At 62.8% G+C, this 56431-nt stretch carries 58 protein-coding genes (2 of these 58 only partly in view); 30 read left to right on the forward strand and 28 right to left on the reverse strand.

Annotated elements, in window-relative coordinates; genetic code table 11:
• The 3 genes from J1M81_RS16750 to J1M81_RS16760 form a co-directional block, all read left to right on the forward strand.
• Positions 1 to 299: the 3' portion of a nucleoside deaminase gene (locus tag J1M81_RS16750; protein ID WP_032368971.1), read on the forward strand. The gene continues 166 nt to the left of window position 1, outside the view; the window shows 299 of its 465 coding nt (coding positions 167-465); its start codon lies beyond the left edge, outside the window; its stop codon occupies positions 297 to 299.
• A complete protein-coding gene (gene codB, locus J1M81_RS16755) occupies positions 296 to 1606 on the forward strand; it encodes a cytosine permease (protein ID WP_206498406.1) in 1311 nt (436 codons plus the stop codon). Before J1M81_RS16750 ends, codB begins: the two co-directional genes overlap by 4 nt.
• A gap of 61 nt (positions 1607 to 1667) precedes the next feature.
• Entirely contained in the window at positions 1668 to 2045 is a 378-nt protein-coding gene (locus J1M81_RS16760; protein WP_032384867.1) for a hypothetical protein, read from the forward strand.
• A 2-nt stretch (positions 2046 to 2047) separates the two neighbouring features.
• On the opposite strand, the gene J1M81_RS16765 is transcribed toward J1M81_RS16760, so the two are convergent.
• From J1M81_RS16765 to J1M81_RS16790, 6 genes are all read right to left on the reverse strand, one after another.
• A complete protein-coding gene (locus J1M81_RS16765) occupies positions 2048 to 2881 on the reverse strand; it encodes a CoA ester lyase (RefSeq protein ID WP_057474841.1) in 834 nt (277 codons plus the stop codon).
• Entirely contained in the window at positions 2878 to 4041 is a 1164-nt protein-coding gene (locus J1M81_RS16770) for an acyl-CoA dehydrogenase family protein (protein ID WP_032384865.1), read from the reverse strand. Before J1M81_RS16770 ends, J1M81_RS16765 begins: the two co-directional genes overlap by 4 nt.
• A 24-nt stretch (positions 4042 to 4065) precedes the next feature.
• Positions 4066 to 5436 (reverse strand): MmgE/PrpD family protein, encoded by a 1371-nt coding sequence (locus J1M81_RS16775; RefSeq protein ID WP_206498407.1) that lies wholly within the window; start codon positions 5434 to 5436, stop codon positions 4066 to 4068.
• Positions 5433 to 6650: a CaiB/BaiF CoA-transferase family protein gene (locus J1M81_RS16780; protein ID WP_206498408.1), complete on the reverse strand. Its 1218-nt coding sequence runs from the start codon at positions 6648 to 6650 to the stop codon at positions 5433 to 5435. Before J1M81_RS16780 ends, J1M81_RS16775 begins: the two co-directional genes overlap by 4 nt.
• Complete coding sequence (locus tag J1M81_RS16785; protein ID WP_032368993.1) at positions 6647 to 7195, reverse strand: MaoC family dehydratase; 549 nt, start codon at positions 7193 to 7195, stop codon at positions 6647 to 6649. Before J1M81_RS16785 ends, J1M81_RS16780 begins: the two co-directional genes overlap by 4 nt.
• Positions 7196 to 7326: 131 nt before the next feature.
• Positions 7327 to 8061: a FadR/GntR family transcriptional regulator gene (locus J1M81_RS16790; RefSeq protein ID WP_032364336.1), complete on the reverse strand. Its 735-nt coding sequence runs from the start codon at positions 8059 to 8061 to the stop codon at positions 7327 to 7329.
• 305 nt (positions 8062 to 8366) lie between these two features.
• Between J1M81_RS16790 and J1M81_RS16795 the strand changes: the two genes are divergently transcribed.
• The 7 genes from J1M81_RS16795 to J1M81_RS16825 all read left to right on the forward strand — a co-directional run bounded on the left by J1M81_RS16795 (position 8367) and on the right by J1M81_RS16825 (position 17141).
• Positions 8367 to 10448, forward strand: a complete 2082-nt coding sequence (locus J1M81_RS16795) for a hydantoinase/oxoprolinase family protein (RefSeq protein ID WP_045840816.1) — start codon at positions 8367 to 8369, stop codon at positions 10446 to 10448.
• Entirely contained in the window at positions 10445 to 12262 is a 1818-nt protein-coding gene (locus J1M81_RS16800) for a hydantoinase B/oxoprolinase family protein (protein ID WP_037148397.1), read from the forward strand. The genes J1M81_RS16795 and J1M81_RS16800 overlap by 4 nt, the downstream gene beginning before the upstream one ends.
• Complete coding sequence (locus J1M81_RS16805; RefSeq protein ID WP_255175816.1) at positions 12208 to 13467, forward strand: amidase; 1260 nt, start codon at positions 12208 to 12210, stop codon at positions 13465 to 13467. Before J1M81_RS16800 ends, J1M81_RS16805 begins: the two co-directional genes overlap by 55 nt.
• Positions 13468 to 13641: 174 nt before the next feature.
• Complete coding sequence (locus J1M81_RS16810) at positions 13642 to 14658, forward strand: ABC transporter substrate-binding protein (protein WP_206498409.1); 1017 nt, start codon at positions 13642 to 13644, stop codon at positions 14656 to 14658.
• Between the two features lie 76 nt (positions 14659 to 14734).
• Positions 14735 to 15499, forward strand: a complete 765-nt coding sequence (locus J1M81_RS16815; RefSeq protein WP_206498504.1) for an ABC transporter ATP-binding protein — start codon at positions 14735 to 14737, stop codon at positions 15497 to 15499.
• Positions 15496 to 16320 carry an ABC transporter permease gene (locus J1M81_RS16820; RefSeq protein ID WP_032393092.1) on the forward strand — a complete coding sequence of 275 codons (825 nt, stop codon included), beginning with the start codon at positions 15496 to 15498 and terminating at the stop codon, positions 16318 to 16320. The genes J1M81_RS16815 and J1M81_RS16820 overlap by 4 nt, the downstream gene beginning before the upstream one ends.
• A complete protein-coding gene (locus tag J1M81_RS16825; protein WP_206498410.1) occupies positions 16320 to 17141 on the forward strand; it encodes an ABC transporter permease in 822 nt (273 codons plus the stop codon). Before J1M81_RS16820 ends, J1M81_RS16825 begins: the two co-directional genes overlap by 1 nt.
• A 143-nt stretch (positions 17142 to 17284) precedes the next feature.
• Here J1M81_RS16825 and J1M81_RS16830 read toward each other — a convergent pair whose 3' ends face one another.
• From J1M81_RS16830 to J1M81_RS16840, 3 genes are all read right to left on the reverse strand, one after another.
• On the reverse strand, positions 17285 to 18145 hold the full coding sequence (locus J1M81_RS16830) for a DUF4352 domain-containing protein (RefSeq protein ID WP_206498411.1): 861 nt from the start codon (positions 18143 to 18145) through the stop codon (positions 17285 to 17287).
• Positions 18146 to 18387: 242 nt separating this feature from the next.
• Entirely contained in the window at positions 18388 to 18855 is a 468-nt protein-coding gene (locus tag J1M81_RS16835; protein ID WP_206498412.1) for a LysR substrate-binding domain-containing protein, read from the reverse strand.
• A 417-nt stretch (positions 18856 to 19272) separates the two neighbouring features.
• Positions 19273 to 19809, reverse strand: a complete 537-nt coding sequence (locus tag J1M81_RS16840) for a hypothetical protein (protein ID WP_206498413.1) — start codon at positions 19807 to 19809, stop codon at positions 19273 to 19275.
• 262 nt (positions 19810 to 20071) lie between these two features.
• Between J1M81_RS16840 and J1M81_RS16845 the strand changes: the two genes are divergently transcribed.
• On the forward strand, positions 20072 to 20335 hold the full coding sequence (locus tag J1M81_RS16845) for a hypothetical protein (RefSeq protein WP_206498414.1): 264 nt from the start codon (positions 20072 to 20074) through the stop codon (positions 20333 to 20335).
• Positions 20336 to 22250: 1915 nt separating this feature from the next.
• Entirely contained in the window at positions 22251 to 23255 is a 1005-nt protein-coding gene (locus J1M81_RS16850) for a DNA cytosine methyltransferase (RefSeq protein ID WP_206498415.1), read from the forward strand.
• 25 nt (positions 23256 to 23280) lie between these two features.
• Here J1M81_RS16850 and J1M81_RS16855 read toward each other — a convergent pair whose 3' ends face one another.
• Together J1M81_RS16855 and J1M81_RS16860 are read right to left on the reverse strand one after the other, a co-directional pair.
• Positions 23281 to 24198 (reverse strand): NotI family restriction endonuclease, encoded by a 918-nt coding sequence (locus tag J1M81_RS16855; protein ID WP_206498416.1) that lies wholly within the window; start codon positions 24196 to 24198, stop codon positions 23281 to 23283.
• A gap of 416 nt (positions 24199 to 24614) precedes the next feature.
• Positions 24615 to 25553, reverse strand: a complete 939-nt coding sequence (locus tag J1M81_RS16860) for a hypothetical protein (RefSeq protein WP_206498417.1) — start codon at positions 25551 to 25553, stop codon at positions 24615 to 24617.
• 173 nt (positions 25554 to 25726) lie between these two features.
• Between J1M81_RS16860 and J1M81_RS16865 the strand changes: the two genes are divergently transcribed.
• Entirely contained in the window at positions 25727 to 26500 is a 774-nt protein-coding gene (locus J1M81_RS16865; protein WP_206498418.1) for a hypothetical protein, read from the forward strand.
• Between the two features lie 55 nt (positions 26501 to 26555).
• On the opposite strand, the gene J1M81_RS16870 is transcribed toward J1M81_RS16865, so the two are convergent.
• Positions 26556 to 26987, reverse strand: a complete 432-nt coding sequence (locus J1M81_RS16870; RefSeq protein WP_206498419.1) for a GNAT family N-acetyltransferase — start codon at positions 26985 to 26987, stop codon at positions 26556 to 26558.
• Positions 26988 to 27018: 31 nt separating this feature from the next.
• Complete coding sequence (locus J1M81_RS16875) at positions 27019 to 27621, reverse strand: TetR/AcrR family transcriptional regulator (protein WP_206498420.1); 603 nt, start codon at positions 27619 to 27621, stop codon at positions 27019 to 27021.
• A gap of 159 nt (positions 27622 to 27780) precedes the next feature.
• On the opposite strand from J1M81_RS16875, the gene J1M81_RS16880 reads away from it, so the two are divergent.
• The 3 genes from J1M81_RS16880 to J1M81_RS16890 all read left to right on the forward strand — a co-directional run bounded on the left by J1M81_RS16880 (position 27781) and on the right by J1M81_RS16890 (position 30621).
• A complete protein-coding gene (locus J1M81_RS16880) occupies positions 27781 to 28884 on the forward strand; it encodes a serine hydrolase (protein WP_206498421.1) in 1104 nt (367 codons plus the stop codon).
• Positions 28881 to 29354 carry a helix-turn-helix transcriptional regulator gene (locus tag J1M81_RS16885; RefSeq protein ID WP_206498422.1) on the forward strand — a complete coding sequence of 158 codons (474 nt, stop codon included), beginning with the start codon at positions 28881 to 28883 and terminating at the stop codon, positions 29352 to 29354. Before J1M81_RS16880 ends, J1M81_RS16885 begins: the two co-directional genes overlap by 4 nt.
• 70 nt (positions 29355 to 29424) lie before the next feature.
• Positions 29425 to 30621 (forward strand): DUF3089 domain-containing protein, encoded by a 1197-nt coding sequence (locus J1M81_RS16890; protein WP_308051286.1) that lies wholly within the window; start codon positions 29425 to 29427, stop codon positions 30619 to 30621.
• A 13-nt stretch (positions 30622 to 30634) separates the two neighbouring features.
• Here the strand turns inward: J1M81_RS16890 and J1M81_RS16895 are convergent, their stop codons facing one another.
• A complete protein-coding gene (locus J1M81_RS16895) occupies positions 30635 to 31159 on the reverse strand; it encodes a hypothetical protein (protein ID WP_206498423.1) in 525 nt (174 codons plus the stop codon).
• Positions 31160 to 31185: 26 nt separating this feature from the next.
• On the reverse strand, positions 31186 to 31713 hold the full coding sequence (locus J1M81_RS16900) for a hypothetical protein (RefSeq protein WP_241258197.1): 528 nt from the start codon (positions 31711 to 31713) through the stop codon (positions 31186 to 31188).
• A 262-nt stretch (positions 31714 to 31975) separates the two neighbouring features.
• Between J1M81_RS16900 and J1M81_RS16905 the strand changes: the two genes are divergently transcribed.
• From J1M81_RS16905 to J1M81_RS16915, 3 genes are read left to right on the forward strand one after another with little or no spacing between them, the layout of a single operon-like run.
• On the forward strand, positions 31976 to 32647 hold the full coding sequence (locus J1M81_RS16905) for a hypothetical protein (RefSeq protein WP_206498424.1): 672 nt from the start codon (positions 31976 to 31978) through the stop codon (positions 32645 to 32647).
• A 14-nt stretch (positions 32648 to 32661) separates the two neighbouring features.
• Positions 32662 to 33297 carry a hypothetical protein gene (locus J1M81_RS16910; RefSeq protein WP_206498425.1) on the forward strand — a complete coding sequence of 212 codons (636 nt, stop codon included), beginning with the start codon at positions 32662 to 32664 and terminating at the stop codon, positions 33295 to 33297.
• The gene (locus J1M81_RS16915) at positions 33297 to 33929 is read left to right on the forward strand and encodes a hypothetical protein (protein ID WP_206498426.1); all 633 of its coding nucleotides are present in this window, start codon (positions 33297 to 33299) and stop codon (positions 33927 to 33929) included. Before J1M81_RS16910 ends, J1M81_RS16915 begins: the two co-directional genes overlap by 1 nt.
• Here the strand turns inward: J1M81_RS16915 and J1M81_RS16920 are convergent, their stop codons facing one another.
• Positions 33930 to 35855, reverse strand: a complete 1926-nt coding sequence (locus tag J1M81_RS16920; protein ID WP_283348362.1) for an NAD(P)/FAD-dependent oxidoreductase — start codon at positions 35853 to 35855, stop codon at positions 33930 to 33932.
• Positions 35856 to 36039: 184 nt separating this feature from the next.
• Here J1M81_RS16920 and J1M81_RS16925 point away from each other — a divergent pair, with 184 nt between their 5' ends.
• From J1M81_RS16925 to J1M81_RS16940, 4 genes are read left to right on the forward strand one after another with little or no spacing between them, the layout of a single operon-like run.
• Complete coding sequence (locus J1M81_RS16925; protein WP_027497814.1) at positions 36040 to 36702, forward strand: nitroreductase family protein; 663 nt, start codon at positions 36040 to 36042, stop codon at positions 36700 to 36702.
• Positions 36703 to 36729: 27 nt separating this feature from the next.
• Positions 36730 to 38292 carry a class I adenylate-forming enzyme family protein gene (locus tag J1M81_RS16930; RefSeq protein ID WP_206498427.1) on the forward strand — a complete coding sequence of 521 codons (1563 nt, stop codon included), beginning with the start codon at positions 36730 to 36732 and terminating at the stop codon, positions 38290 to 38292.
• Complete coding sequence (locus tag J1M81_RS16935; RefSeq protein ID WP_206498428.1) at positions 38289 to 38915, forward strand: TetR/AcrR family transcriptional regulator; 627 nt, start codon at positions 38289 to 38291, stop codon at positions 38913 to 38915. Before J1M81_RS16930 ends, J1M81_RS16935 begins: the two co-directional genes overlap by 4 nt.
• Positions 38905 to 40038: a serine hydrolase gene (locus J1M81_RS16940; RefSeq protein ID WP_206498429.1), complete on the forward strand. Its 1134-nt coding sequence runs from the start codon at positions 38905 to 38907 to the stop codon at positions 40036 to 40038. The genes J1M81_RS16935 and J1M81_RS16940 overlap by 11 nt, the downstream gene beginning before the upstream one ends.
• A gap of 102 nt (positions 40039 to 40140) precedes the next feature.
• On the opposite strand, the gene J1M81_RS16945 is transcribed toward J1M81_RS16940, so the two are convergent.
• The 4 genes from J1M81_RS16945 to J1M81_RS16960 are packed head-to-tail and all read right to left on the reverse strand — an operon-like array spanning position 40141 to position 43920.
• Complete coding sequence (locus J1M81_RS16945; protein WP_206498430.1) at positions 40141 to 41244, reverse strand: LLM class flavin-dependent oxidoreductase; 1104 nt, start codon at positions 41242 to 41244, stop codon at positions 40141 to 40143.
• Between the two features lie 18 nt (positions 41245 to 41262).
• Positions 41263 to 42309 carry an ABC transporter substrate-binding protein gene (locus J1M81_RS16950; protein WP_206498431.1) on the reverse strand — a complete coding sequence of 349 codons (1047 nt, stop codon included), beginning with the start codon at positions 42307 to 42309 and terminating at the stop codon, positions 41263 to 41265.
• Positions 42310 to 42345: 36 nt separating this feature from the next.
• On the reverse strand, positions 42346 to 43065 hold the full coding sequence (locus tag J1M81_RS16955; protein WP_206498432.1) for an ABC transporter ATP-binding protein: 720 nt from the start codon (positions 43063 to 43065) through the stop codon (positions 42346 to 42348).
• Between the two features lie 3 nt (positions 43066 to 43068).
• Positions 43069 to 43920: an ABC transporter permease gene (locus tag J1M81_RS16960; protein WP_206498508.1), complete on the reverse strand. Its 852-nt coding sequence runs from the start codon at positions 43918 to 43920 to the stop codon at positions 43069 to 43071.
• Between the two features lie 115 nt (positions 43921 to 44035).
• Between J1M81_RS16960 and J1M81_RS16965 the strand changes: the two genes are divergently transcribed.
• The gene (locus J1M81_RS16965; protein WP_206498433.1) at positions 44036 to 44566 is read left to right on the forward strand and encodes a GNAT family N-acetyltransferase; all 531 of its coding nucleotides are present in this window, start codon (positions 44036 to 44038) and stop codon (positions 44564 to 44566) included.
• A 116-nt stretch (positions 44567 to 44682) separates the two neighbouring features.
• The gene (locus tag J1M81_RS16970; protein ID WP_206498434.1) at positions 44683 to 45750 is read left to right on the forward strand and encodes a ParB/Srx family N-terminal domain-containing protein; all 1068 of its coding nucleotides are present in this window, start codon (positions 44683 to 44685) and stop codon (positions 45748 to 45750) included.
• Positions 45751 to 45779: 29 nt separating this feature from the next.
• Here J1M81_RS16970 and J1M81_RS16975 read toward each other — a convergent pair whose 3' ends face one another.
• Positions 45780 to 46436, reverse strand: a complete 657-nt coding sequence (locus tag J1M81_RS16975; protein ID WP_206498435.1) for a DedA family protein — start codon at positions 46434 to 46436, stop codon at positions 45780 to 45782.
• A gap of 171 nt (positions 46437 to 46607) precedes the next feature.
• Between J1M81_RS16975 and J1M81_RS16980 the strand changes: the two genes are divergently transcribed.
• Complete coding sequence (locus J1M81_RS16980) at positions 46608 to 47825, forward strand: sensor histidine kinase (protein ID WP_283348361.1); 1218 nt, start codon at positions 46608 to 46610, stop codon at positions 47823 to 47825.
• On the forward strand, positions 47816 to 48460 hold the full coding sequence (locus J1M81_RS16985; RefSeq protein ID WP_206498437.1) for a response regulator transcription factor: 645 nt from the start codon (positions 47816 to 47818) through the stop codon (positions 48458 to 48460). Before J1M81_RS16980 ends, J1M81_RS16985 begins: the two co-directional genes overlap by 10 nt.
• A gap of 9 nt (positions 48461 to 48469) precedes the next feature.
• Here J1M81_RS16985 and J1M81_RS16990 read toward each other — a convergent pair whose 3' ends face one another.
• Genes J1M81_RS16990 through J1M81_RS17005 form a run of 4 tightly spaced genes read right to left on the reverse strand, consistent with a single transcriptional unit; the run spans position 48470 to position 51206 of the window.
• The gene (locus J1M81_RS16990) at positions 48470 to 49126 is read right to left on the reverse strand and encodes a nitroreductase family protein (protein WP_045840948.1); all 657 of its coding nucleotides are present in this window, start codon (positions 49124 to 49126) and stop codon (positions 48470 to 48472) included.
• A 7-nt stretch (positions 49127 to 49133) separates the two neighbouring features.
• Positions 49134 to 50120, reverse strand: a complete 987-nt coding sequence (locus J1M81_RS16995; RefSeq protein WP_206498438.1) for an alpha/beta fold hydrolase — start codon at positions 50118 to 50120, stop codon at positions 49134 to 49136.
• Positions 50121 to 50132: 12 nt separating this feature from the next.
• Entirely contained in the window at positions 50133 to 50552 is a 420-nt protein-coding gene (locus J1M81_RS17000; protein ID WP_255032345.1) for an EVE domain-containing protein, read from the reverse strand.
• Positions 50553 to 50573: 21 nt separating this feature from the next.
• The gene (locus J1M81_RS17005; protein WP_094643737.1) at positions 50574 to 51206 is read right to left on the reverse strand and encodes an isochorismatase family protein; all 633 of its coding nucleotides are present in this window, start codon (positions 51204 to 51206) and stop codon (positions 50574 to 50576) included.
• 126 nt (positions 51207 to 51332) lie between these two features.
• On the opposite strand from J1M81_RS17005, the gene J1M81_RS17010 reads away from it, so the two are divergent.
• Together J1M81_RS17010 and J1M81_RS17015 are read left to right on the forward strand one after the other, a co-directional pair.
• A complete protein-coding gene (locus J1M81_RS17010) occupies positions 51333 to 52313 on the forward strand; it encodes a GlxA family transcriptional regulator (protein WP_206498439.1) in 981 nt (326 codons plus the stop codon).
• On the forward strand, positions 52310 to 53146 hold the full coding sequence (locus J1M81_RS17015; protein ID WP_206498440.1) for an adenylate/guanylate cyclase domain-containing protein: 837 nt from the start codon (positions 52310 to 52312) through the stop codon (positions 53144 to 53146). Before J1M81_RS17010 ends, J1M81_RS17015 begins: the two co-directional genes overlap by 4 nt.
• Here J1M81_RS17015 and J1M81_RS17020 read toward each other — a convergent pair.
• The 3 genes from J1M81_RS17020 to J1M81_RS17030 are packed head-to-tail and all read right to left on the reverse strand — an operon-like array spanning position 53143 to position 56215.
• Complete coding sequence (locus tag J1M81_RS17020; protein WP_206498441.1) at positions 53143 to 53457, reverse strand: hypothetical protein; 315 nt, start codon at positions 53455 to 53457, stop codon at positions 53143 to 53145. The two genes, J1M81_RS17015 and J1M81_RS17020, sit on opposite strands and share 4 nt — an antisense overlap.
• The gene (locus tag J1M81_RS17025; protein WP_094714645.1) at positions 53454 to 54806 is read right to left on the reverse strand and encodes an acyclic terpene utilization AtuA family protein; all 1353 of its coding nucleotides are present in this window, start codon (positions 54804 to 54806) and stop codon (positions 53454 to 53456) included. Before J1M81_RS17025 ends, J1M81_RS17020 begins: the two co-directional genes overlap by 4 nt.
• Complete coding sequence (locus J1M81_RS17030) at positions 54803 to 56215, reverse strand: CitMHS family transporter (protein WP_094714539.1); 1413 nt, start codon at positions 56213 to 56215, stop codon at positions 54803 to 54805. Before J1M81_RS17030 ends, J1M81_RS17025 begins: the two co-directional genes overlap by 4 nt.
• A gap of 82 nt (positions 56216 to 56297) precedes the next feature.
• Here J1M81_RS17030 and J1M81_RS17035 point away from each other — a divergent pair, with 82 nt between their 5' ends.
• A protein-coding gene (locus J1M81_RS17035) for a LysR family transcriptional regulator (protein ID WP_283348360.1) crosses the window boundary here: on the forward strand, positions 56298 to 56431 show its beginning. Its footprint extends 760 nt past the window's final position; 134 of the gene's 894 nt are visible here — the first part of the coding sequence; its start codon is at positions 56298 to 56300; the stop codon falls past the right edge of the window.

Below are 56431 nucleotides of genomic sequence, written 5' to 3' on the forward strand. Positions count from 1 at the left end.
GTCATGGCGAAACCGACTGCATCGAGCGAGCGGGGCGACTACCGGCTTCGGTGTACCGCAAATCCGTTCTCTACACCACCCTGTCTCCTTGCTTCATGTGCGCGGGAACCGCATTGCTGTACGAAATTCCGCGAATCGTGATCGGCGAGAACCGCTCCTTCGAGATGTCGGAGAGTCTGTTGCGCGAGCATGGGGTACAGCTCGACGTCGTCGACGACCCCGCCTGTCTGCAGCTCATGGAACGCATGTTGGCGGAGCGCCCGGGCCTGTGGCTCGAAGACATCGGCGAGGAGGCATGAGCAACCGAGCCGATCACGAGTCCACCGCACAGAAGGCCGACGAACCGGTCGACCTGGACTACCCCGTCACGCCCGTGCCCCGCACTGCCCGCAAGCCGTTCTTCTCGTTGGCCATTGTGCTGCTGGGCTTTACCATCTTCACGCCGACAATGCTGGCCGGTGCTGCGCTCGGCACGGCGTTCAGTTTCTGGACCCTCATCCTGGTGATCGTCGCCGGCTCGGCGATTCTGGGCGCGTACGTGGCCGTGATGGGATTTGCCGGTGCACGTACAGGTTTGACGACCGTGCTCATGGCGCGTTACAGCTTCGGCACCCGCGGATCCAAGCTCGCGTCGTTGCTCCTCGGTGGTACGCAGATTGGTTGGTATGGCGTCATCATCGGCACCATCGGTGAGCTCACCTCGCAGGCATTGGGCTGGGAGTCCTATGCCGCGCGGGCGGCGGTCATGATCGGTGCGAGCATCCTCATGTGCATCACCGCCTGCTACGGATACCGCGGGATGTACTGGGTCTCGGTCGTGTCGACGCCATTGATTATTGCCTTGGCGTGTTGGGTGGTCTCCCGCTCTCTCGACGAGGTCGGTGGGTTCTCCGGTCTGACGTCGATCGCACCCACGACGACCATGACGGTCACGCTCGCCATCACGACGGTCGTCGGCACTTTCGTCTCCGCGGGGACACAGGCACCCAATTGGACTCGATTCGCACGATCCGGGTCGCAAGCGGCGTGGGCGTGCATCATCGGGTTCCTTCTCGGCAACGGAATGATGATTCTGTTCGGAGCGATCGGAGCAATCACCTTCGGTGAGGGCGATTTCGTTCTGGTTCTCTACAACCTGGGACTCGTCGGCTGGGGCCTGATTCTGCTCTTCGGTAACCTGTGGAAGAGCAACGCGGACACCGCATATGCCTTCGGCGTCGCCGGCGCGGAAATGTTCCGGCATCCCCGGAAGGCACCGTTCATCATCGGCGGCTGCGTCATCGGGACCGTGCTCGCACTCGTCGGTGTGCACAATCATCTGGTCGACTACCTGAGCTTGCTCGGCACCTTCATTCCTCCGTTGGGCGGTGTTCTCATCGGAGACTTCCTGTGCCGCTGGCGTCAGGGCATACCCGAGGGGCACACTCCCCCGCTCGTGCATTGGCGACATCTCGCGGTCTACGCCTTTGCCGCATTCCTCGCATGGTTGTCCGGGGAACTCGAATTCGGAATTCCGCCCTTGATCGGCATCATCGTCGCCATCGCACTGACGATGGTTCTGCATCGACGCGGCGCTGCGTCAGCAGATGGCTCCCTGGCCGCTTAGGGTTGTCGACACGACTGTCAACCCCGACGCCAGTGTTGGTCGAAAGAGGTGGCCGAAGCCGATGATCATCACCGGGCTGTTCTTCGCCGAGTACGCGCGAGTCAGCGAAGACATGCTCGACATTCTCGGCGGTGTCTGGGATACCTGCACGGTTCCTCGCGACACCCGCATGCTCGAATGCCGTCTGGTCGCGCTGTTGCAGACGGGACCCGACGACATCGGCAAGGACTTCCCCGCGACACTCGAGGTGCTCGATGCGAACGGCGAACACATCGTCAATCAACGAGGCTTGCAAATCCCCGGCGCCGGCTTCACCGGCGAGAATCGATTCTGGTTCCTGCCGATGCAGATGGTCTTCCGGGACGAAGGACGGCACAACTTCATCCTCAGCGCCGGCGGGGCCACAGCGAGTGTCGGGCTTCGCATCGCCTTCGGCTGACGTCAGTTGTTGATCGTCTCCCGCGCGGCACCGCGCTCCACCACTCGACGAGCAGTTCGGGCCACAGCCTCGTCGATCAGAAATCCCTTGCTGTCGACGGCCACTCCTGAGGTGGCACGTTCCAAGTCGGCCAACAGTTGCTCTGCCTCGAGAACTTCCGACTCCGACGGCACGAACACCGTTCGCACAGGCCCGAGTTGAGCCGGATGAATACACGCACGCCCGACAAAACCGAGACCGGCCAAAGTGCGGGTATCGGCCTCGAACGCTTCGGCATCGCGGAAATTCCGCGACACCGCAGCAGGCGGTGGATCGATCCCCGCCGCGACGCTGGCCGCCACCACCTGAGCACGCACGAACGACAATGACTCCGCCGAGCCGTCGACGCCGAGATCGGCGGCCAGGTCCACCTCACCGATCTGTAAAAACTTGACCCGAGGGGCACGGGCAATCTCGAGAGCGGCAAACACTCCGGCGGCCGTCTCGATCAGTGGCGAGACCACGACGCCGCTCGCACCGAGAAGTGCGTCGGCCTGCTCTATCTCCCGAGCAGACGACACCTTCGGCAACCAGATACCGGTCAGATTGGGGTGCAACACCGCGCGAATATCGCTCTCCTGCAACGCCCCAGGATTGACACGCACCCAGATCTGCACGTCACCCGGCTCGCAGGAGGCAACCCACGCGGCCACCGTCGCACGCGCATGGTCCTTGTTCGCCGCAGTGACGGCGTCCTCGAGATCCAACACCACCGCGTCGGTACCCGAATTCAGCGCCTTGTCGAACCGCTCCGGCACATCCCCCGGGACGTAGAGGTACGTCAGAGCGGTCCTCATCCGATGACGCCCGTGCCCGCGACGAGGGACTTGGCAATGACGGTGCGCATGATGTCGTTGGTGCCCTCACCGATCGCCATCAGCGGGGCGTCCCGGTAGAGGCGTTCGACGACGAACTCGGTGGAGTATCCGTAGCCACCGTGGATGCGCATCGCTTCGAGGCTGGCGGTAATGGCGGCCTCGGAGGCGAAGTACTTCGCCATACCGGCTTCCATATCCACTCGCTTACCCGAATCTGCCTGCGATGCAGCCCAGTACGTCATCAAGCGTGCGGCCTGCAGCTGGGTCGCGATGTCGGCAATCTTGAGCTGGATGGCCTGGAACTCGGCAATGGGCTGACCGAATGCGGTGCGCTGCTTGGCGTATTCGAGCGCAGCGTCGTAGGCAGCCTGCGCGATGCCGACGCTGCGGCCGGCGATGTTGAGACGGCCGATCTCGAGACCCGACAGTGCCTGCTGCAGACCGCGACCCTCGACGCCACCGAGCACTGCGTCGACGGGAACGCGCACATCGGTGAACGTGATCTCACACGATTCGGTTCCCTTGTAGCCGAGCTTGCCCATGTCGCGCTGGACCTCGAACCCGTCGGTCGTGGTGTCGATCAGTAGCAGCGACATGCCCTTGTGCGCGGGAGTCGTGGTGGTGTCGGTTTTGACCAGTACCGGAAGCACATTCGCGTGTCGGGCATTGGTGATCCAGGTCTTCGCACCGTTGACGACGTAGTGGTCGCCGTCGCGCTTGGCGGTGGTCTTGATGCCCTGCAGGTCGGTTCCGGCACCGGGCTCGGTCAGGCCGACTCCAGTACGCCATTCACCGGTCGCAAGCTTGGGCAGCAGTGTCTTCTTCTGCTCGTCGGTACCGTGCTTGCCGATCATCCAGCACGAGAGGTTGTGGCTGCCGAGAATTCCGGCGACACCCATCCATCCGCGGGCGAGCTCCTCGTACACCAAAGTGAACGAGACCTTGTCGAGGTCGAGGCCGCCGTACTCCTCCGGTGTCGTGATGCCGAACAGGCCCATGGCCTTCATGTGCTCGACGATCTCGGTGGGGTATCGGCCCGTCTTCTCCCACTCGTTCGCGACCGGGATGATTTCCTTGTCGACGAAGGTGCGCAATGCTTTACGGAAGGCCGTCTGCTGCTCGTCGTACGTGAAGTCCATGGTGATGTCCTGTCGATTGAAGTGTCAGGGTGTCGGCGCGATGGCTGCGGCGAGGTCGAGAATGGCGGTCAAGTCGGTTTCGTCGACCAACCCGAGGACGCGGTCGGCCAGCTCGGTGGCACGAGAGTCGTTGCCGCAGTTGGCGAGAAACTTCTCCAGCAGACGGTCGTCGCTCAGCGGGAAACCGGCGGATCCCTGACTGCCGCCGACGGAGGCGTCGAGCACGCGTCCGTCGGTGAGGGTGAGAACCGCCCTGCCCGACGCGGCCGCCGCGGGAACCTCGGACGGCAGGTTCGTCACCCGCACCTTGCGGGCGGTGCCGAGGACGTCCTCGCGTGCGATGGATTCGTCGGTGTAGGTCGAGACGGTGATGGCTCCGTCGTGCAGTAGTGCCGCCACACTCCACGGCAGATCGAACTTGCCGTCGTAGGTACTGCGCGGTGACGCGACGCCGGTGTTGGGTCCGCAGACGAACGGACTCGAATCGGGATGAACGAACACCTCGATGTCGTCGACATCACTGGCCTGAACCGCGCTGTCACCGAGGGCCTTCGACACCGCATCGAGCGTCACGTGCATCAGTTGGCAACTGGGGTACGGCTTGATGCCGATCCGGGTGGCTTCCCACCGCGTGCCGAGTCCCTCCGTCAGTGCCGCGAAGTTCGTCGGCCGATCGGTCAGCGCAGCGTAGATTCCGCGTCGACCTTCCAGGACAGACGATGGGCCGGTCGCACCGGCGGCCGCGAGCCGAGCGGCCAGCACACCGTTCATGCTCGCCGATCCGGGATGCAGCGCCTTGGTGTCGGCGTCGGTATCGAGAAACTCGAGCAGTCCCGAACTCGACGATCCAGCGATCCCCAGGGCGTTGACCAACGTCTCGGTGTCGAACTTCGACAGGTGTCCGGCAACGAGTGCGGCCGTCAACGGTCCCACCGCTGCCGTGGCATGCACACCCCGAGCATGGAATCCGTGCGGGCTGACTTCACCGAGGCGACAGGCGGTTTCGAGCCCGAGAGCTGCGGCGGTCAGCACATCTGCACCAGAGGCCGATACCTGCTGCCCGACGGCGAATGCCGCAGGAAGAGATACGGCCGTCGCGTGCACCAGAGCGCCCGCGTGCGTGTCGTCGAAGTCCAGCGAGTGCAGCATCACCCCGGTCGCGAAGGCGGCTGCCGGCGCCGACAGTCCTCGGGTTCCAGTGAGAGGCCGCGCCTCCGGTGGGCCGCCGAGGGCGTCGGCTACTGTCCAGCCCGGTCGGCCGTAGCCGAGCCGTTGGGCCGCAACGGTGTTACCGACGCCATCGAGCAGGTGCCGGGCGGCCGCATGCCGGACGTCCTCGGACAGATCGGCGACAGTGACACTCGATGCCCACTCCGCCAAGATCGTCGAGGTCACGCCCGTACCTCGTCCTTCGCCGTACCGAAGGCTCCCTCCGCCTTCAGTGTCGCGATGCGTTCGTCGTCGTAACCCAGTTGGTCGCGCACGATGTCGTCGAAGTGCTCGTTGCGCTGCGGCGCCCGGCGGTACTGCTTGGCCTCGGCACCGAAGTTCACCGGTGAGGCGACCTGGCGCACGGTGTTGTACACCGGGTGCTCGGTCTCGACCACGAGATTGCGTGCGAGCGTGTGCGGTTCGGTCAGTGCGTGCTCGACGTCGTTGATCGGTCCGGTAGGCACCCCGGCCGGGCCGAGCTTCGAGAGCCAGTGCTCGACGGTATTGCTGGCAAATACCTCTTCCAGGATCGGCAGCAGTACGTTCTGGTTCTTGCCACGCAGCGAGAAGTTGGTGAACCGCGGATCGGCACCGAGGTCCGGGCGGTCGATGGCGACGACGAGCCGGTCCCAGAACTTCTCCTTCGCGCAGCCGACGATGAGCCAACCGTCCGTTGCCTCGAAGGCCTGGAACGGAACCAGAGACGGGTGAGCGGAGTTCTTCGTGCGGATCGGCTCGAAGCCGGCGTTGAGATGCCAGGTCGCGGGATAGGTGAGCAGAGACATCGCCGTGTCGTACAGCGAGACGTCGCAGTCACCGCCGATGCCGTCGCGTCGGGCAGCGTGCAGTCCCGACAGCAGCGAGATCGCGGCGACGAATCCACCGGAGTAATCGACCAGCGACAGACCGGATTTGGTGGGCGGGCCGTCCGGGTCGCCGGTGACGCTCATCCAGCCGGCGAGGCCCTGCAGAATGTAGTCGTAGCCAGGCTCTTTCGCGCGGGGGCCGGTCATACCGAAGCCGGTGAGGCTGCAGCACACGATTGCGGGATTGAGATGCTTGAGCTGGTCGTAGGTGATGCCAATCTTCTCCGGCACGTCACCGCGCAGGTTGGAGTAGACGGCGTCGCTGGTACGAACGAGATCCTCGAACACCGCTCGCCCACTCGGGGTCGAGAGGTCAAGGGACAGGGAACGTTTGTTGCGGTTGAAGCTCTCGAAAAACAGCGAGTCCTCGCCCTCGTTGTAGGGCGGGACGTACCGTCCGACGTCGCCGCCGACGCTGGGGTCCTCGATCTTGATGACGTCCGCGCCGAGGTCGGCCAGGTGCAAGCTACCGAACGGGCCTGCGCCGTACTGCTCGAGGGAAATGATGCGTACGTCTTCGAGTGGCCTCATGCGTCGGAATCCTTAGTCTGGGGAAGTTCGAGCGGTCCGTTCTGCGCTTCGGGAAAGTAGTTCTGCCCGATGCCACTGTCGCGGGTTGCGACCATGACCGAGCGCTTCCACGAAATGACCTCGACGCCATCCTGATTGAGGCCGCGGGTGATCATCGAGACGATGCCGGCGTAGGGGCGTGACTCGGACTTGCGCAGCCCGGTACAGATGCTTTCGGCGTACAGGGTGTCGCCTGCATAGACCGGGTGGGACATCTTGATGTCGGTGAAGGCGAGGTTGGAGATCGCGTTCTGGCTCATGTCGATCACCGAAAGTCCCAGCACCACAGAGACTGTGAAGCCGGAGTTGACGATGACCTTCCCATCGGTGATGGGGTTCTGCGACGCCAGATGCGCGTTGAAGTGGTTCTGGTTGGTGTTGAGCGACAGCAGCGTGATCCACGTGTTGTCGGTCTCCGTGATCGTCCGCCCGAAGGGATGTTGGTAGACGTCCCCCACGGTGTAGTCGTCGAAGAAGCGCCCCAGAACGGCCGGATGGATTGCCACCGTGTCTCCTCGTGTCGGTTTGGCGAGTGCCTTACCTAGACCATAAACATCAGATGTTTACGGCGTCAAGGGTTCGAGAAAACCGGTAATCGGCAGACTTCACCTGAATCGACTCGGTAAAGAGCAGATGTTTACGGATTACGAAGTCGATCCATCTGTCGGTACGAGTCACCGAGGTGGTCGAGATGCTTACGCATCAGATCCATGGCGGCCATCGAGTCACCGGCCTCCACCACGTCGAGCAGTCCCCGGTGGTCGCTGTCGACGCACTGCCAGAAGCCCTCGGGCGCATGGTCACGACCGAATCGACCGGACAGGACACGGAAGACGGGTGCAGTGATGAGCTCGAGCAGCGGATTGTGGGCCGCGCGCAGCAAGACGAGGTGGAATTCCTGGTTCTTGGCGAACGTCTCGGGTCCCTGCACTTGATTGGGATCGAAGATGGTCGCGTTGAGCTGCTCGAGATGCTCGTCGGTGCGGCGGAACGCGGCAATGCCCGCCGCCGGAACCTCCATCAGGTTGCGCACTTCCATGAGCTGGTCGACGGTGACAGTCTCCGCGGCAGCCATCAGAGCGACACCGGTTTCCAGGTGCTCACTGATGTGTCCAACACTGGGGACGGCGACGAAGCTTCCCCCGGTCACTCCCCTGGTCGTCTCGATCAGGTTCTGGCTGGCCAGGGACCGGAGCGCTTCACGAATAGTGCTACGCCCGACGCCGAATTCGGCGGTGAGCTCGGCTTCGCCGGGTAGCCGCTCTCCCGGCTGCAGCTCACCGGAGAGAATGCGGCTCCGAAGATGGCCGGCGAGAACCGCATACGCGGGGACACTCTTGGCGGTCGCCTTGAGCGGAGCCGATTGGGCCACGTCTTCCCCCTGATGTCGCTCGACTGCTTCTGCTGACCGGTCGGCTCGAGCTTAGCGTGACCGATGCCCCGAGATGCGGAGATCGCAACCCTCGATACATCCGCTTTTTAGCAAGAAACCACGCATACCGACGCGAATCTAGGCCGATATCTGGACAAAACCGACGCAATACATCAGAGGTATTGCTTTTCCCGTCGATCATCAGCACTATGACTCATGTCACCTCAGCAGTGACCCCACGACTTCGTAGGACACGCGGAGCACGCCTTCCCGCTCCCCTCGGGCACCGACAGAACGGACGCAGCATGAAACGCATTGGAGTCGACGTCGGCGGCACGTTCACCGACCTCGTCCTGTGGGACGACGACGGCACGGTCGTCGTGCACAAGACCCCGTCCACCAATCACGATCCCTCGATCGGCACGATGGACGGCATCAAGGTCCTCGCCGAACGCGCAGGGATCGACCCGTCCGAGATCGACATGTTCTTCCACGGCACCACCGTGGCCACCAACATCGTGCTCGAGCACAACGGCTGCGACGTCGGCATGATCACCACCGAGGGTTTCCGCGACCTGCTGCACATCGCGCGCAAGAAGCGTCCTCTCAATTACTCGAACTACCAGGATCTTCCGTGGCAGAAGTGGCAGCTCGTGCCACGGCGCAACCGGCGGGTGGTCCCGGAACGCATCGATGCCGCAGGAAACATTCTGACCCCACTCGACGAAGATGCTGTGCGCGAACAGGTTCGCCTGCTGCGTGAGCGAGGCGTGCAGGCCATCGCCGTCGCATTCCTGCACGCGTACCGCAACCCCACCCACGAGCAGCGCGTGCGAGCCATCATCGAAGAAGAGTTCCCGGGCGTCTTCATCTCCCTCTCCAGCGAGGTGGCCCCGCAATACCGCGAGTACGAACGCTTTTCGACCGCAGCACTCAACGCGTTCATCGGACCGAAGACCTCGAAGTACATCGAGAACCTGGCCGGTAAGGCGAAGGCAGCGCAGGTCGGCGAGGACGTACACCTCATGACCTCGGCCGGCGGGCTCGTCACCTCCCGCAGCGCCAGCGAAATCCCGGTCTCACTTCTGACCAGCGGGGTGGTCGCCGGCCTGCTCGGCGGCTGCGCCATCGGTAAGGCATCCGGGTTCCCCAGTGTCATCACCCTCGATGTCGGCGGTACCTCCGCGGATGTCGGCGTGGCACCGGACGGTGCCCTGCGGATGAAGCATCTGCTCGACACCCGAATCGGCGACTATCACGCGATGGTGCCCATGGCCGAGGTCGACACCATCGGTGCCGGCGGCGGATCCATCGCCGTGGTCGACGACGGCGGCATGTTCCGCGTCGGACCACGCAGCGCGGGTGCCGTTCCCGGTCCCGCCTGCTACGGACACGGCGGCACCGAACCGACGTCCACCGACGCCATGGTGATGATGGGATGGCTGCGCGAGAAGAGCTTCCTGTCCGGAACAATGGAGGTCAAGCCCGAGCTGGCGCGCGAAGCGATTCAGACTCACATCGCCGACAAGCTCGACACCCCACTCGACGACGCCGCGATGGGCATCTTCAAGATCCTCGCCCATTCCATGACCGAGGCGATCAGCCTGCACTCGGTGCGTAAAGGCTATGACCCGCGCGACTTCTCACTGATCGCCGAGGGTGGAGCCGGTCCGCTGTTCGCGTGGCAGATCGCCGACCAGCTCGGTATTCCGCGGGTCATCGTGCCCGGTCACCCCGGCATCACCTCCGCTGTCGGCCTGCTCACCACCGACATCCGCTACGAGGAGCCGACGACGGTGTGGACGTCGTCCGCCGACCCGAACATCGAACTGCTGCAGGAGCAGGTCGAGCGTCTGTCCGCACTGGCCGTCGCACAGCTCGAGAAGGACGGTGTTGCGGCCGAGAACATTTCGCTCGAGCGCAGCGTCGACTGCCGATACGTCGGCCAGGGCTACGAACTCCGCGTCGCTGCACCGGACGGCGACATCGACGACGTGTGGGTCAAGACCGTCGCCGAGGCATTCCACGACGTGCACGGACGCACCTACTCTCAGCGGTTCGACGACAAGCCCGTGCAGCTGATCAACGTCCGCGTCACCGGCGTGGGTGCGGTTCCCCACGTACAGATCGCCGATATCGCCGTGGGCTCCGCCGACTCCTCGGCCGCGATCAAGACGACCACCCAGGCACTGTTCTGGCAGGACGAGACGTCCGCGCCGCAGTGGGTGGACACCCCGGTCTACGAGCGGTCACTCCTGCTGGCGAACAACGAGATCGACGGTCCTGCGATCGTCGAGCAGTTCGATTCCACCACGATCATCGGCATGAATCAGCACGCCACCGTCGACGCCGTCGGCCACATCATCATCGAGAGGAACCCCGCATGAGCAAGGCGCTGATGCCCACCACCGGAGTGTCACTGGCGGGCGAATCCACTCGAACCTGGAACGACGTCGAGGTCGATCCCATCACGCTGCGCGTCATCGGCGGAGCCCTGCAGTCGATGGCCAAAGAGATGGCTCAGGTGCTCTACCGCATGGCGTACTCGTCGCTCATTCGAGAGTCCGAGGACCTCGGCGCGGGCATCTTCGACATCAACGGACGCGAACTCTGTGAATCGGATTCGACTCCGATGCACTGCGGTTCGATTCCCGCCTACATCAAGGGCGTCAACCGTCGCCTCGCCGGAACGTACAAGCCCGGAGATGTGGTGCTGCACAATCATCCGTACCACGGAGCGGCTCACTCCCCCGACTACGGCGTGATCATTCCGATCTTCTGGCAGGGCGAGCACATCGGCTTCGCCGGGTGTACCGGTCACGTGTCCGACGTCGGCGGCAACTTCCCCGGCCTGTGCATGGACGTCGTCGATGTGTGGGCCGAGGGCAAGCTGATGGACTCGATGAAGATCTACGAGGCCGGGGTCCGCAACGACTACCTGATTCAGCACATCCTCGACAACGTCCGTACGCCCGAGCAGAACCGCGGCGACCTCGAAGCACTGATCGCGTGCTCTCGCATCGGCGAGAAGCGATTCACCGAGCTGCTCGAGAAGTACGGCCTCGACACCGTGATGAGCGCGGGCGAACGCTGGATGGACTACTCCGAGTCCATGCTGCGCAAAAAGATTCGTGAGATTCCCGACGGCAGCTACACCGCGCCCATCGGATACCTCGACGACGACGGTAAGAACCGCGACGAACCGCTCAAGGTGGCTGTGCGGGTGCAGGTCGAGGGCGAGGACATTCTCATCGACCTCACCGGCTCCAACAGCCAGGTGCCCACCGCGTTCAACGTCCCGTTTGAGGGTTCGGTTCTGCCGGTGGCTGTCTCGGCCATTCGTACGATTCTGCTCGACGAGGATCTGACGGAGGAATTCGTTCCTCAGAACGACGGGTGCTTCCGACCCGTCAAGGCCTATGCCCCCGAGGGGACGATCTTCAACCCGGACTTTCCCGCGTCGTGCTTCGCGCGGTTCTCGCAGGTGAACCGGGTGTTCGACTCGATCAATCTCGCTCTGGCCCCGGTGCTTCCGGATCACGCGATCGCGGGATCGTCCGCCGCCCTGTGCGCCATCGCCTACTCCGGTATCGCTCCGGACGGCGAATCGTATTGGGTCTACATCGAAATTAACGAGGGCTCCTACGGTGGCCGCAATGGCAAGGACGGCATGGACGCCGTCGACGCCCTGATGGCCAACACTCGCAACAACCCCATCGAGGAGCTCGAGCTCAACCACGCTATGCGCGCGTTGCGGTACGAGCTGCGCGACGAGGCACCCGCGCCAGGGAAGTGGCGCGGCGGTATCGGCAGTGTGCGCAAGTGGTTGATGGAGACCGATACGTTCCTCGGTTCCGAGGCCGACAACCGATCGGATCCTCCGGCCGGAGCTCTGGGTGGACACAACGGTGTGTCCGGCTCGTTCACCAGGAACGCCGGGACTGACCGCGAGGAAGTGTTGTACTCCAAGGTCACTCAAGAGACGATTCGTTCCGGTGAGACGCTGGAGATCAAGCTCCCCTCAGGCGGTGGCTTCGGAAACCCGTTCGAGCGTGATCCGTTCCAGGTGCTCAGCGACGTCTGGGACGAGTACCTCACCGAGGACGATGCTCGACGCGACTACGGTGTGGTCGTGAACACCGATTCGTGGACGGTCGACGAGGACGCGACGGCCGAGCTGCGCGCCCGGAGCGCGGCCTGATCGAGGACGGGACCTTCGGCGGTGTCGTCCGGTGGATCGACGACCGGAACGACACCCCGGGGCCCCTGTCCGGCCTGAGCATCGGAGTCAAGGACAACATCGACGTGGCCGGCGTCGAGACCACCTGCGCGTCGGAGTTCTTCGAGCACAACGTCGCCGACGCTGATGCCGAGGTCGTCACCCGCCTACGTGACGCAGGCGGGTCGGTGGTCGCGAAGCTGAACATGGCCGAGTTCGCCGTTGGTGTCACCTCGCAGAACTCGGCTGCGGGCCCGTCGTACAACCCGTGGAATACCGCTCGGGTGCCCGGCGGATCGAGCGGCGGTTCGGGGATTGCCGTCGCCGCCGGACTGGTCGACGCAACCCTGGGCACCGATACCGGCGGGTCGGTGCGCCTCCCCGCCGCGGCGTGCGGGATCACCGGTCTACGCCCCAGTTGGGGATCGATCAGCAACGACGGCGTGTTCCCGGTAAGCGAGCAATTCGACACCGTCGGCCCGATGGCGCGGTCGGTGGCCGAGGTGAAGGCTCTGTTCGACGTCTTGTCCCCCACTCCATCCGAACCATCAGCCGTGACACGCATCGGTGTGCCCAGCGTCTTCCTCACCGCGGACGTGGATCCGGGCGTCGCGCAGACCGTCGCGGCCGCGGTGCGCACGTTCGCCGAACTGGGGTACGAGATCGTCCCCATCGAGCTAGGGCGTGCCGCCGATGCCCAGGACATCGTCTACACGATCGTCTACAGCGACCTCGCTCGCTGCCATCGGCACCGGCTCGACACCGAGCCTTCTCGCTTTCAAGCCGCGACTTACGAGCGAATAAGGTTGGGCCTGAGCATCTCCGAGTCCGACCGTGCCCGTGCATTCACCGGCCGCGATCGGTTCCGTCAGGCCATGACCGCCACGTTCGAGAGTGTCGACGCGGTGCTGACCCCGGCCATGCCCGTCGATGTTCCCCCGAGGGACGGGGGCGACGACGTTGTCGCGCTCTCACGCCGGATGGGACAATTTACGTACCCGTGGTCGTTGCACGACGGTCCGACGCTGGCTCTGCCGGTCGGGTTCCACCCGTCCTCGGGCATGCCGGTGGGAGCGCAACTGACCGCTGCTGCGCACTGTGAGGGCGCGTTGTTCGGCGTGGGTGAGCGCTATCAGTCGGTGACCGGCTGGCATCGGGCGATACCTTCGCATACATCTGATCTTTAGCCCGTCCCGTGCGGATAATCTACGGGCATTGTCCGGATTTACCTTACCTTGACGCCTAAAACATCTTATGTTTAGGTAGAAGACAGCTGTTACGTACGTCTCACTACGGGTGGGCCTGCGACAGCAGACACTCCCCTTCGGCATCGTCACGCCGATCATCCAGCGAGGACGCAGATGCATTTACGCCGAGCCACGTCCATCATGGCAGCACTGACGCTGTCCACCGCATTGGTGGCCTGTGGATCCGATCCCGGTCCCGACGCGGACCCCGCCAATCCGGTCACGATCGATGTCACCGTCTCGGCAGCGGCCGAAATCTACAGCATCCCTTGGCTTGTCGCGCAGAAGCAGGGACTGTTCGAGAAGCACGGCGTGATCGTGGAGAACATCGTTCCGGGCAAGGGCGGCAGTGCCACCATGCGCACGCTGCTCGACGGCAACATCCCCATCGGTGAGGTCAGCTACCCGTCGATCGTGCAGGCGGACGCAGCCGGCTCCGAACTGCGCATCGTCGGCGGCGGCACGCAGGGGCCGTACCCGATGAACTTCTACGCGCTCGCCTCCAACACCGACATCAACTCCATCGAGGACGTCCGCCGGTGGGCCTATACCCGGCCCAACTCGGCGTCCGATGCTCTGACGCGTCTGCTTCCCTCCGTTGCAGGCGTCGACCCGAGCCGGATCGAGCGGGTTGCCTCCGGCGGAATCGGTGAGGGTTTCGCACTACTCGAAGCCGGCAACGTCGATATCGCGCTCGTTCCCTCTATCGTCGCCGAACAGCGGCCGGAGGATTTCAAGCTGATCGTCAGCAGCCCCGACTATATGTCGCGGTTCCTGCAGTCGACGATCACGACCACCAAGGATTACGCCGCGAGTAATCCCGGTGTCGTACGGGCCATCAACGCCGGTTACACCGAGGCGGTCGCATCCATCAAGGCCGATCCTGTTGCGGCCGCCCAGATCTACGCGGACTACACCGGCTTCGATGTGGAGTCGGCGACCGCGGTGGTCGAGCGTGCGTCCTCGGTCGACACCTGGGGCGGCGGCTTCGACACCGCGTCGGTCGAATCCGCCCAGGACGGCGTCGAAGCGTCCGGGAGCGATCGAGTACCCAATTTCTGCACCCTGTTCGACCCGGACTTCCTCGCCGCGGGAGTAGAGAACGATGTTCCCGGCGACTGCGACTCCTGACCGCAATTTCCCACCACCAGAAGGTAGCGACGTGACTCACGCAGCGACTCGACCCCGCCCCGACACCACATCCGCCATCGCCGTCGCCTCGTCGGTGTCGCGGCACTTCGGTGATGTCACCGCCCTGCACGAGATCGACTTGTCCATCGGCCGAGGAGAATTCGTCTCCGTCGTCGGGCCCAGTGGCTGCGGCAAGTCCACCCTGCTCGAGGTGTTCGCCGGACTGCAGGATCACGATGGCGGCACCGTGCAGGTCGACGGGCAACCGCTCACCGGCCCTCGATCCAAGACTGCGGTCATCTTCCAGGAATCGGCGACGCTGCCCTGGCGGACTGTCCGCGACAACGTCGCGTTCGCTCTCGAAGTCCGAGGTGTCGGCAAGAAGGAAAGACGCGCCCGCGCCGACGAGCTGCTGAACACTGTGGGGCTGAGCAAGTTCGGCGACCACTACCCCACGCAGTTGTCCGGCGGTATGCGTCAGCGTGTGGCGATCGCGCGCTGCCTGTCCATGGAGCCCGACCTCATTCTCGCGGATGAGCCGTTCGGTGCCCTCGACGAGCAGACGCGATTGGTGATGTCCTACGAGCTGCTCAAGATCGTCGAAAAGCTCACCTGCGGGGTCCTGTTCATCACCCACAGCATTCAGGAGGCAGTTCTGCTCTCCGATCGGGTGCTGGTGATGAGCGCGCGGCCCGGTCGGTTCATCGACGAGATGGACATCGACCTGCCTCATCCTCGCTCCGAGGACGTTCTCGCAAGCCCGGCGGCTACTGCTCTGCACGAACGTATTTGGTCGAGTCTGCGCGATGAGGCCAAGAAGACGATGAGCGTCGAACCATGAGTGCGCCGACGCGCGAGAGCAACCGCGCCTCTGTGGTCCCCGGATACATCCGGCCTGCCCCGTCGACCCAACTCGGTCTCCCCGCATGGGGTTGGACCGTACTCATCCTCGTCGCGGCACTGGTGGCCATCGACATCTCGGCACGGTTCTTCGCTTCTCCGCTCGACATCGTTCCGGTGACCGACATGATCACGACGTCACTGAGCCTGCTGACCGACCCGGACTTCCTCGTCGACGAGTTGGGCCGGACGCTCGGCATCATCGTTCTGGCCTTCGTGCTCAGCTCCGTACTCGGTGTCGCCGCTGCGTATGTGCTGTGGCGGTACGAGCTGTGGGACAGAGCGTTTCAGCCGTACCTCAACGTCTACTACGCCGTCCCGACATTCGCGCTCTACCCCATCATGGTGGTGCTGTTCGGTGCCGGCGTGGCTCCGATCGCCATCCTGTCCACCATCTTCGCCTTCGGTGTGGTTGCGTTGAACGCACACACCGGATTCAACGCGGTGTCGCCGATCGTCACCAAGCTCGGCACAACGCTGATGTTGACGCGGTGGCAGTACTTCCGATCCGTGCTTCTGCCGTATGCGCTGCCGAGCATCGTGACCGGCCTCAAGCTCGGGCTCTCGTACGCCGTCATCTCGGTGTTGGCCAGTGAGTTCATCCTGTCGACGCAAGGGCTAGGCCACTTCATCTCCATTGCCTACGACGGGTTCGACATAGCCGACATGTACGCCGGGATCCTCATCGTGGCGCTGATCGCTCTGCTCTCAACCTCGCTGATCTCGCTCGCGCTCAACCGATTCGATTGGAGGCGCCGCTGATGAGCAGCACCTTGGACAGAGTAGCCACCGCCCCGACCACTCCCCCGAAAGCCGCCTCGTCCGCTAGCCGCACCAACGCCCGACGGTTCCTGCCACCCGTGGTCGTCGCCGTCGTCGCGGTGTTGATCTGGTGGGTCTCGGCCGTTCTGGTCGACAGTCTCATCTTCCCGACGCCTGCCGAGGCCATGAGTTCGCTTGCTGAGGATCTGGGCAGCGCAGACTTCCGAGCCAACGTCTACGACTCACTGCGCATCCTCGTGCTCGCGTTTCTGGCCAGTACCGTCGTAGGTTCGTTGCTGGGCCTGACACTGGGCCTGAGTCCGTTCTGGACCCGAACCATCGCCCCGATCGTGTACTCGATCAACAGCATTCCCAAGATCGTGCTGTATCCGATCTTCCTGTCGTTCCTCGGCATCGGCGCATTGAGCCGATTCGGATTCTCCTTCTACGCCGCCTTCATTCCGATGTTCCTCGTCGCTGTCGAAGCCACGGCATCTGTCCAGCGAATCCATCTCAAGATGGCGGCGTCATTGCAGGTGAGCTGGCCCAGGTTGATCCGTCAGATCGTCATTCCCGCCGTGCTCCCGGCGCTGGCGACGGGTATGCGGATGACCTTCGGTTTGGCGTTCCTGGGTCTGCTTCTCGCCGAAATGTTCTCATCGTCCAGCGGCATCGGATACGAACTCTTGCGCAATGTCAGCCTGGTGCGGATGGAGAACATCATGGGCACGGTTGTGTTGATTCTGGTGATGGCGCTGCCACCCACGATTGCGCTGCAGTGGTTGGAGAGTCGCATCACCTCGAAGTACGGCGGTCGGTGACGACGACAGCTCAGGTTCTTGGCTCCTATTGCTGAACTGAGACGAGACGCCGACAGTAGTGCGGTGATTACCCAAATCTCGCTAGCTGACTACGGCGAATGGCCGGGCACCGTCTCGGTGCCCGGCCAACGAAAACATCTAAGCTATCGCAGGGAGATCTCAGCCCCACCGGAGAAGACGGAATCGTGTACCTCGAGTGTCGCGGGGACCGCATCCGCTGGGATGTCGAACACGATCGTTATGTTCTGCGACAGACCGGGGTTGATATCTCCCCCGATTGCAGTTTCTGCCTCTAGATTGATCGCTGCCATCGCGTCGTTCTCGAACTCGCGACCTTGGACATCGATCAGCTTCTGGTTAGAGCCGAAGTAGCTTTGCGCCTTATCGGAAACATTGGTCACCGTGACACTGACCAGCACGAACTGCCCGAGTGCGTCTTTCTGAAGGTACGGGTTGTCGCCCAGGGTCGTAACACCTGTCTCGACACCAGTCACGACGAAACCGAACTTGCCATCGCGGACTTCCTGGCCGATACCCGGTGCCGCCTGCTCAGATTCGGGTGCGGGTGCGGGGGAAACCGATTCGACAGGAGCAACGACCGCAGCAGAAGGAGCATTGCCGGCTGCGACAGGTGCAGCCGTGGACGAGGTTGTGGCTTGTGCAGTTGTGGACTTCTCATCATCACCTCCGCCCAACATTCCGCCCACAACAAGAACCAGCACGACGCCACCCACAACCCACGGCCACTTCCGCTTCTTCTTCGCGGGCGGCTGCGGCTGTCCATACGGCTGCTGAGCGTAATGCTGCTGCGCGTAAGGCTGTCCCTGCGCAGGTTGTTGGGCACCGTAAGAGCCATGTGGCTGCCCGTAGGGGGCCTGCCCTGAAGACTGCGGCTGATTCGGATCGTGCGGAAATGTCATGAAGTCCTGGTCTCTGGTCGAAGTGGTGCTGAGTAGGTTAAGGACCGGCGGGTCCAAATGTTTCAGTGCAGCGTAAAAGTTCATTCGACCGAATGAACTAAGAGCCTTTTCGCTTCGCCATAGGCAATCTCTGGTATCCCCCTCGCGCGCGTCTGCGGTCCTCGGAAGTGAAGGGCGACGCCGAATACGCATCGACGCCGGCCGATCGCTTCCGATGCTGGTAGTCCGCAACCGAATCGAAGGCCGACGTCACCCGGCCGACGTCGAGACGTACGTCATCGACTTGCCGCGCTGAAAGCCCTGCCATCGCCCAAATTTGCGGTCCGTTAGTCGAACGCAATCTCGACGGCCGACCGGACCAAGGCCGATACCGCTGGCGATCGGACTCCGGCCGGCCATGCAATAACCGTCGTGATCATGGGCGCATCAACGACAGGTACGGCCACATGCTCGGGCCACTGCCACGCGCGACTCGACGCTGGAATCACCAGCAGCGCCTGGCCCAGCGCGACCAGTTGGGCGATCTGCGATTGACCGCGCACCTCAGGCCCGGGCCCCTTCGGATACGTTCCGTCAAGCTGCAGCCACCGGGCCATCGGCAGGTCCGCAACGTCGCGGATATCGTCCATGCTCAGTTCGTCTTTCGAGGCCAAGGGGTGATCACGCGGAACGATCGCGACCTGCCCCTCGGTAGCTCGCCACCCTGCCCGACGACGGCCCGCGGGGCGGGTTCTTCGACGACGCCGGATCGGTGGCCTGGTGAGACTCTCGGTACCGAGATGACCACCGCCCACGGTGTCGAGGGGAACGCACTAATCCCTCCTAATCCCCTCGCGCTCGTCTGCGATCTTCCGGGGTGAAGGCCGATGCCGAACACGCATCGACACCGGCCATTCGCTTCCGATGCTGGTAGTTCGCTACCGAATCGAAGGGCTGCCGTCACACCCACCGACGTCGAGATGTATGTCGTCGACTTGCCGCGCTGGAAGCCCAAGTCAGCACCCACCTCGACAGCGTCGATGTTCGATCCCAAGAACACGAAGTCCCCGTTGTAATCGGTCTCCTGTCGCTGGATCAGTCTCCGCACAGCAGCGACCGAAGCGTGCATCCTGATGTGCATCACTGCGTATTGCGGATACCGCGGCATGTGCTGGGTCTCGGTAACTTCCACGCCGTTAATCATCGCCCTGGCATGTTGAGTGGTCTCCCAATCACTCGACGAAGTCGGCGGGTTCTCCGATCTGACGTCGATCGCACCCACGACAACCATGACGGTCACGTTCGCCATCACCATGGTCGTCGGCACCTTTGTCTCCGTGGGAACACAGGCAACCAACTGGACTCGGTTCGCGCGATCCGGTTTGCAAGCAGCGTGAGCGTGCATCATCGGGCGACTCGTCGGCAACGGAATAATAATTCCCTTCGATGCAATCGGAGCAATCACTTTCGGTGAGGGCAACTTCGTTCTGGTCCTCTACAACCTGGGACTCGTCGGCTGGGGCTTGATCCTCCTGTTCAGCAACCTCTGGAAAAGCAACGCCAACTACGCATATGCCTACGGAGTCGCCGGCGCAGAAGTGTTTCGACACCCACGCAAAGCCCCGTTCATCATCGGCGGCTGCGCAATCGGGACCCTGCTCGCGCTCGACGGCATGCACAACCATCTGGTCGACTACCTGAGCCTGCTCGGCACCTTCATTCCCCCGTTGGGCGGCGTTCTCAACGGAGACTTCCTGTGCCGTTGGCATCAGGGCATCCCTGAAGGACACACACCCCCCGCTCGTGCACTGGCGACACCTCGCGGCCTACGCCTTCGCTGCATTCCTCGCGTAGTCGTCCGGCGAGTTCGAGATCGGAATCCCGCCCTTGATCAGCATCGTCTCTACCCTTGCACTGACCGTGGTCTTGCAACGACGTGCGCAGCGTCATCAGATAGCTCCCTAACAGATGGATGTCGACACGAATGTCAACCCCGAAGCCAGTGTTGGTCGAAAGAGGTGGCCGAAGCCGATGATCATCACCGGGCTGTTCTTCGCGGAGTACGCGCGAGTTAGCGAAGACATTCTCGGCGGCGTCTGGGAAACTTGCACCGTCCCCCGCGACACCCGTCTACTCGGATGCCTTCTGGTCGCACTGTTAAAGACCGGACCCGACGACATCGGTAAGGACTTCCCGGCGACGCTTGAAGTGCCCGACGCCGAGGGCGAACACATCGTCAATCAGCGGGGCCTGCAGATCCCCGGTGCCGGCTTCACCAGCGAGAATCGATTCTGATTCCTGCCGATGCAGATGGTGTTCCGCAACGAAGGGCGGCACAGCTTCATCCACGGCGCCGGTGAGGCCACAGCGAGCGTGGGGCTTCGCATCGCCCTCGGGTGACACCCAGCCACCGGATACATACCCGCCGACAACGGTTGATGTACTCGATGGCGTTGACCGTCCGTTCTCCCATTTCGGAATCGACACTGTTTCGGTTGCCGGGTCGCCGCATGTCCACGCTTTCGCCTGAAAGCACTCTACTTAATTGACTTTCACCCAGGCAAGTTCTGAGTATTGGAAAAGTAAGCACCCCTTCCAACATCGAGCGGTAAGCTTCAACGGCTGACTGAGCCCCACACGGCCCGCACTAGACCTACGTACCAACGAGAGATTTGCACTTACATAGATGGAGCACAGACTTTGACTCTAATTGCGATATGGATCAGACGCAATTCGACATTGGAAGAATTAGTGATTGCGGCCGATTCACGCATTAGCGGCGGCGAAAGCTGGGACAGCTGCCCGAAAATCGTTCCACTGCCGCATCCGGGAACCGCAATGATCATGTCAGGAGACGCGGAGGAGGCCTATGCTTTTTTGATCCACGCCATAAATACGTGCCACTTGCTTGATGGACACATCGCCGGGCGGACAGACATACGATATTTAGCGAGGGAACTGAAGCGGGTCTATAACGACAATAGGGAACATGTGACCGATCTTCCGATCGGCGACAGAAAACACACTCCCAAAATTAAGGTAGCGCTTGCCGGCTGGTCCTGGCGTAGAAGCAGGTTTGAGCTCTACACTTTTCAATATAGTCCAGAGGGATCCCTGTCCATGACAGAAGTAAAGACTATTTCGACTGAACTTGGATTCCGCTGCACCTTCATGGGTGACGCTGAGAAAGAAGCCAACGCAGAGCTCAGAATTCTTCTGAGCCGCGGGCAAAGCGCGGGGCTGCTGCCGCTACCGATGCGAGGACACCCTTTCGAAGAATCTATGCAGCGTCGGATGTACTTCGATTGGGAACCCCTTGAAGTTCTACTCAAACTAATTGCGTCGAAGACCGCAAGGACGGTCGGAGGTGCGCCGCAAGTTGCACGAATATATCAGAATATCCAAGTCGAACAGTTTATATGGAGAGACGACGCCGGCCGGCTATCCTTCGGCGGCCGGCCACTACTTAGTGACGAGAGGTCCGAGAGACGCATTCTATCTGCCACAAAAAAGGCCGATGGACTGAGAGTATCGCCTGAATTTACAGATCTAAGCATACAAGCAACCCACGCGGCAGCCCAAAATGCGAAAAATTAAAATCTAGCTAACGCAAAATATAGAGAGTTTCTTCCGAGATGTTGCCGAAAAGTAGACAGTGCACTCTACTCAGCACCACCAAGAATGCAGAAATGGCGAATTCGGTTTAGAGCTACCCCCAAGCGTCAAGATCTCCTGCCCCTTACCGCGGCACCGCCGGCACGTGGAAGCTGTTCAACACCGAGATCGTGCGTCACGCCCCAAGGCCATGAGGCCGTCACCCAAGTCCATTCCGCAATCGCAGAGCCTCAATAACTCTAGAGCTATCTCAGCATGCGGATGCCAAGTTGCATTGAGGGTCTACGAACGATGACACTGCCGCCTCCTCACCTTCATCTTCACAGAGACGCCGCGGGCGCTGATGGCCACGGTCCGGACCCGTAACAGAGATCGGTCGAGTGGCCGTCCGACAGGTGCAGGTGGCCCCCGTAGCTTGGAGAGAACCATGCGACGCTGGTGGTGTCCGCGGCTAGGTCCATCGGAGTCGTACAGACGTTGTAGGCTCGTCAGGTGCCGGAAGCGGTGGTGCAGGTATAGAACGGTTGCGAGCCACCCGGTTGGGGCTACCGAGTCGTGAACAGTGCCGGGCGGTCAGGAAGATACGAGGAGCGGCGTGAGGAAATCCCTGAGGGTTGTATCGTTGTTCACTGGCGCAGGTGGGCTTGACCTTGGCTTTGAGAGAGCAGGTTGTGAGACTCTGGTAGCGGTCGACAATGACTACGAATCCTGCAAGACACTCCGATATAACCGGCCACAATGGGATGTATTCGAGGGCGATATCCGCGACTACAAGCCGAAGCACTCTAACGTTGATATTGTTATTGGAGGCCCGCCCTGCCAAGGGTTTAGCAGTGCAGGCAAGGGCGACCCAACCGATCCAAGAAACTTTCTATGGCGAGAATATTTCCGTGTTGTTGCTGCCGTAAAGCCCCGGGCAATCGTAATCGAGAACGTCTCAGGACTTCAGCACAGGCGCAATGGCGATCATTTATCCGGAATACTGTCCGCCCTTGAGGACCACGGTTATAACTTCGCGATGGGTGTATTGAACGCGGCTGACTACGGTGTACCACAGGCCAGACGCCGCCTGTTTGTTATTGGGCTTAAAGACGGCCATCCATCGCTGCCAGTTCCGTCCACAAAGGACAACCGGAAGACAGTCAGGGACGCAATCGCCGACCTGGAAGGTTTGGAAGACCAAGAATTTAACCATGTACCCCCATCACACGCCCGCCACGTTGCTGAGCGGTGGGACAATCTAGCACCCGGCGAGACAGACCCCAACTATCGTCGAGCACGACTCGACTACGACAAACCGTCACATACCATCCGGGCAGGAGGGGGATACGGCCCAAGCGGTAATCATTTGGCTGGGTTTCATCCACCCATTCACCCAACCCTACCGCGACAGCTAACGGTACGCGAAGCTGCACGGATTCAGTCCTTCCCTGACGACTGGATACTGCAGGGATCTAAAACGGCCCAGGGTCGGCAAATTGGAAATGCTGTGCCAGTACTTCTCGCCGAAGCGGTGGCAAGACACGTTGTTTCTTTACTCAAGCCAGCGCCCAAAAATTCCACCCGGGCGAGAAAAAGGCCGGTCATACCCGCTCTGTAAGAGGACATGTCGCCTCGCCAATCAGCTAAATTTTCTTCAATATTTCTTGCTCGAACGCGCCACCAGGCGGAAGATTTTGCGGAGTGATAAATGCGAGGCTCATGTCACTGGTAGAGATTGTAGTGTCAGGGAGCCGCTTCAGCGGGACGACCGCGCCGGGTAATGAAGCTGCCTCGATGTCGTGACGGTAGCGCATAAATGTGATGCTGCCGGGCTGTTTCGGTATCTGCCGGAGTCGATCTTCTCCGCCTAAGCGGAGAACGAGGCGTCGGTAGACAGATTCCGGTGTGGCGAAGTAGATCCCTGTCTTACAAAATCGTTCCGCTTGCAGCATTAAACCCTTAATGATGAGCTGGGGAAGTATTCTCTTGTTAACGTTCTCCCAGTTCATTCCAATGTTTGAGGAAACAATCTCACGGTCATCATTTAGGGCATCCAGGCTCACTTTATAACTACCCGTGGTATCGATCGTCTGAACCTCGACTGGAACAAATGAAACTAATTCACTAGTTTCATCAACTGCGACGACAGTGAAATCCACCGAATATCGGGCACCTCCTTTTATCGCCGCAGGTAGGCGTATTTCAGCAGCCCAGCCTTGGCCAAACGCGCCCGCTCGAAACTTTCCGTGCTCAGATCTAGCAGTCTTGAGGTCGCTCCCCGGAAGTAGGTTGGGTAATCCATCAGGCGCAAGAATGAGATCAAGACCAGAGAACGCCTCCTGCGCAATTTCGCGCAAAAACTCGTGGCCACGAAAGTACAAACGTTTTGGGCATACCGGCACGATTTCTTGGCTCTGATGGAGCTTTACGGAGCATACCCCTCCTGTTTTCGTGCAAGGACCATCAACAAACGGGCACCGTTTCGCATCGGCAGACTCCCGCGCAAGAACTGAGCGGTCCGCCGCGCGAAACCCAAACCATTCGTAAATTTCTCCAGCCATGCAGCTAGCCTAGTTCATCCGGTTGTTACACCCTGGCATTGGAGTTGCATACCTTGTAGGCCTTTTGGCACACGGTTCTGACGACGGCCAATGGGGGATTCGTGTTCATCGGCGGCATCGTAGCGTCCGATCGTGAGTCGCGTGCGGTCGATCGCCAAGCCTGTAGCTCACACGGTTTGCCGTGACGAAGGTATCGACATCTGCAGCTTAGGGCTTCCGCGGGGCAGCTCTCACCCTCACCCCCGTCGAAAATCGGCCAGCCTCGACGAAGCTCAGCTTGCCTGACCACACCGACCGCCGACAACGGTAATGCCTTGGGTGCAGGTCACAGTTCGCTGCCGGTCGCGGATAATTTCTGCGCACGGAACAGGACGCGTAAAATGGACGACGCCCAATCTCATCATCGAACCGACCATTTAAAACGGGAAGATAAGCTCGGCATAGTCGCGCGGCTGACTCCACAGCCTTTGGTAAAATCCTAGCAATTCGTCGACCAGCGGGTCGATGTTCGGTGATCGATAGACCATCCGACCTGGCTTCCAGCTCCACGACTTCTCGTTAATGGAATCATAGCTGTAAATGTCCCACACGATTACGACGGCGTGCACACGAGATGTGTTGCGCAGGAAGGACTCGATTGCCTCCTCTGCTTCGGCCTGAAAGGCAGGGTTGCTGGCCCACGCTTGCGGCACCTTCATAAAGATGGAGCCAATTCCGTTCGCCGGGAGTTGTCTGCGTGCGCCCCGGATCGTGTTAAGCAAGCCACCTCTCGTGTAGGGGCCGCCGTCGTGTTTGGTTTTGGCCTCGATCGACCACTTCTTGTGAGGTGGACGGAGCCAGACGTCGATATCGTAATCGTCTCCCTTGACGTTGCGCTCTCCTCGCAGGTCGATCAGCACCGGAAGAGCAAGCAAAGACTGGACTACGTCGGCCTCGAAGGCTGCGCCCTCCAGGTCTCGCCGTAACAGATTGGCACGTAGCCGGCCATAGAAATTCTCGTCCTCGAATGCAAAAAGTCTGCGGGCGAGCTCCCGCAGTCGTAGGTAGTGCTGAGACAACTCGGGTATTCCAAGCTCGCTATCCCTCCGGAGATACTCGGCTCCCTTTCCGGGCTTCCCATCGGCGTGAAACTCCGCGTTTGCCGTCACCCAGTCGCTTCCGAGATGCGCCTCGATTATGAACATGAACAGGTGTATTTCCTGGGTGAACCTAGATCTGCCGGGCATTGCCTCCTCGACGACGCGCCGAAGCCGTTCTACCTCCATCCAGCGCTGGTTCCACCGCTGCATGTCGCCCGCTTGCTCATCCGGCGTTTTCCGACGCGGTAGTGGGCGGTCCGCATCCTTGCCAATCATGCTTCGCCCCCGTATTCAGCTTTACGACGCTAGGTTGCAGACTCCGAAGTTGCTCGGTTGTAGTTCAGAACACCTTAGCTTGACGTCAGTCAATCCGGCGCTTGTTTACTGTGACTCGCACGGAGATCGAAAACGCCACCGAATGTGTCGGTACCCGATGCTTCGATGGCGGTATGTCACGACTCGACGAGGGGTTCCCGCCGCCCACGGCCTGTGTGCAGTGGTGTCAACACCGCAGCTACGACCTGCATGTGCTCGACGACGGCGTGGAGGTGGACCTCGATTGGTGGAACGGCCACCTCGACCGAGCAGGCCACGATCTTCGGCTGCGCGGTCGCAACCTCGACGGAGAAGTCGTCGAGTACGGCGGTGCCACCGTGCAGCGCAACGATCTTCAGCACGGCACCGATCTGGCTGTAGGCGACCACGATTCGCTCGGTCTTCTGTTTCTCTGCGCGGCGTGGCAGGGCAGTCACCGACACCGTAGAGCGATGAGGCGATTCCCCGACGTCATGAACCCGCACCTCAGCCGTCCCGACGAGAACCCCGTCGCCAAGACTCTCGCTGTGCTCGACAGCTGCGTCCGCAACCGCGCAGTGCCCGACCACCCGAACTCGACCTGGTCCGGCTGGCCCGACGCGCCCGGCGTCGGAATGTCTCTCATGGCGACGTTCCTGTGGGCAGTGAAGGCGTCCGTCTACGGCGGCCCGGCGCAGCTGATCGACCAGTACGGAGTCTCGACTCTCATCCACGAAGGATGGCTCGAAGACCCGTCCGTCACCGGATTCACTCGTCGCCGATACGACCGCTACGTCGAACTCATCACCGCATGGGCCACCGACATCGGCACCAGCCCCGAGCTCGTCGAAATGTGGCTCGTGCAGCGCTGGAGCGCCCGACTGAACGAAGCACGGAACGGCCGATACACCGCACCCACGTTGTTCTGAACCGCTCGAATACCATTGCAGCTCAACAGCATTAGTCAGAACTGGAGAGGGTTCATCATCCGCTCGTCACCATGCGCACGTGCGGGATTCCAGCGTCCAGGTAGTTCTCCCCCACACGAACGAATCCGAAGCGGCCGTACCACTCTTCGAGGTGCGCCTGAGCGGAGAGTTCGACGACCCCGGGATATGCCTCCTGCGCCGCCTTCACGAGTTCTCCGGCGTAGCCCTGACCCCGTGCACTGGCGGCGGTCGCGACTCGGCCGATGTGAACCGTGTCGTCGACGAGGACTCGAATGGTCGCCAGCACCTCACCGTCGTCATCCTGCATCCAGAACAACTCCGTCGTCGGAAGCAGATCCGCGCCATCGAGCTCGATGTCGTCGACGATGCCCTGCTCGTGCACGAATACCGCGACCCGAAGCGCCATGATGCGATACAGGGTGTTCTGGTCGACGCGTGCCAGCGGAGCGTGATGGAGAGTGGGCATGGGGGTCCGTTCTGTCGAAGGTAGGGCAAGGTCACCGGTCGGTGGCGGTACTGCGGTCGACCACGCTGGCGATCGTGCGCTGAGCCAGTCGTTTCTGCGTCGCCGGCGGATACGTCTCACGATCGAGTACCGCCAGGACCACGATGCCTTCCACTGAGGTAGCAATCTGCAACGCGTACTCCACGGCCTCGGCATCGGTGATGTGAGAGCCGAGGTCGGCAACGAGACCGGCTATGCGAGTGAGCCACTGACGCGTGTGGGTCTCGTGGGGGTTTCGCAGTTCGTCGTCCGCGATCGCCGCCGCCGCGAAGCCTGTGAAGATTCGGGCTTCGACAATGCGCTCGTCGTCGAGCGGAAGCACCGAGCACACAACGGCATACAGCCGCTCCGCCGCGGACTGTGTGCCACCGGCTCCGGCCTCGTCGGCCCGCGCTGCCGTGCGCTCGAACAGGGTCTGTCGCGCGTGCACCAACATCGCCGACCGGGAGCCGAAGCGGTGCATGATCAGACCGGTCGTGCAGCCCGCCCGGGTCGCGACTGCGCGCACCGTCGTCGCCTCGATTCCCAACTCCCCGATCGTGTCCCACACAGCCTGCGAAATGCGGTGCCGCGGATCGTCCGCTTCGAGTGTCACTCGTTCCCACCTCCCCTCTCGCCGTAACACTTGTTACGGACGAGCGTAACAGGTGTTACGGCGAGCCACATTCCGGGAGTCGTCGGAAGGGGTTGCCGAGACACGTCATCCGCCTTATTGTTTTTCCGTAATTACGGATGAACAACCAAGGAGCTAGAGATGCGACGCCTTACCCTGGTTTCGGCAGCCTGCGCGACGGTCCTGTTGATGAGCGGATGCGCCTCCACCGACTCGGACACCGCCGAAGCCGCCACCCCGACACCGGAGAACTGTGCACCCGTCACCTCGACCGACCTCGCCACCGAAGACGGGTGGATCGGACTGATCGATCAGGCACCCGACACCGTCGGCCTCGTGATCGACGACGGACGCGGCCGCACCGTCGAACACCGAGCCGATCAGGAGCAGGTACTCGCATCGGCGATCAAGGTGGTGCATCTCGCCGCCTACGCCCAAGCCGTCGCGAACGGCAGCATCGACCCGAACGAGCAAGTGACGCTCTCGGATTGGGAGCGCTGGTACGTACCCAACACCGACGGCGGCGCGCATCCGAACGCCCTGAATCGCTTGAGAATCGCAAACACCGGCACCAACGCAACCGACCCCAATGCCACGGTCCGCATCGACGACATCGTTACGGCCATGATTCAGGAAAGCGACAACTCTGTCCCCGACTTCCTCCGTTACAAACTCGGCGATCAAGCGATCATCGACGCAGCCGCTACCGGAGGGTGGGAGAACTTCGAGGTGCCCAGCCTGGTGACGGACATCCTGTCGCTCTACGACCCCGCCCTCGCCGCCGGTGACCGGTGGGAGACCGCGCAGAAGTGGGCATTCGACCCGCAGTTCCGCGCCCAACTGGAGGCGTCGCTGCAACCGTCCACCCCCGAGGAGCAAGCCGCCCGAGTGCAGAGCACCTTCCGTGGCGGTTCGGCCCAACAACTCAACGGAATGTATCGCGCCTTCACGGATGGAACCTTCGGCACCGCGTCGGATACCATTCTGCGCCAATTGGAATGGCAGCCCGCAGGTGACGACGTTCTCGGCGTCGGCTTCAAAGGCGGAAGCCTCGCAGGCGTGCTCACTCAGGGATTCGAGCTACGGCGGACCGACGGAACGGTGGCGACCGCAGTGTGGCTGATCGATGGTCTTTCTGCTGACAGATTCGAGCAAGCGTATGCGGACGCAGGCGTGCAGCAGCAACTCATCCTCGAGGCCATGCTCTCGTCGGACGTACTCGACCGGATAGCCTGCGTGGTGTGAGCGCAGAGTTCGAGTCGAGACTGGCAGAGCTGGAAGCCCGCGTCGCCGAACTAGAACGACGCGACGCTCCAGAGCCGCTCGATGACGCCCCGTCGACGGGCGGCATCGTCGCCTATCAGGGCGACGTGCATCTGCACGGTACTGTCCGCTGGGACATCAGCTACTCCGCCGACGCCATCGTGGACCTTCCTATTGCTTCGATGTCGGAAGTGCTTGCTGCACTGGGCCATCCGGTCCGGTTACAGATCGTGCGAACCTTGCTGCGCGGTCCGGCGAACGCCGCTGATCTCCATGCCGCGGTGGGAGTCGGCTCCTCGGGCCAGATCTACCACCATCTCAAGACGCTGAACTCGGCGAACATCGTGGAGCAGCAGGGACGCGGTGACTACCGCATTGCCGCTAAACGGGTTGTGCCGCTACTGGTTTCGATGCTTACCGCCGCCGACATCGCGGGAGACCTCGGTACCTGACCGTTACGGCCGGGTGAGGCAACACCGCAGTCTCCCGCAATCGATCGGAATGCCAGCCGTGCTAACTTTCGTGGCAGTGACACCCGTCACCAGCAGAGCACAGGGAGAAGCGGCAGTGGGACGACGCGCAACGGCAGCGATACTAGGGCTGTTTCTGATGGCGGGCGGTCTCGTCGGCACCGGCACCGCTGCGGCGCAACCCGCACCGGCCACGACGTGGCTGTGTAGCCCCGAACTCACAAGCGACCCCTGCGACCTGGGCGGCGACACCACCGACCTCGGCACCGGCACAGTGACTCCTGGCCCCGCGGCCGTGCCGGAGTCCGACAAGCCCGTCGATTGCTTTTATCTCTACCCCACCGTCACCAACGACGTCGCACTCAATGCCCCCGGCTACGCGACGCCCGAGGTGGCGTCTATCGCCAGTTTCCAGGCCGCCCGGTTCAACACCCAATGCCGAGTGTTCGCGCCGGTCTACCGCCAGACCCCGTTGGTCGGGCTACCTCTGGCACTGGTGGGTGCGGCCGGACCGTCGATAGATCTGGCGTACTCCGATGTGCGCGCCGCCTGGGACAACTACATGGCCACCGAGAACAACGGCAGAGGGGTCATCCTCATCGGCCATTCACAAGGCACGTTCATGCTCCGCAAACTGATGCGCGACACCTTCGATCAAGATGCAGCCCTACGACAGCAACTCGTCGGCGCATTTCTCATGGGCGGGAATGTCGAGACGGCCCACGGCAGCACCACTGGCGGCGACTTCACCAACATCCCTTTGTGCACCGAACAGGGCCAATTCGGTTGCGTCGTAGCATATTCCACCAACACGCTACTGCCGCCGCTGTCGACGTTCGGCAATTCGTCGCTGGATCTGTGGTCTCAGCGATGGGGCCTGCCGAGTGGCCCGCAGTATCAGGTGGCCTGCACCGATCCGGTGGCACTCAGCGGCGACGATCGGCCCGTCGGAATCACGGTGCCGAGCGCACCGTTCGCGTTCGGAATCATTTCGATTCTGTTGCAGTACTCCACGGCCCCCGAGACCGTGCCGACCTCGAATTCGACGTGGACCACCAGCCGCGGCCGAGTGGTCGGATCCTGCATTGACAGTGGCGGCTACAACCAGTACCACCTGACGTTTGTGGAACCTCAGCCGCTCAACGAGATTCCTCTGCTCGATTCGCATCTGGTCGACATGAACGTGGGCCTCGATCGACTGGTCAGCATCGCCGATCAGCAGACGACAGCGTGGCAAACTGCCCGCTGACCGTCCAGACGTGTCACGGAACGAGCAACACACCCAAGCCGGGGATGAGGGCGTTCGATTCCGGCGGGGCTTGCCACTGCTCACGATTGTGGGTGACGGTCACAACCACCGGGCCCGCCCCGGTCTGCGCAGTTACTTCGAGAGGCAAGTTGACCGGATATCTCGGCTCAGCGTTGATCGGGAGTGATGGATTCTCGAGGGCTTCCCAGTGCCGTAGATCGACCGCTCCGACGGCACCCGTGGCGAGATTGCGCCAGTTGACCGTCAGGAAACGGTAATTGAACTGGTAGTAGTACGGCCTGATCTCCGCAGCCGTGAAGCGCACCTCACCTGGCTTCTCACCTACCGTTGCCTCGATCGGAATCGTCTGAACGAGTCCGCCTGGCACCCCAGCCGGACCGAACTCCGGCCCGGTGACGACAGGAACCAGAAGCTCGGACGTCGTGGGTGCCGCCGTCGCCGCACCAACTCCTGCACCCAGAACCAATGGTACGGAGAGCGCCAGCGCAATTACTCCGCGTCGTAAAGATGTTCGCATCGTTTGCCTTTCATCCGCGATCGAATTCAGGGGACCAGCACCACGCCGGCACCGGGGAGAAGAGTGTCGAGGTACGGAGAGCCCCACTGACCGCCGTTCGAGTAGTCCTTGGTGTGCGTCACCGTCACCACGACAGGACCCGGTCCGGTGTTCGCGACCACCTCGAGGGGCAGATCTTCCCGTCCGTAGGGGCCACTCGGGGATGGTGTCGGATCGTCCTGCCAATGCCGTAGATCGGCGGCACCCGTCGCACCCGTCGCGAGGTTTCGCCAGTTCAGGTTCAGGTACCGGTAGGGATACTGATCGGCGAACGGGGCAATGTTCGCGGCCAAGAAGGTGGCCACACCGGGCTCGTCGCCCACCGTGGCTTTCATCGGAATGGTCTGGAAGAAGCCGCCGGGGACGGCTCCGGGAGCTATCTGGAAACCGGTCACGATGGGAACCTGGAGGTTTGTCACCTGAGGGGCGGCCGCTGCCGTACCCGCTCCGATCCCCAACACGAGGGGCACGGTCAGCGCCGTTGCTACTACCGCTCGCTGCAGTGACTTTCGCATACTGCGTACCTCTCGTCCCAGTCGCACAACGTGATTCCAGATCGAGTTAGATCGAGCGACAGGCGTCTCAGGTTGAACCTGAAACATCAACTGGCGGTTGAGTGTTATCTCCGTCCACACTCGCAGGCGAAATATCCGATAGTCCACCCGTATACCGATTCGTGACGGGGTCGTGACACGAACGACGTTAACAGACCATCTGGCCCGTTCGATTCATAGTTCAGAGGTGATGCACTCTGCAGCCACCGGTGAGGACGAACGAATGAGGCAAGTCCGCAACATCGTGGCCATGTGTGCCCTGGTCGCCGCTACCACGCTGACCCTCACGGCCTGCGGGTCCGAGGCACCGAACAGCACCGATGCAGCGCCCGTCACCAGCGCCGCGTCCGCGCCGTCAGCCGGCGGTGCCCCTGATGCAGGCGGCGGCACCGCTACGGACGGACCAGCGGTCGAAGCTCCCGAGGTCGTGACCCCGGCGCTGGAGCAGCCCACTGAAGCGGGACCTGCTGCCGTCCCACCCGCCCCCAACCGCGACGACGTCAACGTCGACGCACGCGACTTCGAGGTAGACGGTGGCCAGTACTTCTTCCAATCCCCCAGTGGGAATGTGTTCTGCGCATTCAATTCGTCGAATGCTCCCGGAACGATCGTGGGCTGCCAGGTCCGCTACTCGGTACCGGGCAACACCGGGCGCGAGTGCCTCAACACCGAGAACAACACCTACGGCGTGCAGATCACCCAGGACGGCACCGTCGAACAGATCTGCACCAATCAGGGAATCTTCTTCGGTGGCAATCCCGGCCCACGAGTTCTGGAATACGGCCAGGTCATCGGAGTGACGGGCAACTTCTGCCGCTCCACCGAAGCCGGCATCACCTGCTACGACGGCGACCGAGGCTTCATGATCTCCCGCGACGTCAACATCGCTTTCTGATGAAGGAGCTCCGAATGATCCGAAGAAGTGCTCTACTCGCGTCCACTGCTGCCCTCGCTTTCGCGCTGACCGCCTGCGGCGGCGACGAGGCCCCCGCGGCTGCACCGACCCCCGCCTCCAACGCCGCATCGGCAATTCCTGCTCCACCGCAAGTGACCATTGCCAACCCCCCGGTCGAGACCACGGACACCGCCACCGCACCCGAGACCGCCGATTCATCGCAGAGCAGCGCGAACCCGGTGAACAACACTGCGCCGATCACTCCCGTCGACCCGGCCCTCTACACCGCATACGGAAACGAGGTGGGATGGAAGTCGCCCTCGGGCAAGATCTACTGCAAGATCGGCTCTTCCGAATTCGGGTCCGGTTGCCAGTCTGGAGACGCTCCAGTACCGGACGGCGCAAACTGCGTCACCCCGTCGTTCACTATCGACCAACTGAGCAAAGGCTTCTACATGACGCCGGGCAAGGTGACGCCGACCTGCTTCAACCAAGGCCAATTCGGAGTCGAGAACGCGCAGACGTTGGAGTACAACACCTCCATCACGTTCAATGGGATGACGTGCTTCTCCCGCGTCGAAGCGATGGTCTGCGACGCGGGCGGCGGGCATGGCTTCGTGTTGTCGATGCAGCAGGCGACGTCCAACTGATGGCGAGACACAGCAGGCGCACCATCGTGGTCGCCGTGATGTTTACAGGCATTCTCCTGACGGGATGCAGCAGTTCGGACGAACCGACCGATGCGATGCCGTCGGTCATCCCCACGGTCGTCGCGGGCGCACCGGCGACAGCGACCGAGGCGGCACCGCAGGTGACGGCGGCTCCGCAACCAGGCGGCAGCGCATCCGAGACCGATTCTGCGACAACACCATCGGCCGACTCTGCGCCGATCACCCCCGTCGACCCGGCCCGATATGCCGCCGTCAACGACGAAGTCGGGTGGAAGTCGCCGTCGGGCAACATCTACTGCAAGCTCGGCTCCAACGCGTTCTCGTCCGGATGCCAAGCTACGGACGCACCGGTACCCGACGGCGCGGACTGCGACAAGCCACCGTTCTCGGCCGACGAGATGAGCAAGGGCTTCTTCCTGGACCCGGGCAAGGTCACCCCGATGTGCTTCAACCAAGGCGCTTTCGGGGTCGAGAACGCGCAATCGCTGGACTACAACACATCGATCTCGCACCTCGGCTACACCTGTTACTTCCGAGTCGACGCCATGGTCTGCGACGCGGGCGGCGGGCACGGTTTCGTGTTGTCGGCACAGCAGGCGACGTCCAACTGATCAGCGAGCCTCATCCCGTCGAGGCTCCATGACGAAGTCGTCCAGATCGGCCCGTCGCGTCATCTCCCAGTAGTCGACGATGCGCCACGGCAGCGTCGAAACCACCCGTCCGGCGTCGTTGCGGTACCAGTTGTCCATGCCGCCATGCGACCAGATCATCTTCGCGTGCGCCTCGTCGTGCTTGCGGACGTACTCCGCTTCGACATCGGCCTTGCACTCGATGGCTCCGATTCGCTTGTCCACCATGTCTATCAAGACATCGACGATGTAGCGCACCTGACATTCGGCGATCGTGATGTAACTGCCCCCGTGGCCCAACACCGTTCCGGGACCGCAGGTGATGAAGAAGTTCGGGAAGTCCGGGACGGTGATGCCGAGATACGCGTGCGCGTCCTCCGGGCCCCAGATATTGCGGATGGACTCACCCGATCGTCCGCGCACGTCGATCGGCGTCAACAGCTTGTGGGTTTCGAAGCCCGTCGCGAGAATCACCACATCGACCTCGGTCTCCGAACCATCGCGCGCAACAACCGAATTCGAGGTGATGGACTCGACGGCGTCGGCGATGAGGGTGACGTTGTCGCGCTTGAGCGCGGCGTACCAACCGTTGTCGAGCAACATCCGCTTGCCGAAGGGCGGGTAATCGGGAAGTGACTTCTCGATCAGATCCGGTCGGCCTTCGAGCTCGGCTTCGATGTAGCGGGTGAAGACGCGTCGATGGGCGTCGTTCATCGGGTTGATCGAGCGCTGCGGATGCTCCCACTCGGGATCGACCTGCAGCGAGCTGTGCACCCGATCGTTGAAGTTCCAGGCCAGCCTGGTCCGATACCAAAGCCGATACAGCGGAACGACGTCCATCAAGTAGTTGGCATCGTCGCCCATTTCGGTGAAGTACACGTCGCTCGACGAGACCCACTGCGGCGACCGCTGGAACACCGTCGCATGCCCCACCGTCGACGCGATGGCCGGCAGCACCTGCATGGCACTGGCCCCGGTTCCGACGATGGCGACCCGCTTGCCGGTCAGATCCAGATCGGCCGGCCAGTTCGCGGTGTGGAAGATCGGGCCGTCGAACGATTCGAGCCCGGGAATGTGGGGCACCTTCGGCCGATTGAGCTGACCGGTAGCGGTGATCACCACGTCGGCGGTCAGCGTCTCGCCGTCGACCGTCGTGACGGTCCAGCTCTGCCGCTGCGCGTCGTACTCGGCGGTCGCCACCTCTGTGTCGAATCGAATACGTTGCCGCAGATCATGTTCGGAGGCAACGTCACTGAGGTACTGCCACACCTCGTCGCGCTTGCCGAAGTGCGTGCTCCAGGCCCGCGGGGCGAAGGAGTAGGAGTACAGGTGACTGGGGGTGTCGACGCCGGCACCGGGGTAGGTGTTCTCGAACCAACCGCCACCGACGTCGGAGTTCTTCTCGAGCACGGTGTGACTGATGCCTGCCTCGTGCAACTTGATAGACGCGAGCATTCCCGAGACGCCGGCACCGATCACGATGACCGACAGATCGTTCGGTGCGGCAACCGGAGTGTCCAAGGCGGTAAAGCCCATATCCTCGGCCACCATCACACCGAACTCGGGTGGAACCTGCTCACCGACAGCCACGCTGATCATCTCGACGAGGTGCTCCGAGTCGGGTGCGGGCACCGCCATGGGCGTGCCTTCATGGAACGCGCAGATCGCGTCGAGCGCAACGGCGCGGATGCGGTCGGCCACAGCGTCGTCGAACCCGCCCGTGTCGTTGTTGTCCATACCCCGACTACGCGTGGGGCGATACGGATCGGTGAGCCACGTACGGTCGCCGGTCAACTGATAGAGCACCGCCACCAGCGCGGGCAGATTCGCCGCGGTGAGAGCGCGCGACAGCCGGTCCCGATCCACCTCATCCACGGTCTCCGCTGCCGTTGCTGCATCTGTGGACACCGGTTACCTCCTGTTGCGTGCTGCTCTATTCGACTCCGACAGCTCAACTAACCATGGTTAGGCAATTCGGCGCAAGGGATTCGTGATCTCGATATTCACAGCGTCTCGGCCCTTGACAATGTGGCCCACGCCACACAATGCTTCAGGGCACTACCTAACAGCGGACAGGCGAAGGGACACACCCATGGAACTCACCGAGGCGATGCGCACCACCGGCACCTGCAGGCGATACCTCAGCGATCCGGTTCCCGACGAGGTATTCAAAGCCGCGTTCGACGTAGCCCGCTTCGGCCCGCAGGGCGGCAACCGTCAGCCCGTGCGGTGGATCGTCGTGCGCGACGCCGCCCGCAAGCAGGCCCTCGCTGATCTCTACCTCCCGATGTGGGACGCCTACTTCGCCGGCATCACCGGCGGAACCGTCGCCGTCGGCGCACTGCCCAAGACCGTGCAGGACGCCGACTACTTCGCCCGCCACCTCCACGAGGTGCCCGCCATCGTGGTGGTCTGCGCCGCGTTGGACGGACTACACCCCACCGACCACGAACTCGGCCGACTCTCCGTCGTCGGCGGCGCGTCCATCTACCCCACCGTGCAGAACCTGTGCTTGAGCCTGCGCGATCAGGGCGTCGCCACTGCGGTGACGACGTTGCTATGCCACGAGGAGCCCGCCATCCGCGAACTGCTCGGCATCCCGGACGACTACATCACCGCCGCGCACATCGCCGTCGGATATCCCGAGAAGTCGTTCCCGCGCAAACTCACTCGCGATCCCGTCGAGCAGATCGTTGCGGCAGAGACGTTCTCGCAGCCGATGTTCGACTCCGCTGCACTCTCCCCTGCCCTCTGAACCACGTACCCATCTCAGGAGTCCGCCGTGCCCGGTACCGCCATTCACCACCGTTCCCCCATCGGTCGCGCCACCATCGGCGATCAGCTGCGTCGCCATGCGCGGAGTCAGCCGAACAAGGTCGCCTTCATCAGCTACGCGGCGGACGGCACCCGTGAGGTCACCACCTACGGCGAACTGGACTCTCTCGCAGATCAATTCGCCAACCTGCTGGTCGATCTCGGGGTGACGACGGGCGATCGCGTCGCATCGATGGCTCGTAACAGCGTCGACGTGGTGGTGGCGTATTACGGCACCCTCAAGGCCGGAGCTGCCTTCACCGGCATCAACGTGATGTATCGCGCCGCCGAGGTGAAGCATCAACTCGAACACGCGGAACCGACTGTGGTGGTGGCCGATCCGGCCTACGCCGAGATCATCTCCTCGGTGAAGCCGGACACCACCACCCTGGTGACGTTCGGCTCCGAATATGCCGCGCTGACGGTGAACACGCCGTCCACCGAGCCGAACGTCGAGATGAACGAGAACGACGTCGCGATGGTCATCTACACCTCGGGAACCGAAGCAGCTCCCAAGGGCGTCATGATCCCGCACCGCAACTTCCTCATCTCCACCGCGCCCGCGTGGAGTTGGGGTCTGCGGACGGGACCGGAAGACACCTGGTTGTTCGTCATGCCGTTCCACACCATCGCCGGACTCGGTTCGATGACCACCCTCACGCTGATGGGTGCCACCCTGGTGCTGCCCGCGACGGTCGACCCTGCTCAATCGCTGCGCATCATCGCCGCCGAGAAGATCTCCGTCATCGCGCAGACGCCGACCTTCTACCTGGCGCTGGCCCGTGACGAACAGTTCGGGCCCGAGGCCGTGAGCCAGGTACGGCGCTGCCTCACCTACGGTGGCCAGGTGTCACCGCACACGATCAGCGCCTGGGCAGCCGCTGCACCCGAGGCCATCTGGGGCACCTATTGGGGACAGTCGGAACTTTCGCAGCTCGGCTCGGTGGGCTGGTTCTCCACCCTCGACGACATCCCCGACGGCGACGCGTCGTGGATCGGAAAGCCCGTCACCCACCTCGAGATCAAGGTGGTGGACCCCGCGGGCAACGAGAGCGAGATCGGTGAATTGCTCTGCCGCACTCCATCGGTGATGCTCGGTTACTTCAAGGACCCCGAGCGCACCGCCGAGGCATTCCGCGACGACTGGGTGCATACCGGCGACATGGTGCGCATCGACGCCGACGGCAACCTGTTCTTCTACGATCGGATGAAGGACATGATCAAGTCGGGAGGGATGAACGTGTCGTCGCAGGAGGTGGAACGCACCATCCACACGCATCCGGATGTGCTGCGTGCCGCCGTCGTCGGAGTGCCCGACCCGTACTGGTCCGAGGCCGTGACCGCCTTCGTCATCGCCCGCGACGGAGTGACCGCCGACCCGGCCGCGATCATCGAGTACTGCCGCACCGAGTTGGCGTCGTACAAGGCACCGAAATCGGTACACATCGTGGCCGAATTGCCCGTCGACCCGCAGGGCAAGATCCTCAAGCGTGAACTGCGACTGTTGGCGGCGGTCGAGGAGACCGTATGACGCAGCCGGCTGAAGTGAGTCCTTTGCCCCGTCAGGTTCGGACCCGACAACGGCGAGAGGACATCGTCGCCAATGCCGCGAATATCTTTGCGCGTGAGGGTTACTCGAACGTGGGGATGCGCGATATCGCCGACGCCGTCGGCATCAAGGGTGCCAGTCTCTACCACCACTTCCCGTCCAAGGAAGACATCCTGTTCGCGATCTGCCTGACGGTCACGCAGGAGCCGGCCGAGGAGAACCTGCCGCTACTCGACGCGGCCGGAACCCCCACCGAGCGCATGTCGTCTCTGGTGCGTGCGCACCTGGTGCATCTGAATCGGCGACGAGTGGAGTACATCGTCGGCCTGCACGAGCTGGCGTCACTCACCCCCGAGCACCGCACTGTTGTCGAGGACTATCGCCGGCAGTACCAACGACGCGTCCGCGACGTGATCACCGCGGGAATGCGTAGCGGCGAATTCACCGTTCCTGATGCACGATTGGCATCGTTCGCTCTGACCGACATGCTCAACGGGATCAGCAACTGGTTCCACGACGGGGGCGAGCTGAGCATCGAGGACGTCGCCGACAACTACGTCGAACTGGCCGTTCACCGCATTCTAGGAGCAGTTCATGGCAATTGACGGTCACTGCGACCCCGAGTTCTCAGCGGTGCGTGACGCGCTCGCAGCCAACCTCGACAGCGGCGAGGAACTCGGCGCGTCCATCGTGGTCGACATCGACGGCCACACCGCCGTCGACCTGTGGGGCGGTTACCGCGATACAGAACGGCACCTGCCGTGGGAGTCGGACACGATCACCAACGTGTGGTCGACGACCAAAATGGTGACGTGCCTGGCAGCGTTGATGCTGATCGATCGTGGAGTGCTCGATCCCGATGCGCCGGTGGCGTCGTACTGGCCAGAGTTCGCAGCCGCAGGCAAGGAGAACATCCTGGTGCGGCATCTGATGTCGCACACCTCGGGCGTCTCGGGCTGGGACCGGCCGTTCGGCGAAGAGAATCTCTACGACTGGGAACTGGCAACATCGCGTCTGGCCGCGCAGGCACCATGGTGGGATTCGCGCACCACGTCGGGCTATCACGCGGTCAGTCAGGGCCACCTGATCGGAGAAGTCGTCCGCCGCATCGCCGGAAAGTCGTTGCGGCAGTTCGTCGCCGACGAGATCGCCGGGCCACTCGGTGCCGACTTCCAGATCGGTGCCGCCGAGGCCGACTGGGATCGGATCGCCGACGTCGTACCACCACCCCCACCGACCGATGATGCCGTGCCCGATCCGACGATGGTGCGTCGCAAAACATTTCTCGGACCGTTGGTGAAAGCCTCGTCTGCGAACACTCCGGCGTGGCGCGGCGCGGACATGGGCGCAGTGAACGGGCATGCCAACGCACGATCGGTCGCCAGAATCCTGTCGGTCGTCTCCCGAGGCGGCACCGTGGACGGCATACGACTGCTGAGCCCGGAAACCATCGACCTGATCTTCGAGGAGCAATCCAACGGGGTTGATCTGGCGCTGGGCATTCCTTTGCGCTTCGGTCTGGGTTTCGCTCTGCCGCAGCAAGAATCGATGCCCTACATCCCCGACGGCAAAATCTGCTTCTGGGGTGGTTGGGGCGGATCGCTCACCGTTCTGCACCCAGAATCGAAGCTGACCATCTCGTACGTGATGAACCGCATGGGGCCGGGCATCATCGGTTCGGAGCGAGCGGAGCAATACGTGCGGGCGGTGTACGACGCCCTCGTATGACGGCGGTCTCGATGATCGCGCATCACTATCATCCATTTTTCACACCATCTACTGGACAGATTTCCCAATTGCGCAGACCCGGCGCGTTCGATCCCACGTGCTCTAGCGCGCGGGAACCGTGATTCCTCGCGCGTCGAGGATGGGTCGAACACCTTCGGCAAAGTGATACGACTCCTCCAGATGCGGATATCCCGAGAGGATGAACTCGTCGAACCCTGCGTCGTGGTACTCCCCTATGAGGTTCGCGACTTCCTCGTGCGAGCCCACCAACGCGGTACCGGCACCGCCACGTACCAGGCCGACTCCGGCCCACAGGTTCGGGTAGATCTCGAGCGAGTCCTTGCTGCCCCCGTGCAACGCGGCCATCCGCCGTTGTCCCTCGGACTGCGAGGACGAATGCAGCGCGTGTGCCTGCGACACCTGGTCCTCGGGAAGCTCGTCGAGGAGCTTCTGCGCGACGGCCCAGGCCTCGTCGGACGTGTCGCGGCTGATGGTGTGCAACCGAATGCCGTAGGTGAGCTTGCGGCCCTCGGCGTCCGCGAGCGCCTGCACTTTCTCGATCTTGGTGCGGGCGTCGGCCGGGGGCTCGCCCCACGTCAGATACGTCTGGACGTGCTTCGCGGCGACCGCGAGCGCGGGATCGGACGAGCCGCCGAACCAGAACTCGGGCAACGGGTCCGGGGCCTCGGACACGCGCGCGTCAGCGACCTTGAAGAACTCGCCCTCGTGATCGACCGCCGACTCGGTCCAGATTCGGTGGACGAGACCGAGGAACTCGTCGGTGCGAGCGTAGCGCCGATCGTGGTCGATCCAATCCCCGAAACGACGCTGCTCGACGTCGTCGCCACCGGTGACGATGTTGAACAACACCCGCCCTTCCGAGAACCGCTGCAGCGTCGCCGCCTGCTGCGCCGCCAACGTGGGCGGCGTGAGACCGGGACGGAAGGCAACGAGGAACTTGAGCCTTCGAGTGCTCTGCAGTAGCGCGGCCGTGGTCAACCACGCGTCCTCGCACCATGTTCCAGTGGGAGTCAGCACCCCCTCGTAGCCGAGTCGATCCGCGGCCTGAGCAACCTCGGTGAGGTAGCGCAACGACGGACGACGAAACCCGGCAGGTTCACGGAGATTTCCGGAGGCATGGGACGCGCCGACGATGGAGCGGCCGTCGCCTGCGGTGGGAAGAAACCAGAAGATACGTGCGGTCACGGGTGAACTCCTACGTGATCAGTTGGTGGATGCGGTGGCGTCGGCGATGGCGTCGTTGTAGCGGGTGTCGACAAAGTCCTCGAACTGGTTGCCACCGGGGATGCTGCCGCTGTCGACGAAGACATCGAACAGTGTCTGCTCCGACTCGACCACTTTGTCGTCCAACGCAATTGCCGGTCGCTGACTTCGTCCTTGCGCCAATTCGCCTGCTGCCGGGTCGATGCCGACTGCTGCTGAGTACGCCGCCGCCCACTCGGCCGGATTCTTCTCGGCCCAGGCGGAGGCTTTGGCCAGGCGAACGACGAAGTCCTGCAGGGCGGTATTGGTCGCCGGATCGTCCAGTGCTTGCTGCGAGGCGATACCGAAGCCATAACCGTTGGCGACACCCTCAGCGGTTGTCAGTGTTTTGGAGCCATTCTGGACCTGCGCGATCGCGGTGAACGGATCCCAGATTGCCCAGGCATCGACCTCACCCGAGGTGAATGCCGTCAACGCATCAGCGGGCTGAAGGAACACCAACTGAACGTCGTCGGTGCTCAAGCCGGCCTTCTGTAACTGCAGCAGCACATGGCCGTGCGCGGAACTCCCCTTACCCACTGCGATCTTCTTGCCGCGCAGGTCTGCGAACGACGTGAGAGTCGAATCTGCAGGCACCAGAATCTGATCGCCACTCGCGTCGTTGGTGTAGGCGGAGACAACCTTGATGCGCGCGTTGGCCGCGACGCCGAAGACCGGCGGCGTGTTGCCCGTGACCGCGAAATCGATCTGCCCGGCCGTAGCCGCCTCCACCTGAGGTGGACCGGAAGTGAAGGTGGAGAACGCGACATCGTAGGGAGCGGAGTCGAGCTCCCCTGACGCACGTAGCAGCGCTTCGGTGCCGCCCTTCTGGTCACCGACGTCGAGGGTGACCGTTGCGAGCTGGTCGTTCGAAACGAGTTCCGGGGCTTCGGTGGTCGCGGTGTCGCTGCCACGGGAGACGCAACCTGTAAGGCCGGCGACCGCCAGAGACAGGGCGGCGAGCACACCGAGTGCGCGCAGAGAACGGGGACGAGCGTGTGGCGACATGGGTGAAAGATCCTTTTCAGGTGCCGAATTGACCGGTCAGTGAACTCCGAGAGCTCCGAGCAGGTGATGGCGAATCCGAGAGAAGCCGGGTGTTCCCCGGTCGCGGGGACGAGGCAGGTCGACTGTCACCGTGTCCGAGATCTCGCCGTTCTCGAGCACCACTACCCTGTCCCCCAACGCAATTGCCTCGTCGACATCATGGGTGACCAGTAGGATGCCGAAGCCGTGCCGTCCCCACAGATCGAGCAAAAGCGACTGCATGGTCAGCCGAGTGAGGGCGTCGAGCGCGCCGAACGGTTCGTCGAGCAGCAGCAGTTCGGGCTCCCCCACCAACGCCCGCGCCAGGGCAGCGCGCTGGGCTTGGCCACCGGACAGCGTGAGCGGCCACGCGTCCCGCTTCTCGGCGAGACCGACCTCCTCGAGGGTGGCGTCCGCGGCGACCAACGCGTCGTTACCCGTCACGCCTGCGGTGTTCAGACCGTAGGACACGTTCTGACGCACCGTCCGCCACGGAAACAGGCGGGGTTCCTGGAAGGCCACCGCCGGATTCCCTGCGACGTGCCGCTCTCCAGTGTGATCCGTCGACAGGCCGGCCAGGACGCGCAGGATCGTCGACTTTCCGGAACCGGATCGTCCGACCAACGAGACGATCTCGCCCCGCTCGATGGACAGGTCGACGCCCTTCAATACGTGGCTGGATCCGTAGAACTTGTCGATCCCGTGCAGGGTGGCGACGGACGTCGTCGTCGTTGTCATGAATCAAGCATCCAATCGGTATCGCAGGGCGCGCTTTTCGAGAATCCGGACGATGCCGTCGGTGGAGATTCCCATCAGGGCGTAGATGACAAGTCCGAAGATGATGGTGTCCAACCGCAGGAAATCTCGTGCATTGTTGATGACGTATCCGAGACCGGATTCGGCGTTGATCTGCTCTGCCACGATCAACGACAGCCACGCGATGGCCAACGACTGCCGAAGCCCCACCAACAGTTGTGGAGCGATACTCGGCAGGATGATCGTGGTGAACCGCTGACGCCACGAGAAACCGAGTACGACGGCGGTGTCGAGGAAATCACGATCGATCTGGCGTATCGCCGAGAACGTGTTCAGGTACAGGGGAAATGCGACACCCAGGGCGACCAACAGGATCTTGGGAGTCTCGCCGATCCCGAACCACAGAATGAACAGCGGGATCAGGCCGAGGTGCGGAATTGCGCGCAGCATCTGCAGCGGCGGATCGACCGTCGCCTCGGCGAGCTTGGACAGCCCGACCAGCGCACCGAGCGCCACGCCGATCAGCCCGCCCAACACGAGTCCCTGGACGACCCGGGTACCGGAAATGGCAAGGGCCTCGGCCAATTCACCGGTGCGCAGCAACTCCAGTCCCGCGTCGAAAATCAACGACGGTGCGGGAAGCACACGCTCGGAGAGAACTCCTGCAGCGCTGGCGATCTGCCACAGGATCAGCAGTGCGACGGGCGAGAGAAAGCGTAGGACGGTCCACCTGTACCGCTGCCACACCGATTGTTTCGGTGACGCGGGCGCAGGGTCGGTGTCGCTGACACGCAGGTGCACGGGCCCAGCGGGTGGGGCGTACGACGTGACGACCATGTTCACGTGCCTTCCACTTGATGACGATCAACTTCGAATCACCACCATCCGTCACGATCCGGATCGAGAACAGGGTTCGAATCAGCGTGAATCCAGGTCGGGCAGAATGGTCGTCATGACCGTCGAGCCCATTCACACCGAACGCCTGACGCTGCGTCTGTACGAACCCGACGACGCAGACCGGATTCTCGCGTACTACAGCGACCCGGAAGTCTGCCGCTACTTGCTCCACAAGGCGTGGACACAGTCCGATGCTGTTGCAGCCGTCAGCAAACGGATGAAGCGATCCGGATTGAACACCCAGGCGCTCGCCATGGTCGTCGAACACGAGGGGACGGTGGTGGGCAATGTCGAGGCATGGTTGGTGGACGGTTCCCCGGCTCTCGTCGAACTCGGCTGGACGTTCGACCCGGCCGTATCCGGTCGCGGCTACGCCACCGAGGCGGTGAACGGTTTGATCGACCACGTGTTCTCGCTACCCCAAATCCACCGAATCAGCGCACAGATGGACGGACGTAACGACGCCTCTGCACGGTTGGCCGCCCGGGTCGGGATGCGTCAGGAAGCGCATTTCCGAGCGAACTGGTGGTGCAAGGGCGAATGGACCGACACCCTCGTATACGCGATGTTGCGCGAGGATCGCTGACCGACGTGGCGCGTTCACCTCGCGACCACCTCTCGTTCGGTTCCTCGCCACCGGCCGGTGACCGGAGTGCGACAGTCTCGGGAAACTTCACTTCTCGACTCCTGGGAGTTTCACGAATGCGCACAATTCGTAGAGCAGCCTTGCTGGGCACGCTCGCGCTGGTCTCCGTCGTATCCACGTCGATGGGCAGTGTCGCTACCGCTGCGCCGGCACGGACCGCGTCGCCGCTGTGCCAGGTTGCGGAACTGCTCCCCAGCGGATCGTCATCTGGCCTCGGCTACCAATGTGCCGAAGCGGGTGAGCTTCTCGATCTGCCGATCGGTGATGTGCGAGCGACGCAACCCTCGCTCGGGTACGACGAGGTGTACTACAAGCTCGGTCGCTACACGCTCGGCAAAGACGAGATCAACAAGAAGTTCGACGACTGGTGCGAGGCCAACGGCCAGGAAGAGGCCGCCTCGGCAACGCCCGATGCGCGGCTGGACAATCCGTCGTCGTTCACCTGCACTGTCCCCGTCGGCCAGGAAACGCCCGACACCATCGCGCCCATGAAGACCGTTGTCATCGGGCCGGGCGGCGTGCCCTACCTGACCGACGGACACCACACGCTGACCTCGTTCTACGAAATGGCCGACGGTGGACCGAATCTGCACCTTCGTCTGCGGGTGGTCGCAAATCTCAGTGACCTGAGCACCGCCGACTTCTGGGCCCGAATGAAAGCCGAAAAGTGGGTGTGGAACTACGACGTCGACGGCAACGAGGTTCCGGTGGAGCAGCTTCCGTCAGGAGTAGGTCTTGCGAGTTTCCAGAACGACAAGTACCGGAGCCTGATGTACTTCGCTCGCGATATCGGCTTCACCCCCGGCACCATCCCCTTCCAGGAATTCTATTGGGGTGCATGGGTTCGCGACTCCGGAGCGGTGGACATCAGCGGTTGGGACAGCAACAACCTGGCGAGCTACCTCAGCACGGTCGACGCGGTCTCGCGCGCTCAGGTCGCGGCCCCGAAAGACGCTGTGATCGACAGTGGCCGCACCGCAGCGGAACTCGGTGCCCTGGACGCGTGGAACGACGGAAAAGCAGCCACCAAGGGTGAATTCGGTAAGCTCTCGGCACCCTTCTCGGACGCCAAGCCCGGCAAACTCGCCTACGCCTTGCAGTACAAGTCGGGACTGCCCCGGTAAGTGCAGGTCAGGTCGCCGGGCCGTCGTTCCTACAGGGCGGCCTGGCGGCGAGACCGCAACCGCAGGGCAACGAAGACTACGGCAGCAATGGCCACCGTCACGACGACGATCTTCTGCAGGATTTCCGCATACGCGTCGACCAGGTGCCAGTTCTCGCCCAGCTGATATCCCGCGGTGACGAAAATGGTGTTCCAGATCAGACTGCCGATCGTGGTGAGTAGCAGGAACTTCGCCATTCCCATCCGCTCGATCCCGGCCGGCAAGGAGATGAAGCTACGAAAGAGCGGGATCATTCGGCCGAGCAGCACTGCTTTCGAGCCATGCCTGGTGAACCACGCCTCCGAGCGGTCGAAGTCGCTGGCCTTGATCAGTGGAATGCGCGCTACCAATGCCCGCGTGCGCTCGCGTCCGATGATTGCACCCACCGCGTAGACGATCACCGCGCCCAGCACCGAGCCGAGAGTCGTCCAGAAGAGCGCGGCACCGAAGGAGAACACTCCCTGACTGGCCGAGAACCCGGCAAGTGGGAGAACGAGCTCGCTCGGAATCGGCGGAAACAGATTGTCGGCACCGACGACCACGGCCGCGCCGGGGCCACCGAGTGCATCCATGACTCCCACCGCCCAGCCTGCCAGCCCGTCGAGAGTCTCGGTTTCTGCTGCTGCGGTAATCAATATGTCGGACATGACAATTCCCCTGTTCGTCGGTGTTTCCTGTCGTGAAGGACGCTGAAAACGCTACGAACTCCGTGAATGCGGGGCATCGAGGAAAGCCGTCGCCTCTCGCGGGGCAAACCGCATGGAAATCCTGTGGTTTACCGCAGTATCAGCGGGCATTTGTGCGGCTACGCTGCTGGAGTGCTGGCTAACCGTGGCGTGTACCCAACCGGGCAGGCGGATCGAGCGTCGATCGGCTCACTGCTGCGGCGTTGGCTCACGGCACTGTCCGGAGTTCTGCTCGGTAGCACCACCGCGGTAGCAGCGCTGCTGTTCTCTGTGGTGACGTCACTCGCCCTCGTTCTGGCGCGCGTCCTCGGTCGGCGAGGGCCTGTGCAGAGGGCAGTAGACGCCATCGCATTGTCGTTCTCGGAGTTCGAGATTCGACGCATCGGCCGATTCCACGGCGCGCTGCGGACGGACGCGCTGACCCCTCTACGCTGCCGCATGTATCTCGGTCTGCGATGGACGATCGGAATACTCGGGCTCGGCGTGGTTCTCCTGCTGACACTGTGCCTCGTCGTCGCGGGCTCGATGGTCTCGGCATGGATATTCAGCGGCGACTGGGGCCTGATCGAAGAGTCCGACCGCGTTGACGGCGGACTCGTCGCGATGGCCGCGCTGCCCGGAATCCTGTTGGTCTTCGTCGCCGCTGTCGGCGTCGCAGGGGTGGGATCGTTGGACCGCTGGTTTGCCGTTCACGTGCTCGGACGGCAGTCCGAGCGACTGTTGCAACAGCGGGTGGCCGAGCTGACGAGCAGCCGCGATCACGTGGTCGACGCCATCGACGACGAACGCCGTCGCATCGAGCGCGACCTGCACGACGGAGTGCAGCAACATTTGGTTGCCCTCGGGATGCTGGTCGGCCGGGCGCGCCGAGCGGACGATCCTGCGAAGGTGCACGAACTCCTCGGCCAAGCCCAGGTCGCCTCGCAGGGAGCAATCGATGAGCTGCGCGAGGTTGCCAACCGGGTCTATCCGATCGCGCTCGACAAGGACGGCCTGCGCGCAGCTCTCGAAGCACTGGCCGAGCGGTCCGGTGTGCCCGTCCGACTCTCGTACGAACTGACGCAGAGGTTGCGCCCCGCTGTGGAAACAGTCGTCTACTTCGTCATCTCGGAGGCGGTGACCAACGCAGCCAAACATGCCTCCCCGACATCGCTGGAGGTCAACGTCACTCGGCAGAAGTTCGATCGCGTACTGGCAACCATCACCGACGACGGGGGCGGCGGTGCCGATCCGTCCGGCACCGGATTGTCCGGACTGGCCCGCCGCGTCGCAGCGATGGATGGCACCCTCACCGTGGACAGCCCGGTCGGCGGCCCGACCATCGTGACTGCGAGCGTCCCATGCGCGTGATCGTCGCTGAGGACTCGACGTTGCTGCGCGAGGGTCTGGTGCGTCTGCTCGTCGACGAAGGCCACGACGTGATCGCGTCTGTGGGCGACGCCGACGCGCTTTTGGTTGCTGTGGAACTGGATCGTCCCGACATCGTTGTCACCGACGTCCGTATGCCTCCAGGTCACAGCGACGAGGGCTTGCGGGCGGCACTGACCATCCGCGGTCGATGGCCGGAGGTGGCAGTACTCGTGCTCTCCCAGTACGTCGAAAACCGTTACGCAGCAGAGCTGATCAGTGGATCAGGGGGCAAGGTCGGATACCTGCTGAAGGACCGAGTCGCGCAGGTCGACGAGTTCCTGGACGCCCTCGACAGGGTGGCCGACGGAGGGACTGCCTTCGACCCGGAGGTGGTGCGCCAGTTGCTCTCTCGCACCACCCGGTCGAATCCCCTCGAACGACTCACTCCGCGCGAGCGCGATGTGCTCGAGCTGATGGCGCAAGGTCTCACGAACGCCAGAATTGCCGTTGATCTGTACATTTCGGTGAGCTCGGTCGAGAAACACATCAACGCGGTGTTCGACAAACTCGGATTGGCGAACTCCACCGGTATGAGTCGACGGGTGATGGCGGTGGTTGCGTTCCTGCGCACGTAACCGATCCGACTACCAGCGATCGACGTGCAGCACCGTCTCGATGGGATCCCGCGGCGCGACCTTGAACGTCTCACCCGTGTAGTACGCCGTCGGAATCAACGCGCCCTGATGGAAGTCTTCGGGGATGCCGAGAAGCTCGGAGATCTCCGCCTCGCGGGCGAGATGAATTGTGGTCCAAGCCGTTCCGAGGCCACGTGCCCGTGCAGCCAGGGCGTAGTTCCACACCGCAGGCAGCAGTGAGCCCCACAGACCGGCCTGATTTCCCGCCGGGAGCGTCTTACCTGCTTGGATGCACGGGATCAGCAGTACCGGAACTTCACCCATGTGCTCGCCGAGCCATCCCGCGCTGTCGCCGACTCGCTTCTGCACCGAGGCGCGTTCCGGATCGTCCGCAAACAAAGCCGACGCGGAATGCTTCGACGCCTGATACGCGGCGAACAGCTCGCCGTAGATCGCGCCGATCCGGGCGCGAAGATCGGGATCGGTGACGACGATCCACTGCCAACCCTGCTTGTTCGACCCAGAAGGGGCCTGCAGCGCGATCTCGAGACATTCCTTGATCAGTTCCATCGGAACCGGCCGCGTCAGGTCGAGACGCTTGCGGACGGTGCGCGTCGTGGTCAGCAGTTCGTCGGGAGTCAAGTCGGCAATCGGGAAAGAAGTCACCTCACGATCATGCACCATTCGGCCTCTGCAGGGCCCGGTTGATTAATTCCTCGTTCGCAGCGTCCCAGCGCGCCGCCATCGACATTCCCCCATGCCCGTCGCCCTCATCGATGATCAGTGTCGACCCGGGCCAACGTCGATGCAGAAGCCACGGTGTGACTGCCGGCCCTGAGATGTCCTTTCGGCCGTGGATCAGGACTCCTGGGATGTCCACCAGACCGTCGGCACGTGCAAGCAAGGGCGGATTACAGAACCCGTCGTGCGACCAGTAATGCGCGGTCAGCCGCGCGAAGGCCAGCCGGAACCGGTCGTCGTCCCAGCGCGGATTACGCCGAGCACCATTGGTACCGATCGAGATGTGCACGTCCTCCCACAGCGCCCACTCCCGAGATGCACTGTCCCGCAATTGCACATCAGGTGAGTTGAACAGACGGTCGTACGCGTCGACTATGCGACTCTCACCTAGTCGATAGCCGACGCCCGACTGCTCCGCGAAGCTAGCGAAGCGATCCCACGCTTCCGGGAAGACCGCACCGACTCCTTCGGTGATCCAGTCGACCTCCGCGCGGCTGGTCGTCGTGACAGAGACGAGGACGATGCCGAGAACCCTTGTCGGATGTGCGAGAGCGTAGGCCAGAGCGAGAGTCGAACCCCAGGATGCGCCGTTGACGATCCACGCCTCGACGCCCAGGTGCTCACGCAAGGCCTCGATGTCGGCGATCAGATGATCAGTGGTGTTGGTAGTCAACGACGTCGAGGGATCGGATGCATGTGGTGTAGAACGGCCGCACCCACGCTGCTCGAACCCGACTGCGCGAACACGAGACAGATCGAAGTGTCGTCGAAACTGACTGGAGTTCAAGGTCCCGCCTGGCCCACCGTGCAAGTAGACCGCTGGGACGCCGTCGGACGGGCCCCATTGCTCCCAGTAGATGCGTTGCCCGTCCCCGACATCTAGCATTCCGTGAAGTGCCGGCTCGTCTTCCGATGTCATCCCGCCATCACATCATTCGAGAGGCAACATCTGCCGGATCACTGCCCATGCGGACGCGTCGACCCAGGAGGGGTTGGCCTGCTGAGGCGATCGGAACACCTCGAGCATCGACAACTCCTCGATGCACTGGATGTCCGACGCAAGAATCGGCTCGTCGAACAGCATGATGTCCGTCGAGATCTTCCACTGCGGACCGGGTACTGGGGTGCCGGTCAATCGGCCCGCACCCCAGATCCCGCGTCGCGGGTGGCTACTGACCCAGAACAGCACGGGTTGCCCGGGTTTCATCAAACGCGTTCGGTAGTTGTCGGCGACGCACCAGTTCTCGTGCGCACGTCCGGCTTCGATCATCGGCGCGAGATCGGTCTTGTGCGGATTGCACTTGATCACCCACGCACCGAGCGTCTGGTCCGTAATTGCCCGTGCCGTCACCGTCGCCATCGTAATTACGACTTAGGCAACCGCGTCGTTGCCCTGCGCTGCCGAGACCACCAGATTGTTTGCGGTCAGCTCGTTTCCGTTCTTGACGGCGTCGACCCACTGGTCGGTGGACGCCACTGCCGCGAAGTTCGACTGGTAGAGCACCATCAGTGCCTTGTGCAGTTGCTCGGCCGAGACGGTGCCCGCCTCGTTGGAGAGGTTGATCGCTCCGGTGGCGTCGGACAGGATCTCGACGGTCAGGTCCAGCGCTTCGGCGTCGGCGCTGGAGGCAAGGTCGCAGTTGTTCGTCATGTAGCCGACGATCGTGACGGTGTCGATGTTGTTGCTCTGCAACCACTTCGCGACACCGGTTCCAGCGAAGACGCTGCTGTACTGCTTCTCGACTCGCTCGAAGGAGGGCTGCACGACGGCCTGAATGTCGGGATGCAGCTCGTAGGTCGGGGTGCCCTTGACGAAAGCGGGCGAACCTTCGGGCATTTCGTGCTGAACGATCGCGACGGGCAGGTCTTGCGCCGCAGCGGCTTCGATGGCGCGGACGATATTGGCCAACGACTCGTCGCGCGGCGGGTACTGGATCTTCAGCACTCCCTCGAAGTACTCCTGCTGGACGTCGATGACGATGAGGGCTCTGCGTGGTGCGGTCATGGGTGTTCTCCTTGTAGCCGGCGTTCTCGGTCGATACCCATCGTTCGTCATCGACCTTGCGTCCACGAGTGGCACGGATGCATACTTTCGATTGATTTGCGCCAACGTTCTGGATCGGAGCCAACCATGCGAATAGCGCTCTATGTGTTCGACGGCATCACGATGTTTCACCTCGCCGCGCCGTTGATGGTGTTCGGCGAGGTGAATCGCCTCGGACTCGCCTCGGATTGGGAGACGCGAGTGTGGTCCGACGAACCAGGCTCGATCCGCACCGAGGAAGGGTTTCCCATCGGCGAGATCGCGGGTCCCAGCACCGTCGACTGGGCCGACATCGTCATCGTGACGTCGTGGCCGGAGTCGTTGCCGCGCATAGGCACTGATTTCTCCGACGCTCTCCGCGGAGCTCATGCCCGAGGCACAGCGATCGCGGGTTTGTGCCTCGGTTCGTTCGCCGTCGCAGACACCGGTTTGCTGGCCGGCCGCCCCGCCGTCACGCACTGGACCAAGATGACCGAACTGCGGGAGCGAAATGCACACGCCGGCGTCGACGAGTCGGTCCTCTACATCGACCACGGAGACGTGATGACCTCCGCGGGAACGGCATCGTCGATAGATTCCTGCCTGCACATCGTGCGCAAGCACCTCGGTTCGGCTGCCGCGACGCGGGTGGCCCGCAGTCTGGTGGTCGCACCCCATCGCGACGGTGGTCAGGCTCAATACATCGAACGGCCGGTCATCGAGGCATCAGGCGGTACCGCGATCGCCGACGTCCAGAGCTGGGCACTCGAGCGACTGGACGAGTCGTTGCCCATCGAGCGACTGGCCGATCATGCCCGCATGAGCCGACGCAGCTTCATCCGTCAGTTTCAGTTCGAGACGGGATCCACCCCGGCTCGGTGGGTGTTGATCAAACGGTTGGAGGAAGCTCGGAACCTACTGGAAACGACCGATCGCAGTATCGAGAACATTGCCGCACTGTGCGGATTTGGCAGCGCTGTCACGTTGCGCCAGAACTTCCGTTCGGCATTCGCGGTGACACCGACGGCCTATCGACGGCAATTCGCGGTCGGTTGTGCGCCCGCAGAGGCGTTGGACAGGCAAGGATGAGCGACGTGATCCTGTGGATAGTTGCCGGAGTAGAGCTCGCCGCCATCGTTGCGCTCGGTGTCGTGTTGATAGTGTCGCGTCGCAAGCTGAAGCACACCCGCCGCGCACTCGACCAGGCTCTCGCAGAAACACAGCAGCGCCGTAAGCGACGCGGCCTGGTGCCCTTCGCCATCAGAACTGCCTTCCACACCACGGACCTACTCATCAACAAGGGCTTCGGCGCCACGGTTCGCAACTCCGTCGAGGACCTCGCGGGCTGGGCCAAGGTGGAACGCCCCGATCTGGCACGCATGACGGCGGACGGCGACATCGTGGTGATGTTCTCCGACATCGAAGGATCCACCGCGCGCAACGAGGAGCTGGGCGACCGCGGCTGGGTGAAGCTGCTCGAAAAGCACAACAAGCTGATCTGCAAGCACGTCGCCGATCACGGCGGCCATGTGGTGAAAAGCCAGGGCGACGGGTACATGCTTGCATTCTCCGATCCCGCGGGGGCCGTGCGCTGCGGGGTGAAAGTGCAAGAAGCCCTGATGAAGAACCCTGATCGATGGGACCGCATCCGCGTACGCATGGGCGTGCACGTCGGCAGTTCGGTGCGACGCGGAGACGACATCTTCGGACTCAACGTGGCCATGGCAGCACGAGTTGCGGGACAGGCCGAGGGCGGCGAAATTCTGGTCAGCGAACCGGTGCGCAACGCCATCGGTGCGGTGCATGACCTGAACCTCGGGACGCCCCGCGACGTCGAACTCAAGGGAATGAGCGGGACCTTTCAGTTGTATCCGGTTGCGCTACCGGTGTTGCCCAACTCCGAGGTCAAGCAGCTCGATTAGATCTGCTCGCCCACAGCCATGCTCAGCAGGTGGTAGCTCAGACACTTGCCATGTCCGTCGAGAACGGGGCTACCTGTCACTCCCCCGCCGAGCACGCCGGGCAGCTCGAACACCAATCCCGAGACCAAGGGCATTTCGGTGCGACGCACGGCTCCGGTGACCAGCGGTGCGAAATGCCCGGCAACGGCATCGACAGTCAGTGCGCCGGAGAGTAACTCGTAGTCCTCATCGGTTCGCGGGAACACCGCAAGAATGAGGGTGTCGCCCTTGTCCCCGGTTCGCACGTCGGCGAGATCGTCGACAGTTCTCATACCGTCACCTCCGTGATGTGTACGGCGGTCGTCACCTGTGCACGTGGAATCAAACACGATCTGATGGCGAGCACCTCGGTGCTGCTGCTGCGCGCACCGCCGCCACCGGCCGGGCCGTTGGTGTACAGACTTTCGACTTCCCACCCCACGAGTGCCGCGGTCTCCGCGTCGGGCACCTTCGCGGTCACGCGCAGTCGCACTTCGGGGACATCGGTCGGGGCCAAAAGTCCGCGGAATGCAGCGCCCGCGCCGATGTACTCGATACCCACGTTCTCCGCTAAAATACCGTGTACCTCCCACAGTCGTTGCTGCACAATCGCTCCCGCGAGCTGCGCGCGTTGCAGGGCGCGTGGCCCGGCGTAGCTGATCTGCCCTTCCCCGAGCCAACCGCCGCGGAATCCGAGGGTCACCTTCAACTCCTCTGGCCGTGTGCCGCCCGTCGCCCCGCACACCGCCACCCGGTCAGGCCCGACTGTCTGGAACGCAACTCCGGTGAAATCGGCGGTCACGTCCGGCGTCAAGTATCTGGCGGGATCGCCTACCTCGTAGAGCAGCTGCTCGGCGCACGTTCGCCGCGTCAGCTCCCCGCCGGTGCCGTCGACTTTGCCGAATTCGGCTGTGCCGTCGGCCCGTACGTCCCCGAACGGAAAACCCAGATTTGCCAGACCCTGCACAGGCTTGGTGACCGGGTCGGCGAAGTAGCCACCGGTCAGTTGGCCCGCGCATTCGAGTAGATGCCCGACGGCCGTCCCAGCACCGAGCGTCTCCCAATCCTGCCCCGCCCAACCGAACTCGTGCATCAGCGGCGCGAGATACAGCGCTGGATCGGCAAGACGGCCGGTGACGATCACGTCGGCACCGACGTCGAGTGCGGGCAGTACCGCGTCGGCCCCGATATAGGCGTTGGCCGACACCAGTTCCTCGGAATGCTCCGACAGCGGGCGGCCGGTCTCCCACACCACCGGATCGATGCGACGTACCGCGTCGAGCACGTCGTCGCCGGTGACAGCAGCGATGCGCACCGAACGCGAGCACACCTGCTCCGCCACCTGCGCGACGACCGCGGCTGCCGCAACAGGATTCGCGGCTCCGGAGTTGGTGACGACGGTGATGCCCTGCTCAGTGGTCGAGCCGAGTACTGCGCGCATGCGCGCTGCCAGGAGCGGGTCGTAGCCCGTCGTGGGATCGAGCAATCTTCGGGCCTGCCCGGTCGCAACCGTCCGCTCTCCGAGGCACTCGAAGATCAGATAGTCGAGCTCGCCTCGCTCGGCCAAGATCTGCGCGGGGTCGATGCGATCGCCGGCAAACCCCGCACCGGCACCCAATCGGACAGTTTCGCGGGCCCTCATGAGACCCACACCGGGATGACGCCCGTCGCGAAAGCGACTCCGAGCATGCCGAGGCTGACGAGCCACGCCCACCCCAGGGTATGACGGATGTGCCTGCCGATATCGACCTTGGCCAATCCGACGAGAAGGTAGAACGCGCCCGTCATCGGACTGATCGGGAAGCCGACGGTCTCCTCACCGATGATCGATGCCTGAGCGAGATGGATTGCGCTGATGCCGAATTGGTCGCCGACCTCGATGAGTACCGGCAGCACACCGAAGTAGTACGCGTCCGGGCCGAAGATCAGACTCATCGGTACCGCGAACACCCCGACGATGAGCGGAAGTGCTGGTGCCATCCAGTCCGGAATCACGTTGGCGGCGCTGACGGCCATCGATTCGATCATGCCGCTGCCGTCGAGCACACCGAGCAGAACACCGGCGGCGAGCAGCGTGCCCACCATCAGCATCGCGCCGACTGCATGCGCTTCGATACGGGCGGACTGTGCCTTCATGCCCGGGTAATTGATCAGGAGCGCAACGATGGTCGCGATGATGAAGCAGGTCTCCGGAGGCGCGACGGCCGCGATCAGTGCGGCAAGTGTCGCGACGACGAGAACGACGTTGACCCAGAACAGCTTCGGACGTAGCAGGCTGGGCTCGTCAGGCCTGTCGGGCTCTTCTGGGGTCTCGTCACCGCCCGACCCGACTGAGGCCGGCTCGTTGGTTCCGCCGCTAGCGGGTACGGGGATTCGCTGCCCGACGCGTGCCGTCGATTCCTCCACCTCGGCCTTGACATCACCTGCTGCGACCTTCGCCAACCGCGTCCGCTCTCGGCGTCCGAGGTAGTACGCGATGGCCAACGCGAACACCACACCAGCGATCTGCGCGGGAATCAGCGGCACCCACAGCTCGTTGGCGTCGACGCCCAATGTTGCTGCCGCTCGCGCCGTCGGGCCGCCCCAGGGAACGAGGTTCATCACGCCCGCACCCAGTCCGACACACGTGGCCAGCACCAGCCGGCTCATCCCGAGGCGCTCGTAGATCGGCAGCATCGCGGGAACGGCGATGAGGAACGTGACCGCGCCTGCCCCGTCGAGATGGGCGACCAACGCGAGAGCCGTCGTAGCCACGGCGACAGTCGGCGGTGCGCTGCCTGCCCACTTCACGATGCGCGCGATGAGGGGATCGAACAGACCTGCGTCGCGCATGATCCCGAAGAAGACGATCGCGAACAGGAACATGGCTGCGACGCCGACGACCCCGCCGAGCCCATCCTTGACGAACCCTGCCACCTCGGACGGCGAGTTGCCGGCCAGGAACGCCGCGGCGAGTGGGACACCCGCAAGCGCAACGATGGCCGCGACACGTTGGGTGAACAACAGCAGCAGGATGATGGCAATCGTCCCGAAGCCGAGCAGTGACAGCATGTGATCTCCTTCATCGAATATGACGAGTGTTGTGGAGATCACTTACGCAGTCCAACATCAGTTGGGTATAGATTCATGCGTCGTGGGCATAAACATCGGCATCGCGCATATGCGCGCGGTTGTCGCACTGGCAGATCTTCAGAGCTTCACGTCCGCTGCCGCGGCACTGGGCGTGTCTCAGCCCAACCTCAGCCGTACCGTCGCTGAAGCCGAGCG

It is taken from the genome of Rhodococcus sp. KRD175, assembly GCF_017168275.1.
Lineage (GTDB): Bacteria > Actinomycetota > Actinomycetes > Mycobacteriales > Mycobacteriaceae > Rhodococcoides > Rhodococcoides fascians.

What these genes read in the sequence shown, in the direction of transcription:
- codB (WP_206498406.1), top strand. Translation starts at nt 296, where the DNA reads ATGAGCAACCGAGCCGATCACGAGTCCACCGCACAGAAGGCCGACGAA.
- J1M81_RS16760 (WP_032384867.1), top strand. Translation starts at nt 1,668, where the DNA reads ATGATCATCACCGGGCTGTTCTTCGCCGAGTACGCGCGAGTCAGCGAA.
- J1M81_RS16765 (WP_057474841.1), bottom strand. Translation starts at nt 2,881, where the DNA reads ATGAGGACCGCTCTGACGTACCTCTACGTCCCGGGGGATGTGCCGGAG.
- J1M81_RS16770 (WP_032384865.1), bottom strand. Translation starts at nt 4,041, where the DNA reads ATGGACTTCACGTACGACGAGCAGCAGACGGCCTTCCGTAAAGCATTG.
- J1M81_RS16780 (WP_206498408.1), bottom strand. Translation starts at nt 6,650, where the DNA reads ATGAGGCCACTCGAAGACGTACGCATCATTTCCCTCGAGCAGTACGGC.
- J1M81_RS16795 (WP_045840816.1), top strand. Translation starts at nt 8,367, where the DNA reads ATGAAACGCATTGGAGTCGACGTCGGCGGCACGTTCACCGACCTCGTC.
- J1M81_RS16800 (WP_037148397.1), top strand. Translation starts at nt 10,445, where the DNA reads ATGAGCAAGGCGCTGATGCCCACCACCGGAGTGTCACTGGCGGGCGAA.
- J1M81_RS16810 (WP_206498409.1), top strand. Translation starts at nt 13,642, where the DNA reads ATGCATTTACGCCGAGCCACGTCCATCATGGCAGCACTGACGCTGTCC.
- J1M81_RS16820 (WP_032393092.1), top strand. Translation starts at nt 15,496, where the DNA reads ATGAGTGCGCCGACGCGCGAGAGCAACCGCGCCTCTGTGGTCCCCGGA.
- J1M81_RS16825 (WP_206498410.1), top strand. Translation starts at nt 16,320, where the DNA reads ATGAGCAGCACCTTGGACAGAGTAGCCACCGCCCCGACCACTCCCCCG.
- J1M81_RS16830 (WP_206498411.1), bottom strand. Translation starts at nt 18,145, where the DNA reads ATGAACTTTTACGCTGCACTGAAACATTTGGACCCGCCGGTCCTTAAC.
- J1M81_RS16840 (WP_206498413.1), bottom strand. Translation starts at nt 19,809, where the DNA reads ATGCCAACGGCACAGGAAGTCTCCGTTGAGAACGCCGCCCAACGGGGG.
- J1M81_RS16845 (WP_206498414.1), top strand. Translation starts at nt 20,072, where the DNA reads ATGATCATCACCGGGCTGTTCTTCGCGGAGTACGCGCGAGTTAGCGAA.
- J1M81_RS16855 (WP_206498416.1), bottom strand. Translation starts at nt 24,198, where the DNA reads ATGGCTGGAGAAATTTACGAATGGTTTGGGTTTCGCGCGGCGGACCGC.
- J1M81_RS16860 (WP_206498417.1), bottom strand. Translation starts at nt 25,553, where the DNA reads ATGATTGGCAAGGATGCGGACCGCCCACTACCGCGTCGGAAAACGCCG.
- J1M81_RS16865 (WP_206498418.1), top strand. Translation starts at nt 25,727, where the DNA reads ATGTCACGACTCGACGAGGGGTTCCCGCCGCCCACGGCCTGTGTGCAG.
- J1M81_RS16870 (WP_206498419.1), bottom strand. Translation starts at nt 26,987, where the DNA reads ATGCCCACTCTCCATCACGCTCCGCTGGCACGCGTCGACCAGAACACC.
- J1M81_RS16880 (WP_206498421.1), top strand. Translation starts at nt 27,781, where the DNA reads ATGCGACGCCTTACCCTGGTTTCGGCAGCCTGCGCGACGGTCCTGTTG.
- J1M81_RS16895 (WP_206498423.1), bottom strand. Translation starts at nt 31,159, where the DNA reads ATGCGAACATCTTTACGACGCGGAGTAATTGCGCTGGCGCTCTCCGTA.
- J1M81_RS16900 (WP_241258197.1), bottom strand. Translation starts at nt 31,713, where the DNA reads ATGCGAAAGTCACTGCAGCGAGCGGTAGTAGCAACGGCGCTGACCGTG.
- J1M81_RS16905 (WP_206498424.1), top strand. Translation starts at nt 31,976, where the DNA reads ATGAGGCAAGTCCGCAACATCGTGGCCATGTGTGCCCTGGTCGCCGCT.
- J1M81_RS16910 (WP_206498425.1), top strand. Translation starts at nt 32,662, where the DNA reads ATGATCCGAAGAAGTGCTCTACTCGCGTCCACTGCTGCCCTCGCTTTC.
- J1M81_RS16915 (WP_206498426.1), top strand. Translation starts at nt 33,297, where the DNA reads ATGGCGAGACACAGCAGGCGCACCATCGTGGTCGCCGTGATGTTTACA.
- J1M81_RS16925 (WP_027497814.1), top strand. Translation starts at nt 36,040, where the DNA reads ATGGAACTCACCGAGGCGATGCGCACCACCGGCACCTGCAGGCGATAC.
- J1M81_RS16935 (WP_206498428.1), top strand. Translation starts at nt 38,289, where the DNA reads ATGACGCAGCCGGCTGAAGTGAGTCCTTTGCCCCGTCAGGTTCGGACC.
- J1M81_RS16940 (WP_206498429.1), top strand. Translation starts at nt 38,905, where the DNA reads ATGGCAATTGACGGTCACTGCGACCCCGAGTTCTCAGCGGTGCGTGAC.
- J1M81_RS16950 (WP_206498431.1), bottom strand. Translation starts at nt 42,309, where the DNA reads ATGTCGCCACACGCTCGTCCCCGTTCTCTGCGCGCACTCGGTGTGCTC.
- J1M81_RS16955 (WP_206498432.1), bottom strand. Translation starts at nt 43,065, where the DNA reads ATGACAACGACGACGACGTCCGTCGCCACCCTGCACGGGATCGACAAG.
- J1M81_RS16960 (WP_206498508.1), bottom strand. Translation starts at nt 43,920, where the DNA reads ATGGTCGTCACGTCGTACGCCCCACCCGCTGGGCCCGTGCACCTGCGT.
- J1M81_RS16965 (WP_206498433.1), top strand. Translation starts at nt 44,036, where the DNA reads ATGACCGTCGAGCCCATTCACACCGAACGCCTGACGCTGCGTCTGTAC.
- J1M81_RS16970 (WP_206498434.1), top strand. Translation starts at nt 44,683, where the DNA reads ATGCGCACAATTCGTAGAGCAGCCTTGCTGGGCACGCTCGCGCTGGTC.
- J1M81_RS16975 (WP_206498435.1), bottom strand. Translation starts at nt 46,436, where the DNA reads ATGTCCGACATATTGATTACCGCAGCAGCAGAAACCGAGACTCTCGAC.
- J1M81_RS16985 (WP_206498437.1), top strand. Translation starts at nt 47,816, where the DNA reads ATGCGCGTGATCGTCGCTGAGGACTCGACGTTGCTGCGCGAGGGTCTG.
- J1M81_RS16995 (WP_206498438.1), bottom strand. Translation starts at nt 50,120, where the DNA reads ATGACATCGGAAGACGAGCCGGCACTTCACGGAATGCTAGATGTCGGG.
- J1M81_RS17005 (WP_094643737.1), bottom strand. Translation starts at nt 51,206, where the DNA reads ATGACCGCACCACGCAGAGCCCTCATCGTCATCGACGTCCAGCAGGAG.
- J1M81_RS17010 (WP_206498439.1), top strand. Translation starts at nt 51,333, where the DNA reads ATGCGAATAGCGCTCTATGTGTTCGACGGCATCACGATGTTTCACCTC.
- J1M81_RS17015 (WP_206498440.1), top strand. Translation starts at nt 52,310, where the DNA reads ATGAGCGACGTGATCCTGTGGATAGTTGCCGGAGTAGAGCTCGCCGCC.
- J1M81_RS17020 (WP_206498441.1), bottom strand. Translation starts at nt 53,457, where the DNA reads ATGAGAACTGTCGACGATCTCGCCGACGTGCGAACCGGGGACAAGGGC.
- J1M81_RS17025 (WP_094714645.1), bottom strand. Translation starts at nt 54,806, where the DNA reads ATGAGGGCCCGCGAAACTGTCCGATTGGGTGCCGGTGCGGGGTTTGCC.
- J1M81_RS17030 (WP_094714539.1), bottom strand. Translation starts at nt 56,215, where the DNA reads ATGCTGTCACTGCTCGGCTTCGGGACGATTGCCATCATCCTGCTGCTG.